The sequence below is a fragment of the Paraburkholderia phytofirmans OLGA172 genome, assembly GCF_001634365.1.
Taxonomy (GTDB): domain Bacteria; phylum Pseudomonadota; class Gammaproteobacteria; order Burkholderiales; family Burkholderiaceae; genus Paraburkholderia.
This window is the reverse complement of the sequence record NZ_CP014579.1, coordinates 1,840,102-1,895,283: the sequence shown is the minus strand read 5'-3', so window position 1 is coordinate 1,895,283 and position 55,182 is coordinate 1,840,102. Positions and strand designations below refer to the sequence as shown.

At 59.7% G+C, this 55,182-nt stretch carries 59 protein-coding genes and 2 pseudogenes (2 of these 61 cut by a window edge); 41 read left to right on the top strand and 20 right to left on the bottom strand.

Translation table 11 applies throughout. The features are described from left to right. The 4 genes in view from AYM40_RS28520 to AYM40_RS28505 are tightly spaced (at most 60 nt apart) and all read left to right on the top strand, a layout consistent with a single transcriptional unit that may run on beyond the window. Positions 1-350, top strand: the final stretch of a protein-coding gene (locus AYM40_RS28520) for an alpha/beta fold hydrolase (protein WP_063499450.1). The gene continues 1,357 nt to the left of window position 1, outside the view; the window shows 350 of its 1,707 coding nt (coding positions 1,358-1,707); the start codon falls outside the window, past its left edge; the stop codon is at positions 348-350. A gap of 60 nt (positions 351-410) precedes the next feature. Beyond that, a complete protein-coding gene (gene phaP, locus AYM40_RS28515) occupies positions 411-833 on the top strand; it encodes a phasin family protein (RefSeq protein WP_063499449.1) in 423 nt (140 codons plus the stop codon). A gap of 58 nt (positions 834-891) precedes the next feature. Continuing rightward, positions 892-1,734, top strand: coding sequence for a poly(3-hydroxyalkanoate) depolymerase (gene phaZ / locus AYM40_RS28510; RefSeq protein ID WP_063499448.1), 843 nt, complete (start codon positions 892-894; stop codon positions 1,732-1,734). Between the two features lie 5 nt (positions 1,735-1,739). After that, the gene (locus AYM40_RS28505; protein ID WP_063500767.1) at positions 1,740-3,020 is read left to right on the top strand and encodes a DUF445 domain-containing protein; all 1,281 of its coding nucleotides are present in this window, start codon (positions 1,740-1,742) and stop codon (positions 3,018-3,020) included. A gap of 72 nt (positions 3,021-3,092) precedes the next feature. On the opposite strand, the pseudogene AYM40_RS42800 reads toward AYM40_RS28505, so the two are convergent. Together AYM40_RS42800 and AYM40_RS28495 are read right to left on the bottom strand one after the other, a co-directional pair. Then, positions 3,093-3,248, bottom strand: a pseudogene (locus tag AYM40_RS42800) (transposase); the annotation flags it as partial. Between the two features lie 174 nt (positions 3,249-3,422). Continuing rightward, the gene (locus AYM40_RS28495) at positions 3,423-6,158 is read right to left on the bottom strand and encodes a LuxR C-terminal-related transcriptional regulator (RefSeq protein WP_063499446.1); all 2,736 of its coding nucleotides are present in this window, start codon (positions 6,156-6,158) and stop codon (positions 3,423-3,425) included. A 394-nt stretch (positions 6,159-6,552) separates the two neighbouring features. Here AYM40_RS28495 and AYM40_RS28490 point away from each other — a divergent pair, with 394 nt between their 5' ends. Further along, the gene (locus tag AYM40_RS28490; RefSeq protein WP_063500766.1) at positions 6,553-6,975 is read left to right on the top strand and encodes an ACT domain-containing protein; all 423 of its coding nucleotides are present in this window, start codon (positions 6,553-6,555) and stop codon (positions 6,973-6,975) included. A gap of 80 nt (positions 6,976-7,055) precedes the next feature. Here AYM40_RS28490 and AYM40_RS28485 read toward each other — a convergent pair whose 3' ends face one another. Further along, the gene (locus AYM40_RS28485) at positions 7,056-7,940 is read right to left on the bottom strand and encodes a LysR family transcriptional regulator (RefSeq protein WP_063499445.1); all 885 of its coding nucleotides are present in this window, start codon (positions 7,938-7,940) and stop codon (positions 7,056-7,058) included. 151 nt (positions 7,941-8,091) lie between these two features. Here AYM40_RS28485 and AYM40_RS28480 point away from each other — a divergent pair, with 151 nt between their 5' ends. Next, positions 8,092-9,123 (top strand): NAD(P)H-quinone oxidoreductase, encoded by a 1,032-nt coding sequence (locus tag AYM40_RS28480; protein WP_063499444.1) that lies wholly within the window; start codon positions 8,092-8,094, stop codon positions 9,121-9,123. A gap of 515 nt (positions 9,124-9,638) precedes the next feature. Here the strand turns inward: AYM40_RS28480 and AYM40_RS28475 are convergent. After that, complete coding sequence (locus AYM40_RS28475; RefSeq protein WP_236720974.1) at positions 9,639-11,552, bottom strand: SMP-30/gluconolactonase/LRE family protein; 1,914 nt, start codon at positions 11,550-11,552, stop codon at positions 9,639-9,641. Positions 11,553-11,818: 266 nt separating this feature from the next. On the opposite strand from AYM40_RS28475, the gene AYM40_RS43865 reads away from it, so the two are divergent. The 3 genes from AYM40_RS43865 to pgm all read left to right on the top strand — a co-directional run bounded on the left by AYM40_RS43865 (position 11,819) and on the right by pgm (position 14,835). Then, on the top strand, positions 11,819-12,097 hold the full coding sequence (locus AYM40_RS43865; protein ID WP_420488486.1) for a DUF3309 domain-containing protein: 279 nt from the start codon (positions 11,819-11,821) through the stop codon (positions 12,095-12,097). Positions 12,098-12,152: 55 nt separating this feature from the next. Then, positions 12,153-12,872: a Crp/Fnr family transcriptional regulator gene (locus AYM40_RS28470; protein ID WP_063499443.1), complete on the top strand. Its 720-nt coding sequence runs from the start codon at positions 12,153-12,155 to the stop codon at positions 12,870-12,872. Positions 12,873-13,161: 289 nt separating this feature from the next. After that, a complete protein-coding gene (gene pgm / locus AYM40_RS28465; protein ID WP_063499442.1) occupies positions 13,162-14,835 on the top strand; it encodes a phosphoglucomutase (alpha-D-glucose-1,6-bisphosphate-dependent) in 1,674 nt (557 codons plus the stop codon). Between the two features lie 67 nt (positions 14,836-14,902). Here pgm and AYM40_RS42000 read toward each other — a convergent pair whose 3' ends face one another. Both AYM40_RS42000 and AYM40_RS28460 read right to left on the bottom strand, forming a co-directional pair. Further along, positions 14,903-15,058, bottom strand: a complete 156-nt coding sequence (locus tag AYM40_RS42000; RefSeq protein WP_181448435.1) for a hypothetical protein — start codon at positions 15,056-15,058, stop codon at positions 14,903-14,905. A 62-nt stretch (positions 15,059-15,120) separates the two neighbouring features. Further along, positions 15,121-15,252: an entericidin A/B family lipoprotein gene (locus tag AYM40_RS28460; protein WP_407947689.1), complete on the bottom strand. Its 132-nt coding sequence runs from the start codon at positions 15,250-15,252 to the stop codon at positions 15,121-15,123. Between the two features lie 514 nt (positions 15,253-15,766). Between AYM40_RS28460 and AYM40_RS28455 the strand changes: the two genes are divergently transcribed. Next, entirely contained in the window at positions 15,767-16,354 is a 588-nt protein-coding gene (locus tag AYM40_RS28455; RefSeq protein WP_063499441.1) for a YSC84-related protein, read from the top strand. A gap of 63 nt (positions 16,355-16,417) precedes the next feature. After that, positions 16,418-16,564 carry a DUF3096 domain-containing protein gene (locus tag AYM40_RS39175; RefSeq protein ID WP_074288095.1) on the top strand — a complete coding sequence of 49 codons (147 nt, stop codon included), beginning with the start codon at positions 16,418-16,420 and terminating at the stop codon, positions 16,562-16,564. Between the two features lie 41 nt (positions 16,565-16,605). Here the strand turns inward: AYM40_RS39175 and AYM40_RS28450 are convergent, their stop codons facing one another. Continuing rightward, positions 16,606-17,325 carry a Crp/Fnr family transcriptional regulator gene (locus tag AYM40_RS28450; RefSeq protein WP_063499440.1) on the bottom strand — a complete coding sequence of 240 codons (720 nt, stop codon included), beginning with the start codon at positions 17,323-17,325 and terminating at the stop codon, positions 16,606-16,608. A 697-nt stretch (positions 17,326-18,022) separates the two neighbouring features. Here AYM40_RS28450 and acs point away from each other — a divergent pair. From acs to AYM40_RS28435, 3 genes are all read left to right on the top strand, one after another. Then, a complete protein-coding gene (gene acs, locus AYM40_RS28445; protein WP_063499439.1) occupies positions 18,023-19,996 on the top strand; it encodes an acetate--CoA ligase in 1,974 nt (657 codons plus the stop codon). A 55-nt stretch (positions 19,997-20,051) separates the two neighbouring features. Continuing rightward, positions 20,052-20,651 carry an acetate uptake transporter gene (locus tag AYM40_RS28440; RefSeq protein ID WP_063499438.1) on the top strand — a complete coding sequence of 200 codons (600 nt, stop codon included), beginning with the start codon at positions 20,052-20,054 and terminating at the stop codon, positions 20,649-20,651. A 67-nt stretch (positions 20,652-20,718) separates the two neighbouring features. Further along, a complete protein-coding gene (locus AYM40_RS28435) occupies positions 20,719-21,756 on the top strand; it encodes a zinc-dependent alcohol dehydrogenase family protein (protein WP_063499437.1) in 1,038 nt (345 codons plus the stop codon). 29 nt (positions 21,757-21,785) lie between these two features. Here AYM40_RS28435 and AYM40_RS28430 read toward each other — a convergent pair whose 3' ends face one another. After that, complete coding sequence (locus AYM40_RS28430) at positions 21,786-22,310, bottom strand: universal stress protein (RefSeq protein WP_063499436.1); 525 nt, start codon at positions 22,308-22,310, stop codon at positions 21,786-21,788. A gap of 391 nt (positions 22,311-22,701) precedes the next feature. Between AYM40_RS28430 and AYM40_RS28425 the strand changes: the two genes are divergently transcribed. From AYM40_RS28425 to AYM40_RS28410, 4 genes are read left to right on the top strand one after another with little or no spacing between them, the layout of a single operon-like run. Further along, a complete protein-coding gene (locus tag AYM40_RS28425; RefSeq protein ID WP_063499435.1) occupies positions 22,702-24,087 on the top strand; it encodes a glutamate decarboxylase in 1,386 nt (461 codons plus the stop codon). 27 nt (positions 24,088-24,114) lie between these two features. Then, on the top strand, positions 24,115-25,635 hold the full coding sequence (locus tag AYM40_RS28420; RefSeq protein ID WP_063499434.1) for an amino acid permease: 1,521 nt from the start codon (positions 24,115-24,117) through the stop codon (positions 25,633-25,635). Positions 25,636-25,668: 33 nt separating this feature from the next. Then, the gene (locus AYM40_RS28415) at positions 25,669-26,712 is read left to right on the top strand and encodes a DnaJ C-terminal domain-containing protein (protein ID WP_063499433.1); all 1,044 of its coding nucleotides are present in this window, start codon (positions 25,669-25,671) and stop codon (positions 26,710-26,712) included. Further along, positions 26,709-27,020 (top strand): chaperone modulator CbpM, encoded by a 312-nt coding sequence (locus tag AYM40_RS28410; protein WP_063499432.1) that lies wholly within the window; start codon positions 26,709-26,711, stop codon positions 27,018-27,020. The genes AYM40_RS28415 and AYM40_RS28410 overlap by 4 nt, the downstream gene beginning before the upstream one ends. Positions 27,021-27,030: 10 nt before the next feature. Here AYM40_RS28410 and AYM40_RS42785 read toward each other — a convergent pair whose 3' ends face one another. The 3 genes from AYM40_RS42785 to AYM40_RS28395 all read right to left on the bottom strand — a co-directional run bounded on the left by AYM40_RS42785 (position 27,031) and on the right by AYM40_RS28395 (position 28,056). Further along, entirely contained in the window at positions 27,031-27,297 is a 267-nt protein-coding gene (locus AYM40_RS42785; RefSeq protein ID WP_063499431.1) for a hypothetical protein, read from the bottom strand. Continuing rightward, positions 27,294-27,740 (bottom strand): hypothetical protein, encoded by a 447-nt coding sequence (locus tag AYM40_RS28400; RefSeq protein WP_063499430.1) that lies wholly within the window; start codon positions 27,738-27,740, stop codon positions 27,294-27,296. Before AYM40_RS28400 ends, AYM40_RS42785 begins: the two co-directional genes overlap by 4 nt. Positions 27,741-27,879: 139 nt before the next feature. Continuing rightward, positions 27,880-28,056: a CsbD family protein gene (locus tag AYM40_RS28395; protein WP_063499429.1), complete on the bottom strand. Its 177-nt coding sequence runs from the start codon at positions 28,054-28,056 to the stop codon at positions 27,880-27,882. A gap of 474 nt (positions 28,057-28,530) precedes the next feature. Between AYM40_RS28395 and AYM40_RS28390 the strand changes: the two genes are divergently transcribed. From AYM40_RS28390 to AYM40_RS28370, 6 genes are all read left to right on the top strand, one after another. Next, positions 28,531-28,878, top strand: a complete 348-nt coding sequence (locus AYM40_RS28390) for a Spy/CpxP family protein refolding chaperone (RefSeq protein WP_063500763.1) — start codon at positions 28,531-28,533, stop codon at positions 28,876-28,878. A 71-nt stretch (positions 28,879-28,949) separates the two neighbouring features. Further along, a complete protein-coding gene (locus AYM40_RS28385) occupies positions 28,950-29,360 on the top strand; it encodes a hypothetical protein (protein WP_063499428.1) in 411 nt (136 codons plus the stop codon). 70 nt (positions 29,361-29,430) lie between these two features. Next, a complete protein-coding gene (locus AYM40_RS41995) occupies positions 29,431-29,604 on the top strand; it encodes a hypothetical protein (RefSeq protein WP_181448434.1) in 174 nt (57 codons plus the stop codon). 323 nt (positions 29,605-29,927) lie between these two features. Then, the gene (locus AYM40_RS28380; RefSeq protein WP_063499427.1) at positions 29,928-30,146 is read left to right on the top strand and encodes a hypothetical protein; all 219 of its coding nucleotides are present in this window, start codon (positions 29,928-29,930) and stop codon (positions 30,144-30,146) included. A 468-nt stretch (positions 30,147-30,614) separates the two neighbouring features. Then, positions 30,615-30,953 carry a P-II family nitrogen regulator gene (locus tag AYM40_RS28375; protein WP_006048089.1) on the top strand — a complete coding sequence of 113 codons (339 nt, stop codon included), beginning with the start codon at positions 30,615-30,617 and terminating at the stop codon, positions 30,951-30,953. A gap of 43 nt (positions 30,954-30,996) precedes the next feature. Continuing rightward, complete coding sequence (locus AYM40_RS28370; RefSeq protein WP_063499426.1) at positions 30,997-32,514, top strand: ammonium transporter; 1,518 nt, start codon at positions 30,997-30,999, stop codon at positions 32,512-32,514. Positions 32,515-32,656: 142 nt separating this feature from the next. Here AYM40_RS28370 and AYM40_RS28365 read toward each other — a convergent pair whose 3' ends face one another. Then, entirely contained in the window at positions 32,657-32,956 is a 300-nt protein-coding gene (locus AYM40_RS28365; protein WP_063499425.1) for a hypothetical protein, read from the bottom strand. A 407-nt stretch (positions 32,957-33,363) separates the two neighbouring features. Then, entirely contained in the window at positions 33,364-34,140 is a 777-nt protein-coding gene (locus tag AYM40_RS28360) for an enoyl-CoA hydratase/isomerase family protein (protein ID WP_063499424.1), read from the bottom strand. A 347-nt stretch (positions 34,141-34,487) separates the two neighbouring features. On the opposite strand from AYM40_RS28360, the gene AYM40_RS28355 reads away from it, so the two are divergent. The 4 genes from AYM40_RS28355 (at position 34,488) to AYM40_RS28340 (ending at position 37,933) form a co-directional block, all read left to right on the top strand. Further along, positions 34,488-35,444, top strand: coding sequence for a LysR family transcriptional regulator (locus tag AYM40_RS28355; protein WP_063499423.1), 957 nt, complete (start codon positions 34,488-34,490; stop codon positions 35,442-35,444). A gap of 254 nt (positions 35,445-35,698) precedes the next feature. Continuing rightward, positions 35,699-36,028: a DUF4148 domain-containing protein gene (locus AYM40_RS28350; RefSeq protein WP_063499422.1), complete on the top strand. Its 330-nt coding sequence runs from the start codon at positions 35,699-35,701 to the stop codon at positions 36,026-36,028. A gap of 2 nt (positions 36,029-36,030) precedes the next feature. Beyond that, positions 36,031-36,900 carry an alpha/beta fold hydrolase gene (locus AYM40_RS28345; protein ID WP_063499421.1) on the top strand — a complete coding sequence of 290 codons (870 nt, stop codon included), beginning with the start codon at positions 36,031-36,033 and terminating at the stop codon, positions 36,898-36,900. A gap of 76 nt (positions 36,901-36,976) precedes the next feature. Next, positions 36,977-37,933, top strand: coding sequence for an AEC family transporter (locus AYM40_RS28340; protein ID WP_063499420.1), 957 nt, complete (start codon positions 36,977-36,979; stop codon positions 37,931-37,933). A gap of 4 nt (positions 37,934-37,937) precedes the next feature. Here AYM40_RS28340 and AYM40_RS42780 read toward each other — a convergent pair. Continuing rightward, positions 37,938-38,146 (bottom strand): annotated as a pseudogene (locus AYM40_RS42780) (integrase); the annotation flags it as partial. 256 nt (positions 38,147-38,402) lie between these two features. Between AYM40_RS42780 and AYM40_RS28335 the strand changes: the two are divergent. The 4 genes from AYM40_RS28335 to AYM40_RS28320 are packed head-to-tail and all read left to right on the top strand — an operon-like array spanning position 38,403 to position 41,010. Next, positions 38,403-38,711: a recombinase-like helix-turn-helix domain-containing protein gene (locus AYM40_RS28335; RefSeq protein WP_148662320.1), complete on the top strand. Its 309-nt coding sequence runs from the start codon at positions 38,403-38,405 to the stop codon at positions 38,709-38,711. Next, positions 38,704-39,744: a Rieske 2Fe-2S domain-containing protein gene (locus tag AYM40_RS28330; protein ID WP_063499418.1), complete on the top strand. Its 1,041-nt coding sequence runs from the start codon at positions 38,704-38,706 to the stop codon at positions 39,742-39,744. The genes AYM40_RS28335 and AYM40_RS28330 overlap by 8 nt, the downstream gene beginning before the upstream one ends. 42 nt (positions 39,745-39,786) lie before the next feature. After that, a complete protein-coding gene (locus AYM40_RS28325; RefSeq protein ID WP_063499417.1) occupies positions 39,787-40,203 on the top strand; it encodes a YciI family protein in 417 nt (138 codons plus the stop codon). Positions 40,204-40,257: 54 nt separating this feature from the next. After that, entirely contained in the window at positions 40,258-41,010 is a 753-nt protein-coding gene (locus AYM40_RS28320) for an SDR family NAD(P)-dependent oxidoreductase (RefSeq protein WP_063499416.1), read from the top strand. 143 nt (positions 41,011-41,153) lie between these two features. Here AYM40_RS28320 and AYM40_RS28315 read toward each other — a convergent pair whose 3' ends face one another. After that, on the bottom strand, positions 41,154-42,020 hold the full coding sequence (locus AYM40_RS28315; RefSeq protein WP_063499415.1) for an IclR family transcriptional regulator: 867 nt from the start codon (positions 42,018-42,020) through the stop codon (positions 41,154-41,156). Positions 42,021-42,385: 365 nt separating this feature from the next. Between AYM40_RS28315 and AYM40_RS41560 the strand changes: the two genes are divergently transcribed. From AYM40_RS41560 to AYM40_RS28290, 6 genes are all read left to right on the top strand, one after another. Further along, positions 42,386-42,556 carry a hypothetical protein gene (locus AYM40_RS41560; protein ID WP_158515340.1) on the top strand — a complete coding sequence of 57 codons (171 nt, stop codon included), beginning with the start codon at positions 42,386-42,388 and terminating at the stop codon, positions 42,554-42,556. Between the two features lie 32 nt (positions 42,557-42,588). Next, positions 42,589-43,569: a PDR/VanB family oxidoreductase gene (locus AYM40_RS28310; RefSeq protein ID WP_063500762.1), complete on the top strand. Its 981-nt coding sequence runs from the start codon at positions 42,589-42,591 to the stop codon at positions 43,567-43,569. A gap of 567 nt (positions 43,570-44,136) precedes the next feature. Beyond that, positions 44,137-44,706, top strand: a complete 570-nt coding sequence (locus AYM40_RS28305; RefSeq protein WP_082855356.1) for a cupin domain-containing protein — start codon at positions 44,137-44,139, stop codon at positions 44,704-44,706. 78 nt (positions 44,707-44,784) lie between these two features. Continuing rightward, positions 44,785-45,237 (top strand): MarR family winged helix-turn-helix transcriptional regulator, encoded by a 453-nt coding sequence (locus AYM40_RS28300; RefSeq protein ID WP_158515339.1) that lies wholly within the window; start codon positions 44,785-44,787, stop codon positions 45,235-45,237. A gap of 147 nt (positions 45,238-45,384) precedes the next feature. After that, a complete protein-coding gene (locus tag AYM40_RS28295; RefSeq protein WP_063499413.1) occupies positions 45,385-45,837 on the top strand; it encodes an acyl-CoA thioesterase in 453 nt (150 codons plus the stop codon). A gap of 587 nt (positions 45,838-46,424) precedes the next feature. Beyond that, positions 46,425-47,315 (top strand): 3-keto-5-aminohexanoate cleavage protein, encoded by an 891-nt coding sequence (locus AYM40_RS28290; protein ID WP_063499412.1) that lies wholly within the window; start codon positions 46,425-46,427, stop codon positions 47,313-47,315. Between the two features lie 121 nt (positions 47,316-47,436). Here AYM40_RS28290 and AYM40_RS40720 read toward each other — a convergent pair whose 3' ends face one another. Together AYM40_RS40720 and AYM40_RS28285 are read right to left on the bottom strand one after the other, a co-directional pair. After that, on the bottom strand, positions 47,437-47,727 hold the full coding sequence (locus AYM40_RS40720; protein WP_148662319.1) for a hypothetical protein: 291 nt from the start codon (positions 47,725-47,727) through the stop codon (positions 47,437-47,439). A gap of 15 nt (positions 47,728-47,742) precedes the next feature. Further along, positions 47,743-49,089 (bottom strand): IS4 family transposase, encoded by a 1,347-nt coding sequence (locus AYM40_RS28285; RefSeq protein ID WP_063495219.1) that lies wholly within the window; start codon positions 49,087-49,089, stop codon positions 47,743-47,745. A 203-nt stretch (positions 49,090-49,292) separates the two neighbouring features. On the opposite strand from AYM40_RS28285, the gene AYM40_RS28280 reads away from it, so the two are divergent. After that, entirely contained in the window at positions 49,293-49,730 is a 438-nt protein-coding gene (locus AYM40_RS28280; protein WP_063499411.1) for a MarR family winged helix-turn-helix transcriptional regulator, read from the top strand. Positions 49,731-50,020: 290 nt separating this feature from the next. Here AYM40_RS28280 and AYM40_RS28275 read toward each other — a convergent pair whose 3' ends face one another. From AYM40_RS28275 to AYM40_RS28265, 3 genes are all read right to left on the bottom strand, one after another. After that, positions 50,021-51,103, bottom strand: coding sequence for a porin (locus tag AYM40_RS28275; protein WP_082855354.1), 1,083 nt, complete (start codon positions 51,101-51,103; stop codon positions 50,021-50,023). 363 nt (positions 51,104-51,466) lie between these two features. Further along, on the bottom strand, positions 51,467-52,663 hold the full coding sequence (locus AYM40_RS28270) for a hypothetical protein (RefSeq protein WP_063499409.1): 1,197 nt from the start codon (positions 52,661-52,663) through the stop codon (positions 51,467-51,469). Between the two features lie 462 nt (positions 52,664-53,125). Then, positions 53,126-53,695 carry a cupin domain-containing protein gene (locus AYM40_RS28265; protein ID WP_082855353.1) on the bottom strand — a complete coding sequence of 190 codons (570 nt, stop codon included), beginning with the start codon at positions 53,693-53,695 and terminating at the stop codon, positions 53,126-53,128. A 131-nt stretch (positions 53,696-53,826) separates the two neighbouring features. On the opposite strand from AYM40_RS28265, the gene AYM40_RS28260 reads away from it, so the two are divergent. Together AYM40_RS28260 and AYM40_RS28255 are read left to right on the top strand one after the other, a co-directional pair. After that, a complete protein-coding gene (locus tag AYM40_RS28260) occupies positions 53,827-54,783 on the top strand; it encodes a LysR family transcriptional regulator (RefSeq protein WP_063499408.1) in 957 nt (318 codons plus the stop codon). Between the two features lie 377 nt (positions 54,784-55,160). Beyond that, positions 55,161-55,182, top strand: partial view of a MaoC/PaaZ C-terminal domain-containing protein gene (locus AYM40_RS28255; protein ID WP_082855352.1) — the 5' portion only. It continues 494 nt past the right edge of the window; the window shows 22 of its 516 coding nt (coding positions 1-22); its start codon is at positions 55,161-55,163; its stop codon lies off the right edge, out of view.

The window sequence follows — 55,182 nt, the reverse complement described above, 5'->3', positions numbered from 1 at the left end:
ATGTAGTGGCAGGCATGACGGATCACATTACGCCGTGGAAGGGGGTGTACAACACCGCCACGACGTTTGGCGGCAATACCCGTTTCGTCCTGAGTTCAAGCGGTCATATCCAGAGCCTGATCAATCCTCCCGGCAATCCGAAGGCGAAGTACTACCTCAACCCCGAGTTGCCGGCGAACGCCGATGCGTGGCTTGCCGGCGCACAGGCTGAAACGGATTCGTGGTGGGGCAACTGGAGAGACTGGCTGGTCGCCCGCTCCGGCGACAGGCGGGCAGCGCCAGCGGAACTTGGCAGCGAACGGCACCCAGCCGGTGTGAAAGCACCCGGGACTTATGTTTCGGAAACCTAACCGGAATCATCGCCGGATAGCGAAAACGAATTTATTTGCAACTACTTTAACGGAGTCGTCATGGCAGCAACCCAACCCAGCAATATCTTTGGTGAATATACGAAGCTCATCACGCAGTTCAAGCTGCCGGGCCTCGACGTAGCCGCCATCCTCGAAACGCGCCGCAAGGACATTGAAGCGCTCGCCGAGGCGAATATGACCGCGCTCGCGGGTGTGCAGCAACTCGGTCAGAAGCAGATGGATATCGTCCGTTCGACGATGACTGAACTGCAATCGCTCGTTACCCGCTTGAGGCCCCCCGGCAGCGAATCCGCTGCGGCTACGGGCGAAGGCGTTCAAAAGACGCTGCAAAAGGCATTCGTGGACATGCAGGCGCTCACGGATGCGGCGTACCGGGCTCAAACCGACAGTATCGCTGTGGTCACGAAGCGCTTTGCGGAGCATGTCGAGGAGCTGAAAGCGCTCATGCAGCCCAAGAATTGATCTGGCTGGCGGGTGCGAGCCGCCGCTACAACGAAGCGTCCAACCAGAGACCAACCGGATGACCGAATTTCAAACAAGCGCGGAGTGTGTCGACGCCATGCAAATTCAGACGATCGATCTGGACGGCCAGGTGCTGCGTGTCGCAGTCCGGCGTGGCAGCGACGCGTCGCCGCCGCTGCTCTTATTCAATGGCATCGGCGCGAATCTCGAACTGGTTGAGCCATTCGTTGCGGCACTGGATGACGTGACAGTCATCGTCTTCGACGTCCCCGGCGTCGGCGGCTCGCCCGTCCCCTTGATCCCGTATCGGTTCTCGACGCTTGCCGTCCTGTCCGACAAGCTCCTGACGCGGCTGGGTTACGCCGGCCCCGTCGACGTGCTCGGCGTATCGTGGGGTGGGGCGCTGGCCCAGCAGTTCGCGCACCTTTACCCCCGGCGCTGCCGCAGGCTGATTCTCGCGGCCACGTCTCCCGGGGTGATCATGGTGCCGGCAAGGCTGTCGGTGCTTTCGAAACTGATCGGGCCGCGACGCTATACCGATCCGGCCTACCTGCGGCAAATCGGGGCGGAGATATACGGGGGCGCCTACCGCCACGATTCCGCGCTGCTCGATGCACATAGCCGCCATATCCAGGCGCCACGCGGCCGTGGTTACCTCTACCAATTGCTGGCTGCCTCGGGTTGGACCAGCTTGCCCTGGCTGGGCGCGCTGCGGCAAACGACGCTCGTCATGCATGGCAACGACGACCCGATCGTGCCGCTCACGAATGCAAAGATTCTCGCGGCAAGGATTCGGAATGCGACCCTGCATGTGATCGATGACGGCCATCTATTTTTAATCACCCGTGCAGGTGAAGTCGCGCCGGTGGTGAAGCGGTTCCTGCGGCAGGAGGCGCATTGAGTTCCGTGAGCGCGCGGGACGGGAATGCCGGGCACGCGGAGCTTGACCCAACTGGGGACGAGAAGCTCGTCCGGCTGAAGCGCATGCGCACGACGGCGACCTGCTTGCTCGCAGCGATGATCGTGCTACTCCTCACGTGTGTGGCCTGGCAGGCTGCGTATCCGTGGCTGGAGTGGCCCCGTGCTTTTGCCGAGGCGGCTACAGTCGGTGCGATTGCGGACTGGTATGCCGTCGTCGCGTTGTTCCGGCACCCGTGCGGGATCCCGATCCCGCACACAGCCATCATCCCGAAGAACCAGCAGCGCATAGCCGAGAGTCTCGGCGGTTTCATCGAGGAAAACTTCCTGACTCCCGAAGTCATCGTCGGGCGGCTGAGTGGTTTCAATGCGGCACAAGCGCTGGCGGGGTGGCTCGCAGTACGAGAAAACAGCGCGCTGATCGCGGATGGGGTGGCCGGCTCGCTACCCCGCCTGCTTGAGGACATAGACGAGACGGACATCGAACATCTCTTCGAGCGACTCGTGATTCCGCGATTGCGCACGCTCCAGGTATCTCGCATGGCGGGCCAGGTCCTGAATATCCTCACCGAAGGCAACCGTCATCAGCCTTTGCTGGATCGCGGATTGAGCGCCGTGGAAACGTGGTTGAGCACCAACGTGGATCTGATCAAGGCGAAGTTCAGCGCGGCGTCAAAATTCACGCCGGCGCCGTTGGACGCATACATCGTCAACAAGTTTGTCGAAGGCATCGTCGCGCTCATCCATGAGGTCGCGGCAAATCCGGAGCACGAGCTTCGGCGTCGGTTCGACGTGGCGGTGCAAGATCTGTCCAGCAACCTGCGGACCTCAGCGGTTTATCGCCGGTTTGGTCGACTGGTGCTGCGCGACTGCATTCGGCATCTTGAAGATGGGCGCTACTATCGCGTCCTGCTCGATCACGTCCGGGCGCACGTGCTTGCCGATCTCGGAAGCGGGCGCTCGGCGGTGCGCGACATGATCGCCGGTACCTTCGTAGCCATCGGTAAAGGCGTGGCGAGCGAGCCCCCCATTCAGCACAAGTTGAACGCGTGGTGGCTCGATATTGCCAACCTGCTCGTGCTGCGCCACCGCCATCAGCTGACGGCGCTGATAACCGACGTCGTGAAAGGCTGGGACGCGAAGGAGGTAAGCCGCAAGCTCGAGGCCGAGATCGGTCGGGACCTGCAGTACATTCGAATCAATGGCACGTTTGTCGGTGGCACGGTGGGCGTCCTGATCCATGCATGCGTATTGCTTGTCGCGCGGTAAGCCAGGTACTGTCCGCGCAGCGCGGGCGGCCCGCACAAGCCCGTTATGGGCGTGAACCGGCGCTAGAGCGTGTTAGGAACTTTGCATAATAGGTCCGGCATGAACGAGCATAAGCATGGCAAAGACGACGAAGTGAACGCCGGCCAAGGTTTCGGGCAGGCGCTCGTAGTCGCGTGCCAGCCGCCTGAAGCGGTTGAGCCAGCCGAAGCTGCGCTCGACCACCCAGCGCAGCGCGTTGAACATTTCGCGCAGTTCGTATCGGCGCTGCGGTGCGTCTTCGTTCATCAAGGTCAGGTAGGGAGTGGCGAAACTCCATTCCTCGTCCGAAACATCCGTCGGGTATGGCTTGCGTTCTGTCATCCCGCCAGGTTACCAGGTCTGACCGAAAGTGCCTAACACGCTCTAGCTATGTTTGACCAATCCGAGCGTCTGCGCGCGAGAGACGGCTTGGGCGCGTTTGTCGACTTCCAGCTTCGTAAAGATGCTCTTTACGTGGGACTTGACCGTTTCAGGTGTGATCCCGAGCGTACGCGCAATTTCCTTGTTTGACTGTCCCTGTGCGATCAACTCGACGATGCCGCGCTCTCGCGAGCTGAGGCGATCCCGCTCGCCTTCTCGCTGGGGCTGGCTGTTGGGTTCGTGCAGTCTTCGCCAGTTATCCAGCAGACGGTCTAGCCAGGTCACTATTGCCGGCGCTGTGGCCGTGGTGCGGGCGCTGTCGCGCGCCAGCTTCAATAGCGGGCCGATCTCCGGCCCGTGATCGACAATCGACTGGCAGATCCCGGCAGGCGCCCCCATCCTCGCAACTTCGCGGAATATCTCGAGTGCCCGATCGCGCTCGCCTGCATTCAGCCACGCCAGCGCGAGGAGGGTCCGCAGCCGCAGCGCGAGGTAAGTGCCGTGAAGGTGTTCGAGACGCTCCAGTGCACCGCTCAATATCTCGACCGCTTCCCCGGTCTGCTGCCGTCGCATCGCGAGGCACGCAGCCCCGAGGTCCCGGTAGTTCTCGATCTCCGGCGACACGGGAGTGGACGATCCGGCGTTGGAGGTGGCCAGCTGCCGCAGCTGTGCCACGCACGCGCCCGCTTCGGCAAGCCTGCCTTCTGCAAGATTCAGCCGGGTTCTTTCCGCGAGCGCGGCGGCAATCAGCCGGTTCCATCGACGTGCCTGCCCCAGCGCCTGTGCACTGTCGAGCAAGGCATGCGCGTGTGCAAAATTGGCGCGTGCCACGGCGATTCGAATGAGTATGCGATAGCTGATCAACACGCTGTCGAGAAGCACGGCAAGTTCAATGACCGGCATGAGCTCGACGAGCTGCGCTTCAGCTTCGTCCAGCCGGCCCTCCTCATAACGCAATTGGGCGATCATCGGGGCGCATAACGCCACCGCTATCGACTGCGGACCCGAATGGTGTTCGGCAAGCTCCATCGCTTCGCTGAAACGGCGCTCCGCGAGCGGAAAGCGCAGTTGCTGCATTTCCACATGGCCGAGCAGGCAAAGCCGATAAACCGTGGAGAATACGCTGCGTTGGTCTTCCTCGATCGAGTCGGGAATCCACGGTGTGGCGTGAAGGGCCTCAAGATTACCCGCTTTCCAGTGGGCGAAGCGCGCTACGTTTGAGACCGCGTTGGTGGTCCAGGAATCGCGCGACGGCCGGTCCAGATATCGTTGCGCGAGCGAGAGCGCCCTTTGCGGGTCATCCTGCAAGGCTGCAAGTGCCGAGCGAATGGCGACGCACTCCCATCTGACGCGGTCAGCGTCGATACCCTTGCCGGCGGCATCGCGTTCGATCGAATCCAGCATCGAGGCCGCGTCATCGAAGCGCATGGCGAGGACCGTGCCCCAAGCCGTCGCAAGCGTGACCGTGATCTGTGCCCGCATCAGGTCGGATGGGAATTGACGCTGCCAGCCGACCAGCGTGAGCAGATCGCCTGCTTTGAGGAGGGACATGGCGCAGTGTTCCATGAGGCGAATGGCATCGTCGGTTGCGCCGGCCGCAATGGCATGCCTGACTGCGTCGGTCCACTGGTGCTCTGCCGCGTACCATTGCCACGCGCGGCGATGCAGTTCGGTGATCTCCTCGTGGTAGCAGGCCTCCAGCCGACGCCGGAGGTACTCGGCCATCAGCGGGTGATAGCGGAAACAGTGTCCTTCCAGGTCCAGCGGTTCGAGCAGCAACTGGCGCGCGACAATGGCGTCCAGCATGGTCTGGCTCGCCTTGAGGCCGGTGAGCGCCGCGCAAAGCGGCGCGCTCAGGCGATCGAGTATTGCCGTACGCAGCATGAACTCGAACATTTCGGTCGGTAAAGAGCGAAGGATGTCTTCGAGGTAGTCTGCAAGCGGCCGCGATGCGCCGGTCGGAGCGCCTGCCTGCCAGCCTCGGGGGCGATCGTTCCGGGCCAGCACCGACGCGGAGATGCGCAGCGCGGCAGCCCAGCCTTCGGTGGTCGCGAACAGCGACTTCACCTCCGTAGTGCGGAGCTTGCCGGGGCATTCGTGCTCGACGAAGCGGCGCGTCTCGTCGAAGTTGAATCTCAACGTCGACGCGTCGATTTCCAGGAGCTCGTTGCGGGCTCGCAGCCTGGCCACAGGAAGAGGGGGATCCGTTCGGGTGCACAGCACCACGTGGACCTGCGAGGGCACGTTGGCAATGAAGAGCGACATTGCTTCGTGAATCGGTGCCTCGCTTATCAAGTGGTAGTCGTCGATGAAAACGTAGACCTCGTCGTCGACGTCGACAAGCTCGTTAATCAGCGTCGACGCGAGTGAATTCGCCGGCACAAACAACGCTTCGGCGGTCAAGCCGATCACTGAGGCGCCGACGTTGCCACAGGCTTGCCGTAATGCGTGCGCAAGATGATTGAAGTATCGAGCGGGTTCGTCATCGTCGGCGTCGAGAGAGAGCCAGGCAACCCGCGCGCTGCTCGTCCCGAGCACGCTTAGCCAGGTGAGCGCGAGCGACGTCTTGCCAAATCCAGCGGGAGCCTTGATCACCGTCAGGCGCTTCATTTCTGTCTGTGCGGCAAGGGAGGCAAGGCGCGGACGATCTATCAAACCGGCGGGCAGGCGTGGCGGAAAGACCTTCGTGGCGAGGAACAGAGGTGGCCTGTTCGGGAACGTCGCTTCTGTCACGTGCATCAATTGCTCCAGGTGTTCGGGTTGACCCTGGCTGCCATCCCCGTCCATGCAATCGTGCGCCCCTTTAAGGGGGATTCTGCGTTGTGTCGCGCCCGGACACTATGGATTGCAGCGAGGAGATCGGAATTCCATAGCTGGACAACGGTGCGGCAAGCCAGCCGGTAATGGGTGATTGCCCCCGGGGGGCGCGGCCTGAACCGGTGTTCTTCTCACGAAATGATACGCCCAACCACCTTGAGGGACGAGACCTGTCTGCCGCGGCGAAGCGTATTGCGGTGTACAAACCCGGGCCGCCCGAAGAACGCGATGCCGCGCGTGGACGCGCCGGTCTTGATTGCGTGCCGTTCGTGAAGTAGATTTTGATTGGGAGATGTGTCAGGCGGGAGGGATTGCCATGGAACTGAGCGTAGAACGCGTCGATGTTTGGGCCGCTGCCATCGAGGACAAACCGGGTGGGCTTGCGCAAGTGTTAAACGCTTTGCGGGATGCGGGCGTCGACTTGCAGTTCGTCATCGCACGCCGCACGCCGGAAGCATCGGGCAAGGGGGTCGTGTTTGTCGCACCGCTGCAGGGGGAGAGGGAGATTCAAGCGGCGGCACAGGTGGGGTTCACCGTCACCCCGAGCCTTCACTCCGTCCGTGTAATGGGTCTGGACCAGCTGGGGATCATCGCGCAATTGACCCAGATGCTGGCAGACGAGGGGATCAACCTCCGTGGCGTTTCCGCCGCTGTACTTGGCACGCAGTTCATTGCTTATCTCGCGGTCGACTCGTTGGCCGATGCCGAAAAGGCGATGGACACTCTACAGCGGGCCTGAAGAGCCCATGCCGGACCGCGAACTGGCCTGGTTCTTCCTGTCGAGGTGACACGCAGCCGCCGCAGTCAGGTCGTGCATGACTATTTTGTGTGGGTTGTGTGATCTTCGAACGCGGAGACGATGCCGTCAATCATTGCTGCGATGCGCGCGGTATGCCGAAGGTCCTGATGCGTGACGAGCCAGACTTCGTAGACCGCCCCACGTGCGGGTTCCGGCCATACCTGCACGAGGCCGTCGTGTTCAGCCAGATGTATCGGAAGCTCGCCGATGCCGAGGCCGGCCTTTACCGCGGTACGCAGCATGAGACTGGAATTGAAGGTCGATACGATGCGCCCCGCGTGTATCGGTTCGCCAGCAAGAGTCGGCGATCGATTCCCGGTCCAGTTTCCCTGATAGACGACAAGATCGTGGCCCGCGAATGCGGAGCCAGCGGCGGGCTTGCCGTGCTGCTCGAGATAAGCGGTCGATGCAAACAGCGCCATGGGCCAGCGAGCCAGGCGCCGCGCGACAAGATCGGGATTATCGGGCCTGACTGACCGGACCGCGATATCCGCTTCACGCTTTGCCAGATTTAGCATGCGCGTCGACGTGTCCAGCAGGACGCGCACGTCGGGATGCGCAGCATGCAGGCGTTCGATGGCGGGAAACAGGAATTCGAGCGCGATCGAGTCGGTGCTGGTGACTCTTACATCCCCCGCAAGCCGTGTATCCGTGCCTTGAGTTCGTCTGACGAGTTCATGGGCGGAGTGTTCCATGTTCTCCGCTGATCTCAGCGCGGCCTCGCCAGCGGCGGTCAACGCGTAACCCTCGGAGGTGCGCAGAAAGAGCGTTGCACGCAGGGCGTGCTCTAGTGCCGCAATCCTTCTGCCGACCGTCGCCTGATCGAGATTGAGCGTCCTGGCCGCTCCACGGAGCGTTTTTTCGCGCTCCACCGCGAGAAACACTCGCGCGTCGTCCCAGTTCATCGTGCGGTCCTCCTGATGCAAATTTGCATCTCACCATTCGAATAATGCTGCACGGATTCATCAATGTCGAGGCCTATACTGAACGCAAGAGTTCCTCGTTAAACGATCCGCCCGGATCAATCGAGCCTCACCTGTAGAAGGAGTGGTATCCATGTCTGCTTCAACCTATCGTGTGCCGTCGTCCATGACGGCCATTGAGATCAAACAGCCCGGCGGTCCTGAGGTCCTGGTGCCGACTACGCGCCCGGTGCCGATGCCGGCCGCCGATCAGGTTCTGATCCGCATCCACGCGGCTGCCGTGAACGGTCCAGACGTCTTCCAGCGCAAAGGGCTGTATGATCCGCCCCCCGGCGCTTCGGACATTCCAGGGCTGGAAGTGGCAGGTCAAGTGGTTGCCGTTGGCTCCGAGGTGTCCCAATTCCAGATCGGCGAACTGGTGTGTGCCTTGATTCCCGGCGGTGGCTACGCAGAATATGCAGTCGCGCACGCCTGCAACACGATGCATATCCCCAAAGGCCTGAGCTTGGTGGAAGCGGGGGCCATGCCCGAAACGTTGATGACGGTATGGCTGAACCTGTTCCAGCGCGGCAAGCTGGTTGCCGGCGAATCGGTGTTGATCCATGGCGGCGCGTCAGGTATCGGTACCACGGCGACCATGCTGGCGAAGGCATTCGGCGCTGCGAAAATCATCACGACAGTTGGCTCGCAGGCGCATCGGGAGGCCAGCCTGGCGCTAGGCGCAGACCTCGCGATCGATTACCGCGAGGACGATTTCGTCGCCGAAACGAAGCGGGTTACCGATGGAAGAGGCGTCGACGTGATTCTCGACATCATTGCCGGCGACTACGTGGCCAGAAACTATGACGCCGCAGCCATGGACGGACGGATCCTCCAGGTGGGCGTGATCAAGGGGCCGGCGAAGGACCTTAACCTCGTGCCGATGTTGACGAAACGTCTGATGCATATGGGCTCGACATTGCGCTCGCGCACATCCGCTGACAAAGCGACCATCATCGATGAACTCGAGCGGCGGGTCTGGCCGCTCATCGAGAGCGGCAAGATCAAACCGGTTGTCTACAAGACCTTTGCGCTTGCCGACGCTCGCGGCGCTCACGAGCTGATCGATTCCGGCACTCACTTTGGAAAGATTGTCCTTACGACGGGCGCCGATCTGATTGGCTGACGCCTGGCTTGCAGCCAAAGCGGCAAGCCTCCTGCCGGTTTCGTGATGGACGTAAAGAAATGCAGGCAGCAGGCTTGACCGTCAGTGTCACTCTTTCCTCGTCTTCGGTTGTTCGGGCTGCGGATCACGTCCGCGTTGCGTCGGCGCTCTCGTGCACGCATCCGGGGGCGTCACCGATATCACGTCGTTGCAGCAGCACGAATAGACCGGAAACCCATAGGAATTCGTGCGGAGTATGGTCGTTGGTCCGTGCAGCGGGCACACCGCTTTAGCGTTCATGTCACCTCCTGAACTCATGGTCAACTAGTCATATCCTACGCGCGGCTCGTCAGTTCGGTACGGCCAGTCGCCCTGGTCAACGAGTTCGCCGCCGCGCGGGCACAGCAACGTGGACTCAATCTTCAGACAACTGAAAACTGGCGATTACGAGGATCAGGATCGATCTGGCTCCTCCAATAATACCGGCAGGGTTCCGCGCTGCTGGCCGGGCGCGTAGGCGCGACGAGCACGGTCGATCAGGGTGTCCAACGATAAATGATGACGCTGCTCCCGTTGTAATTGTCCTTCGTGATCACGTACTCCCCGGTCGACCGACGGTACGATCTAAGGCCGTACATCGAATCCACGTCATTGCCGACGTACACGGCGTTGGGGTTGCTGTTGATCAACGTGGTGTCCAGGCTGCCTGTGGTCAGATTGAAGGCATCGATGTTGGGCACGGTGTGTACGTATCCGACGAAGAGATAGTTGCCGGCCGCCGTGATCGACTTGGGATTGGCGCTGGCGAGGTTGATCACCGGATTGGGAACGGTCGTGTTGCCCGCGAGCCAGCCGTGATACACCTCGATCCGCGTTCCGATCGACGTCCAGTCCGTGCTACCGACAACTCCCTGTGCCAGGATCATCGTGTCGCTTTCCGGCAGGTAGACGATCCGCGTCAATGGCGTGATCGTGCCCGGAATGGGCGTTGCAATTCCTGCTCCCCAGCTTGGCTGGCCGTTGGCATCGAAGCCGGTCAGCGGGTAGTGCCAGATGGCATTCGTCTTGTCCAAACCGGCCCAGACGTCCCCTTTGCTGTCGAGGCAAAATCCGTCCCTGACCGGTGCGGTCGTATTGAACGCTGGACCTGGAAGCGTGGCGTCCGGTATGGCGATGTAGCCATTCACGGCATTGAAGTGGAAGAAGTAGAAAGTATCGGGATTCTGGCCGGACGCCACGAGGATCCGGTTGGCGCCGACGGTGGCAAGTTGACCGAAGTGCTCATCCCGTGAGCGATCGTTGATGTTGATGCGCGGGTCGGATGGATAGTCGATCGGATCGACCGTGTTCGCTACGAAGGTTCCCCCAGCGGTGCCGGTGTAGATGTTGGTGCCTCCATAGAAGTACGCGCCATCCGTACCCGGGTCCGGAGCGGCGACCCCCTCGAAGTTGAGAGACTGAAGCTTCCATTGCAGGTGGCCAAAACTGTCGTAGGAGTGAATGTCGGTGCCGCCGTCGCGGCCGAGGTCCCAGCTTCCGCCCCACGGGTTGTTGAGCACGTACACGTTGCCGGCGGCGTCTTTGCCAATGCCGGTGACGCGGGTAAATCGCTTATTGCCAACCTGGCCTTTGATTCCCGTTGTCGTATCGAGATATCCCCCCTGAATGCCAAATGTGCTGACCAGAAATGGAATGCCCAAAATGCTATAGATCTTGATGTTCATGTCGGGGCCCTCGTCGCCGATCATGAGACACCCGGTCGACGCATCGAAATACAGCGAGGACGGTCGAGAGGCGACGGACATCTGGATGGTGTTCACGAGCACGCCGGCCGGATTGAATCCGAGGATCGCGCCCGTGCTCTTCTGCGCAACCCAGATGTTTCCTGCGCTGTCCACCGCGAGCGCGCCAGGGCTTGAGACGGCGATATCCTGCCGCCAGACACCGTCGGTGGTGTAGACGCGGACGCGATTTCCAGGAAAGTCGCTCGCATAAAGGAGCGAGCCCGACGTCGCGAGTCCCGTGATGACATCAGCCCGCTGCTCAGTCGTTGTCGCGCTGACCGAGATGAGAAAGTCGCGAGCTTGAGTGGTTCGGTTGTACCGCCCCACCGTGCCGCTGCCGTAAGTGGTATTGAATTGCAGAGCGGCGAAGATCGAAGTTGCATTTCCCGTAATGGCCGAGCCCTGAAAGTCGCCGTGACCTCCTATGGACCCCAGGCTTTGGCCGTTCTGGTATATCGCGACACCCCCTTCGTTTTCGTCCCACATGGAAGCCGTGTAGATGACGCCCTCGGGCGCTATCCACATGGAGCGTGCGACGCTACCCACGCGGGTAGCATTGGTTCCAAATGTGTTCGCCACCCAGTCTGTGGTGTACTGTCCATGGCACTCCGGGGCAAGCGTAGCGATCAGCAGTGCGGCGAGGAACGTCGTGTAGATTCGTTTCATGATCGTGAAGCGTGCCCTCCTGAGGCACCTGAATTGGGGGATTGCGGGTTGGCTCATGCTCGCCGCTCCAACAAGTGTCGCGTCTGTCCAACCCAATACTGCGTTCGAGTGGTATATCGGCGAAGTGCGGAAAAAGTTGAGTTGTTCGCGTTTCCCGAGTTATTCGCGCTTCCAGTACAGGCGATAGCGGAAGAACGATTAGGCGGCGGGCTTGCCTACGAATCGCGTGCCTGTGGCGTCATCAACATGACGGCGGCGGGCCGGGTGTGGTTGAGCCAGCACGCCGCGACACAGGGAGACTTGAAATTTCATTAGGATTACTTTTTCTTATCGTTTTGGTTCCGCTGCTCGTCGGCGCTTTTCCGTCATGGCGCTACAGCAATGGATGGGGCTACGGTCCGAGCTGGAAGGCCGTGGGGTACCCCTGGGCCAGTGCCGCCTATAATTTCATGGTGGGGCTGGGGGCTGCTGCGCGCCACCGCGCAGGGTCACGCAATAAGCCGCTCCGAACGGTAGTACAACTGCGCCTGCGCCCATCTTGTTAGTCGCAATCTTACGAATACGACGCCGCTTCTTTCGGGATTTCGGGGAGTGTCTCTCATGTCGAGCATCAATCAACCTCACGACAATCATCTGCTTGCGGTGTTGCCTGAAGCAGAGTGGGTCCGCATCGGACCGCATGTGGTGCAAGTGGATATGCCGTTGGGACAGGTGGTCTATGAATCGGGTGACCGCCTCGACCATGTCTATTTCCCATCCACCGCGATCGTTTCGCTGCTGTATGTGATGGAAGACGGCGCGTCCGGCGAGATTGCGATCGTCGGCAATGAGGGGGTGGTCGGCATTGCCCTCTTCATGGGCGGCGACACCACGCCAAGCCGGGCGGTCGTGCAGAGTGCGGGAAAGGCGTACCGGCTGGAGGCCCGTATTCTTAAGGAGGAGTTTCATCGCGCCGGCCCAATGCAGCGACTGCTGTTGCGCTATACCCAGGCGCTGATCACCCAGATGGCGCAGACCGCGGTGTGCAACCGGCATCATTCGATCGACCAGCAGTTGTGCCGTTGGCTGCTGCTGAGCATCGACCGCCTGCCGTCCAACGAGTTGAAGATGACCCAGGAACTGATTGCCAACATGCTTGGGGTGCGCCGGCCCGGCGTCACCGAAGCGGCGATGAAGTTACAGGACGCCGGCATGATCCGTTACAGCTACGGCCACATCGAAGTGCTGGATCGACCGGGGCTCGAAAAGCGCGTGTGTGAATGCTACAGGGTGGTGAAACGGGAATTCGACCGCCTGCTGCCGGACTTGAGAGCGCTATAGACAACCCGTGATGTGCGCGGGAGCGCCGCGCAACCTCGTTCAAAACGGCTGTCGATGCGACCGGCGGCCCGCTGCACGCGATGACCCGACGGAGCGTCAATCTTCGCCGCAAGCGCCGGATTGATCTCCGCAGGTTGTCGTTGCTCACACCGTCTGCTCAACTAAAAATCATTGCCCGATACCGTACAGACATCTGCCTGTCGCGAGAGAGAAAGTCGTGCTCAGAAAGATAGATGCGGGCGAACCTGGGTGTCGCCATCATGAGTCTCGACTACCAAAGGATATCGCGATGAACATCAATCCTCTCGCTGGAAAACCGGCACATCATGAGATGCTGGTCAACGTCCCCCGGCTGGTCACGTCGTATTACACAGAAAGGCCCGACCCCGCGATTCCGGCGCAGCGGGTCGCATTCGGCACCTCCGGGCATCGCGGCTCGGCTTTCGCTCGCAGCTTCAATGAGTGGCATGTGCTCGCCATCACGCAGGCGATCTGCTGTTATCGGCGGCAGGCGGGTATCGACGGCCCGCTGTTTATCGGCGTCGACACGCATGCATTGTCTGAACCCGCTTACGCGAGTGCGCTCGAGGTGCTGGCCGCCAACGGCGTTGAGGTCATGATCGCGCAAAACGGTGAATACACGCCCACGCCGGCGGTGTCGCACGCCATCGTCGCGTACAACCGCGGCTGCACTGCGGGACTGGCGGACGGCATCGTGGTGACGCCGTCACACAATCCACCGGAAAGCGGCGGTTTCAAATACAACCCACCGAGTGGCGGGCCGGCTGACGAAATCGTGACCGGCTGGATCGAAGCGGCAGCGAACGGATTGCTCGAAAGCAAGCTGGACGGCGTGCTGCGGATGTGCTTATCGAAGGCGCTGCGCGCCACGACGACGCACCGGCATGACTTCCTCAACGCCTACGTTGGCGATCTCGTCAGCGTCATCGATATGGATGTGGTGCGTGGCGCGCCGATCGTCCTGGGAGTCGACCCGCTTGGCGGCGCGGGTGTGCACTACTGGGGGCCGATTGCCGAGCGATATGGCCTGAATTTGAGCGTGGTCAACGACGACGTCGATCCAACTTTCCGCTTCATGAGTGTCGACTGGGATGGGCGGATTCGCATGGATCCATCGTCGCCTTATGCGATGCAAACGCTGATCGACCAGAAGGATCGCTTCGATGTGGCCTTTGCGTGCGACACCGATCACGATCGCCATGGCATCGTTACGCGGCGCGCCGGGCTGCTGCCACCGAATCACTATCTCACGGTCCTCGTCGATTATCTGTATTCTCATCGCCCCCGGTGGCGCGCCCATGCGGCGGTGGGCAAAACCATTGTCAGCAGCCAGATGATCGATCGCGTGAGCGAGAGGCTCGGTCGTACGCTATACGAAGTGCCGGTCGGATTCAAATGGTTTGTCGACGGCCTGCTCGACGGCTCGCTCGGCTTCGGCGGGGAGGAGAGCGCGGGCGCCAGTTGTCTGCGGCTCGATGGCACGGCGTGGACGACCGACAAGGATGGCATCGTATCGGCGTTGCTGTCGGCCGAGATCACGACGCGAATTGGCCGCGATCCCGCTGAAATCTACCGGGATCTGACCCAGAGGATGGGCGAGCCGGTTGAACGTCGAGTGCAAGCCGTGGCAACGGCCCAGCAGCGCGCGCTGCTGGGGCGGCTCTCGCCGGCGCAGTTTCCCCACACCGAACTGGCCGGCGAACAGATCGAACAGGTGCTCGACCGTGCTCCAGGCAATCGCGCCGCCATCGGCGGCATCAAGGTGATCACGAAGAACGGTTGGTTCGCTGCACGTCCGTCAGGAACCGAAGATATCTACAAGATCTATGCGGAGAGCTTCCTGGGTGAAGATCACCTGACGCGCATCGTTGAGGAAGCCCAGGCGATGGTGGATGGCACGCTTGAGGAACATGCGCTTGCCCATGATTGCGCTCAGCCGTAAAGATCGGCCGCCGGTAATCTGTCTGCGCCTGATTTCGCGCCGCGCGAAAGCGATGAACGCGGCACGCCTAGTAATGATCGTGAGCCTCGTGATATTCGCCACCGCCGTGGTAGCCGCCACCGCCGTGGTAGTCGCCGCCGCCGACCGGGACGAGGATGCAGGCGCTCAGGCCGGCAATCAGCGACAGCGCAATCAGCATCCATGCACGTGTTTGGTTCTTCATCTCCATTCCCCTTTGGGTGCAATTTTTTCTTGAACATCCGCAACACCGATAGCAGGCGCCGTTTACTTGGCGTCCTCAGCGGTGTTGTGGATGGCCTGACCGCCTTTTGATATGTCCTGGCCCGCGCCCGCAACAGTGTTGCAGCCCGCGAGAAGAGCGGTACCGGCGATCATAAACAGAACGATGAGTCGCATCATGGTGTCCTCCTGCGAAACGTTCGTGTTGCCGGCAGCGGTTGCGAGCCGGATACTTTTCCATTGAAACTGGAGCGGGAGGAACAAGCTGATTCCCGGTGCCGCTTGCGGTGCATAGACAAGAGCGAATTCGATCGAATAATTCAGTAATGCCACCATTCCAGATCGACGTCTGTCCGATGGCGGACGTTTGCATGCAAGGTAGTGAGACGCTGCCCGTAGAGGCACGACATCGCCCGGACGCGGCGGAGTCTGGTACAGGATCGTACCGACATGTCCGGCGGCGGCGCACATCCTGACGTCGATCTCTCGTGATTGGTATGACGAGGCGCTCAAGATGCACGAAGTACTTGCGGTTCCATAGAAAGTGGGCCAACGTTTTTCGAACTTCACTGGCTTCTTTCTCGAACGGCTTGCTTTGCCTGCCGTGGTGGCAGTTTGTACGCTGACGTACCGCTTCCGGAGTCGATCGAGCGTAGTGTCAGCGTCACTATCAGCAGAAGTGGAGGCCATGATGCTACGAAGAAAATTTCTATTCACGACACCCGGTTCGATCCTCGTGATCGGGCTTGCGGTATCGGGTTGCACGACGACGAGTCCGTCCGACGCCAGCAGCACACAGATGGGCAAGCGTCGCAGCATCGACGCGGGTGTGGACTCGACCTTGGGGCGTCTCTACAACGCCGCAAATGGATCGCGCGAACTGGTTGCGAAGGCCCGCGGGGTGCTGGTGTTCCCGTCGGTCATCGATGCCGGCTTCGTCATAGGCGGCCAGTATGGCGAGGGCTCGCTGCGGGTCGGCGGGCGTACCGTCGGGTACTACAGCACAGCAACGGGTTCGATCGGCTGGCAAGCCGGCGCGCAGTCGAAGGCGATCGTCTTTCTGTTCATGACGGAAGAATCGTTGGCGAAATTCCGTAACAGCGATGGCTGGTCGGCGGGCGGTGATGCGTCGGTGGCATTGCTGAAGATCGGAGCGAACGGCAACGTCGATACGGGTACGGCAACTGGTCAGGTGGACGCGTTCGTGCTGACCAACAGTGGGCTAATGGCAGGCGCGACGCTCGACGGCACGAAGGTCAGCCGGCTCAAAACCCTGTAACGTGGGTGGGTCGAAGCTCGCATACGGCGCGTGCCGCGTGCGAGTGAGCGAGGAGGGAAAATCATGCATATGCTCACGAGTGCAGGTCCACTAGTTTCGTTGATCGCCGGCATCCTGATTCTTGTGGTGCCACGTCTGTTGAACTACATCGTGGCAATCTATCTGATTGTGATCGGACTGCTGGGGCTTTTCGGAAGCCACATTCACTGAACGCGCGTTTTCCACCTGGGAGACGACGCGGCGAACCCACTCTAGATTGCACGCAGATCGGGCAACAGCCGGTCGAATTCCCTTCTGACTACGCCGTAGCATTCGCAGACACGCTTTTCCAGCCCGGGCCTATCCAGTACCTCGATATGACCATAGCTATAGCGGATCAACCCTGCGTCCTGCAGCTTCGTGGCCGCCTCGGTCACGCCGGGGCGGCGCACGCCGAGCATATTGGCAATCAGTTCCTGAGTCATCTTCAACTGGTTGGACGGCAATCTATCAATGCTTAGGAGCAGCCAGCGGCACAACTGTTGATCGATCGAGTGGTGCCGGTTGCAGACGGCGGTTTGTGCCATCTGGGTGATCAGCGCCTGGGTGTAGCGAAGCAGCAGCCGCTGAACGGGACCGGCACGATGAAACTCCTCCTTCAGGATACGCGCGTCCAGCCGGTAGGCGTGCCCTGCGCTTTGCACGACGGCGCGGCTGGGCGTGGTTTCTCCACCCATAAAGAGGGCGATACCGACGAGCCCTTCGTTACCGACAATCGCTATCTCGGCGGACGCGCCATCTTCCATGACGTACAGCAGCGAGATGATGGCGGTAGTGGGGAAATAGACATGATCGAGGCGGTCGCCGGATTCGTAGACGACCTCTCCCAGCGGCATATCGACCGGCACGAGATGCGGCTCGATGCGCTTCCACTCCGCTTCCGGCAGGACCGATAGCAGGTGATTCTCTTTGGGATGATGCGATTTTGACATCGCCACTCCTCGACATTCTGTTGAAAAACGGCGTCGTCTTCAAACAATTACGCTGAAAAATCGACTGTTGAGGCCAGACTTCAACTGAGGTGCGACGTGAAGCTGGCTGAACGGTGTTGTCGTGCCTCTGCGGCACGACCTCAAGGTGAGGCGAGCCGGGCGGCTCTTACCCCATTATACGGCGCGCTACCACGGTGCGCGGAGGTGGCGAAACCTGTTTCAGTACGGTGTCGTACCGGGCCAGTCCCGAATGCCTGTGCGGCGCGAGAATTTCCCGAGGGCCGCGTAGCCGTGGTCAAAAGCCGATGAAACAACGAGCAGACGCGGATTTCTCGCGCCGGTACGCCACCGTACCGACTTCCGGCCACTGCGCGCGCACCGTCAAAACAAGCCCTCGTGTTTCTCAATCACAGCGATCGAAACAGTTTCGTGTGACAGGGCGTCCCTGACCGAATTGCGTGCCATCCCCATTGCGCCTGGCGCCGGCGCCGCGAGAACGATCTGGGCATGCGGGTCGGTTTGTCACGCCCGGCGCAGCGGGGCTCGCGGTAATCGCGCTGCGCACAATATCCGATTTCCGGACAGTCATGTGCGTGTTCAAGTTGCTCTTTTCACGCCCGCGCGCCGCGTTGCGGTGGCGTGGCGACTAACCGGGAAGCACCATCAAGCACGCATGAAAGCGTGCAAGGGACATAAAATGTCAACCAGCGATTCGATTCTGGAGGAGCCGCAAGCCTTCCTTCCTCACGCCAGCGTGGCGGCTTATGCCGCGATCTCCGGCATGGATGCCTACCGCGCGTTGGTCGCCGAGGCTGAACGCGATTACGCGGGATTCTGGGCGCGGCGCGCGCGAGAGATTCTGCATTGGAAAACGCCGTTCTCTTCGGTTCTCGACGAATCTCGCGCGCCGTTCTATGAATGGTTCAACGACGGCACCCTCAATGCGTCCTACAACTGCCTCGATCGCCACGTCGAAGCCGGCAACGGTGACCATGTTGCCGTGATTTTCGAGGCCGACGACGGCACCGTCACGCACGTCACATACCGTCAGATGCTCGAGCGCGTGAGCCGGTTTGCTAACGCATTGCGAACCCGTGGCGTGAAGAAGGGCGACCGCGTGGTGATCTACATGCCGATGTCGATCGAGGGCATTGTGGCGATGCAGGCCTGCGCGCGGATTGGCGCAACGCATTCCGTCGTGTTTGGCGGCTTCTCCTCGAAGTCGCTCAATGAGCGGGTTGTCAACGTGGGCGCGATCGCGTTGGTCACCTGCGATGAACAGATGCGTGGCGGCAAAGCGCTTCCGTTGAAGAGCATCGCGGACGAAGCCCTCGCGATGGGCGGCTGTGAAGCGGTGAAAAGCGTCATCGTCTATCGGCGCACGGGCGGCAAGGTCGCGTGGCACGAAGGACGCGACCTGTGGATGCACGAGCTCACGCAAGCCGCAGCAGACACGTGCGAGCCGGAATGGGTTGGCGCTGAACATCCGCTCTTCATTCTCTATACGTCCGGTTCGACAGGTGTGCCGAAGGGTGTGCAGCACAGCACGGGCGGCTTCCTGATGTGGGCAGCGCAGACCATGAAGTGGACTTTCGACGCGAAGCGCAGCGACGTTTTCTGGTGTACCGCCGACATCGGCTGGATTACCGGCCACAGCTATATCGCGTACGGTCCGACAGCGATCGGCGCGACTCAGGTCGTGTTCGAAGGCGTGCCGACCTATCCGAATGCCGGCCGCTTCTGGGAGATGATCGCGAAACACCGCGTGACGGTGTTTTATACCGCGCCGACCGCGATCCGTTCGCTCATCAAGCTTGCCGAATCCGATCCCAAAGTTCATCCGGACCGTTACGACCTGTCGACGTTGCGTCTGCTCGGCACAGTCGGCGAGCCGATCAACCCGGCCGCGTGGACGTGGTTCTACGAACACGTCGGCCATAGCCATTGCCCTGTCATCGACACCTGGTGGCAAACGGAAACGGGTGGTCACATGATCGCGCCGATGCCGGGCGCCACACCTTTGGTGCCGGGATCGTGCACGCTGCCGCTGCCTGGCATTATGGCCGCGGTCGTCGATGAAACCGGGCAGGACGTGCCGAACGGGCAGGGCGGCATTCTCGTCGTCAAACGTCCATGGCCGTCGATGCTGCGCGGCGTCTGGGGCGATCCGGAGCGCTATAAGAAGAGTTACTTCCCTGAAGAGCTTGGCGGCAAGCTGTACCTCGCCGGCGACGGTGCGGTGCGTGACGAGGACACCGGCTACTTCACGATTACGGGTCGCATCGACGATGTGCTCAACGTATCGGGCCACCGGCTCGGCACGATGGAGATCGAGTCGGCACTCGTAGCGAACCCGCTGGTGGCGGAAGCCGCGGTCGTCGGCCGTGCCGACGAGACGACTGGCGAAGTCGTCGTCGCGTTCGTGGTGTTGAAGGGCGAGCGGCCCACCGGCGACGTGGCGATCAAAATCGCGACCGAATTGCGCAATTGGGTCGGCAAGGAGATCGGGCCGATCGCGAAGCCCAAAGAAATCCGCTTCGGCGAGAATCTGCCGAAAACACGCTCGGGCAAGATCATGCGCCGCTTGCTGCGTTCGCTGGCCGCCGGCGAAGAAATTACCCAGGACGTATCCACGCTGGAAAATCCGGCGATTCTCGATCAGCTCGGGTGATGGTTCGCGAAGACAGCGAAATTGCCGGAACGTTTTTTATCTTCAGGAGCAGGCCATGGCCAGCGCACCGATCCGAACCACACTAGCGAACCCCGCGCCACTGGGTCTCGCCGGCTTTGCATTGACGACGTGGCTGCTTAGCATGATCAACGCCGGCTGGTTTTCGGGCGAGTCGATGGGTCTCGTGCTCGCCTGTGCGCTCGCCTACGGCGGGACCGCGCAGGCCATCGCCGGCATCATGGAGTTGCCGCGCGGCAATACCTTCGGCGCGACAGCCTTTCTGAGTTACGGCGCGTTCTGGTGGTCGTTTGCGCTATTCGTACTCTTTCTGCATGACAAGGTGCCGGCCGCATTCGTCGGCTGGTATCTGTTCCTTTGGGGCGTTTTTACGTTCTATATGTGGCTGGCCACCTTTCGCTCGCCTCGGGCGCTGCAGTTCATTTTTCTGGCGCTCTGGATCACCTTCGGCCTGCTGGCTGGAGGAGAGTGGACAGGTTCAGGTCTGGTGCGGATGGCAGGCGGCTATATGGGGCTCCTCACGGCGGCGCTTGCGTTCTATCTGTCCGCAGCCGACGTGATCAACGAGGTGCACGGGCGGGTGGTTCTGCCGGTCGGCGATCCACGGGTACTTAGCCGGCACGCTGTGGCGCTCTGATTGTCCAGAGGGAACAAATTTGCGTCCCTGCGTACGGGTCGATCCGATGCAACCGGAGTTACCGGCAATGAAAGCACTCGTTTATCTTGGCCCTGGCAAGAAGTCTGTTGAAGAACGGCCCAAACCAGAGATCGAGGCGTCCACCGACGCCATCGTCAAGATCAGCAAGACGACAATTTGCGGCACAGATCTGCATATTCTCAAGGGCGACGTCGCGACCTGTCAGCCCGGCCGCGTGCTCGGCCATGAAGGTACCGGCGTAATCGAGCAGGTCGGCGCAGGCGTCACGGCGTTCAAGCCAGGTGAACGAGTCCTGATTTCGTGCATCAGCGCATGCGGAAAGTGCATGTACTGCCGCAAACTCATGTATTCCCATTGCGTTAGCGGCGGCTGGATTCTTGGCAACAGGATCGATGGCACGCAGGCCGAGTTCGTGCGGATTCCGCACGCGGATACCAGTCTTTACCGGATTCCCGACGATACCGACGAAGAGGCGCTCGTGATGCTGAGCGATATCCTGCCGACTGGCTTCGAGTGCGGTGTGCTCAACGGGAAGGTGCAGCCCGGTAGTAGCGTGGCGATTGTCGGCAGCGGGCCGATCGGACTCGCGGCATTGCTCACGGCCCGTTTCTATTCTCCCGCCGAGATCATCATGGTCGATCTGGACGATAACCGGCTAGAGACCGCAAAGCGCTTCGGTGCGACCGCGGTGATCAACAACGCGGATGGCAATGCGGCGAAGGCGATCATGAAACTCACCTCCGGGCGGGGCGTCGATACCGCCATCGAAGCGGTCGGCATACCTGTCACTTTCGAATTGTGCGAGGCGATCATCGCGCCGGGCGGGACGATTGCAAACGTCGGCGTGCATGGCGTGAAGGTGGATCTGCATCTGGAACACCTTTGGAACCGGAATATCACGATCACCACGCGGCTGGTCGATACCGTGAGCACGCCTATGCTGCTGGACACGTTGCGCTCCCGCAGGCTTGACCCCACGCTTCTGATTACCCATCGCTTCAGGCTCGATCAGATTCTCGATGCCTACGAGGCCTTCGAGCATGCTGCAGACACGCACTCGCTGAAAGTGATCATCGCGGCATAGCCGATTGCCGCGACGGTACTGTTGCCGCTCTAACGCGGCATCTCATACATTGCAGCGGCAACGTCGGCGTGGCCCGGTTTGGCTGACTCTACGTGCGTGGTTTGCGTCTGCCTGCTCGGCACCAGCAACACTGGACAGCAGGCACTGCGCACCACGCGCTCGGCGACGCTGCCGAGAAACAGACGCTTGAAGCCACGCCGGCCGTGCGTGCCGAGTACCAGCAGGTCCGCATTGAATTCGTCGGCCGTGATGCGGATGCGCTCTGAAATATCCTCGCCTATCGGCGCGACGTCCACCATCCGCGGCGTGCCGGCCACGTTTTCATGTTTCATCCGTGCCAGTGCGTCCGCCAGCAAGCGCTGGCCTTCTTCCACGAAGGCGTCACGCAGGATCGTCGGATCGTAGCCGGAGGCGTCGTATGCCATCAACGGGTTGTCGACGACATAGAGCGGCTGCAACTGCGCGTCATTTTCGCGTGCGAGTTGCAGCGCGCTGTCGAACGCATGTTCAGACGTCTCGCTGCCGTCGATCGCTACCAGAATGCGTTTATACATGTCGGCCTCGAAGAGTTCGTTCGGACGGCGAGCGCCGTCGCGGGATTGGAATGCGTGCGCTCAGAGCGCCGCAGCCTGAACCTTGCCGTCGACGATGTCCTTGCCGAACGGTTTATTCCGCTGGGCTCGGCCCGGATATCGACGGCGTAACAGACGATCGGAAGCAGCGCAGTGAATAGCACTACCTTGCGCTCAATAGCAATGTAATGCAATGCAATGAACAGATCGCCTGGGATCCCGCAGCGCGGTACGGCACCGTACCGACTTCGACCGGTCCTGCGCGCACCGTGGATATGGAAGCTTTTCCGTCTGCCCCACATCGCCGTTCCATTCGCTCAGGTGTCCGTTTCGCGCACCTGCCGCGCTCATTTCAAGTCAGGAGTGTCACGCCATGACCTTTCTCAAGTCCCCGCCATCCACGCCGGATGCCGTCGCTGACGAATACGCCGCGACAATCTCCGGGTCTTCGCTCCCGAAGTACCGGATTCCGGAGACATCGTCCGACCGCCGCGCCGTATTCGATCTGGTGCGCGACGAATTATTCATGGACGGCAACTCACGGCAGAACGTCGCGACGTTTTGCACCACTTACGCCGACGACGAAGTTCGGCGCCTGATGGATCTGTCGATCGACAAGAACATGATCGACAAGGACGAATATCCGCAAACCGCCGAGATCGAAATGCGCTGCGTGCATATGCTCGCCGATCTGTGGCATGCCACGAAGTCGTGGAAGACCACCGGTTGCTCGACGACGGGTTCGAGCGAGGCCTGCATGCTCGGTGGTCTCGCGCTCAAGTGGCAGTGGAAAAAGCGCAGGCAAGCGCAAGGCAAGCCGACCGACAAGCCGAACTTCGTCTGCGGACCGGTGCAGGTGTGCTGGGCGAAATTCGCCCGGTACTTCGACGTCGAGATGCGTCAGGTGCCACTCAGCGGCGACGCGACCGGACTGCGGCCGGAAGATCTGGCCCAGTATTGCGACGAGAACACGATCGGCGTCGTTGCCACGCTTGGTATCACGTTCACCTGCGTCTATGAACCGGTGAAGGCGCTGGCGGGGGCGCTCGACGCCTTGCAAGCCAATGTCGGACTCGATATCCCGATTCACGTCGATGCCGCCAGCGGCGGCTTCGTCGCACCGTTCATTCAGCCGGACCTCGAATGGGACTTCAGCGTGCCGCGCGTCAAATCGATCAATGCGTCGGGCCATAAATACGGGCTCGCGCCGCTCGGGGTCGGCTGGGTCGTCTGGCGCAGCACTCAGGAACTGCCAGACGAACTGATCTTCCGGGTCGATTATCTCGGGGGCGACATGCCGACGTTTGCACTGAATTTCTCGCGACCGGCGGGACAGATCATCGCGCAGTACTACATGCTGCTGCGCCTGGGCCGTGAAGGCTATCGACATATCCAGCAGGAATGCGCCGACACCGCGCAAGCTTTGGCGGACGGTCTGGCGAAGATCGACGCACTGGAGATGATCTACGACGGGCGCGGCGCGTTACCGGCTGTTTGCTACAAGCTGAAGCGTCCAGAAACAGCAGGCTTCACGCTATTCGATCTGTCCGATCAGGTGCGCATGCGCGGTTGGCAGATCGCCTCGTACGAGTTGCCTGCCGGCCGCGAGGACACCATCGTGCAGCGCGTATTGATCCGGCGCGGCGTGACTCGCGACATGACCGCGATGCTGCTCGAGGACATCAGGCACGCGGTCGCGCATCTGACGAAAAATCCGGTGCTGCATTCGACCGCCGGCCCTACCTTCCATCACGATTGATGTCGCATCGCGACAGGAGCGCACGAAATGGATAACACCGCTACCACCGCGGCCACGTTGCCGGTCGCAAACACCGCAAAACGCGGTAAGTATCTGAGCGTCACGTCGATCGGTCTGATGACGGCGGCAGCCGTGGTCACAAGCCTGCGTGGGCTTCCTTTGCTGGCGAAGGAAGAGATGACGATGTTCGTCTATCTCGCGTTTACCGTTGTTTTCTATCTGATCCCCGCGTCGCTGATTTCGGCTGAGCTGGGCGGCGCCTTTGCGGACCGGCGCGGGGGTATCTATACGTGGGTCGCGCAAGCGTTCGGCACACGTTGGGGTTTTCTTGCGATCTGGCTGCAATGGATTCAGAACGTCGTCTGGTTTCCGGTCGCGCTGACCTTCGGCGCGGCGGCGCTCGCGTACACGATCGGCCGGCCGGAGCTGGCGAAGAACGGTGTCTACGTCGGGATTTTCTGCATCGTCGCGTACTGGCTCGCGACGTGGGTCGTGCTGCAAGGCGTTGAAGTTTTCGCGAAGATCGCCAACTGGACCTTCGTGATCGGCACCATCGTGCCGGGCATCGTGCTGCTCGCGCTGCTCGGCTACTGGATCAACAGTGGCCACCCGCTCGGCTGGCAACACCTGAACGATGCCGCACTGTCCCAGGATGGCCATGCCCGCTTCTGGCCCGCGATTCACGGCTTCGGCACGATCTCGTTTCTTGCCGGCATCGTGTTGCTGTTTGCCGGTGTAGAGGTGCAAGCAGTTCATGTGATCGACATGCGCAGCCCGAGTCGCGGTTATCCGGCGGCCATCGGACTGGGTGCGCTGATTTCGGTGCTGATCTTCGCACTTGGCGCATTGCCGATCGCGGCAATCTTGCCGTACGAGAAGATCTCGCTGCAATCCGGCGTGTTCGACGCGTTTGGTGCCGTGCTTGCGGACATCTGGCACATGGGCTGGGCTGTGTCGGCGTTGTCGCTGCTGGTCGGCGTCGGTGCAATCAGCGGCGTGCTGGCGTGGCTCGGCAGTCCGTCGCGTGGCTTGCTCGAGACCGCACATGAGGGCGAGTTGCCGCCGATCCTTCAGGCGAAGAATCGCAAGGGCATGCCCACTCATATCCTGCTGGTGCAAGGTCTGATCGTGACCGTCATTTCGTGCTTCTACTTCGTGATCCGGGATGTATCGGTCGCGTTCTTCCTGATCTCCGCGATGACGATTGCGCTTTACCTGATCGCCTACATGTTGATGTATGCCGCGGCGATCCAGTTGCGCTATTCCGCACCTGCTTTGCCACGCCCCTTCACGGTACCCGGTGGTTCAGGCGGTATGTGGTTGACGGCCGGCATTGGCTTTGCCGGGGTGCTGTTCAGTTTCGTCGTGTCGTTCTTCCCGCCGGACCAGTTGCCGGTCGGTTCGCCCTGGCTTTACACGGGGCTGGTTGTCCTCGGCATCGTCGTGTTCGCGGGCATTCCGTTGATCATCCACCACGTGCGCCGCAGCGACTGGGCGACCGTTCATGACGCGCCGCTTGTTCGTCCCGCCGTGATACCGCTGAAATAGGTGCGCGCGCGGCCTCTCTCATAGGTCTTCGATATGAAATACAAAGACTATTACGAAGTGCTGGGATTACCGCGCAGCGCGACGCAGGACGATATCAGGCGTACGTATCGCAAGCTCGCTCGCAAATATCACCCGGACTTGAGCAAACTCGACGACGCGGAGCCGCGCTTCAAGGAGCTCGGCGAGGCGTACGGCGTCCTCAAAGACACGGAAAAGCGTGCAGCCTACGACCGGATGGGCGACCAGTGGCGCAATGGTCAGGACTTCGAGCCGCCGCCGCAGTGGGACGAGGGCTTCGAATTCAGCGGCGGGGACGACCGCGGAGCCGAGGAGGCACGCTTCAGCGAATTCTTCGAGGCACTTTTTCGCGGTGAACATGCCAATGGTGGCCGTGCGTCGACAAGACGCGCGCGGCACGCTGCCGGCGCCGGTGATGACCGCGCAACTGCGCAAGACATGGAGGATGCCTATGGCGGTGTGCCGCACTCGGCGCGAGGCCAGGACCACCATGCGAAAGTGGTGATCGATCTGGAGGATACCTATCGAGGGGCACAGCGCACGATTTCGCTGGAGACGCCAGTACTCGATGCAAGCGGCCGAGCCGTACTGAAGTCGCGGACGCTTGATGTCTCCATTCCAAAGGGCGTGCACAGCGGGCAGCATCTGCGACTTGCCGGCCAAGGGGGGGCGGGTTTCGGAGAGGGGCGCGCTGGAGACCTGTACCTGGAAATCGCGTTGCGCCAGCACGGACTTTTCAGCGTCGACGGCCGCGATGTGACGATCGTCGTGCCGGTCGCCCCTTGGGAAGCGGCACTTGGCGCGCGCATTACCGTGCCGACGCCCGACGGCGCCGTCGAAATAGCCATACCCAAAGATTCCAGCGCAGGCCGACGCTTACGCCTGAAAGGCAAGGGAATCCCAGCGAGCGGTCCGGCCGGACCATCGGGCGATCTCTATGCGCAATTGAACATCGTTCTGCCGCTGGCTGACAGCGAGCAGGCACGCGCGGCTTACGAGACACTACGAGCGGCATGCGACTTCGACCCGCGCGCGCACTTTTCAGGTGATGCATCATGAACGAATCGCGCACTGCCTGGCTCGAATGCCTGATCGTCGAGGAGCAGGTGGAGTTCACGCTGCTCGAATTGTGCCGGGTGTCCGGCGCTTCTGAAGTCCAGCTCGTTGAATGGATCGAGCAAGGCGCAATTGAGCCGAAATGCGTCAGCGAGGACGATGGCCCGCACTTCGACGGCGTCTCATTGCGCCGCGCCCGCAGGGCTCGGCATCTCGCGCAGGATCTCGAGATCAACGCTGCGGGCATCGCGCTCGTACTCGATCTGCTTGATGAAATCGAAGCCTTGCGAGCGCAGTATCTGAGGCGATAGGGCAGCTCCCTCACACGACCCAGGTGACACCCATTGCCACGACCGTTGCCGCCATCACGCCGGTAGCAACCCAGCCGAGGATACGTAGTACGGGCGGCAGTGTAAACCCGACTACGCTGGTCGACAACCAGCGCGGATAGTGCTCACGCAGATTGCCGGCGATACCGCCTGGATCGTCGTCCGACGCGCCGGTGATGAGGCCGGGGCCCATCACCTGCAGAAGTTTTGGGCGAGTCGGCTGCTTGACCGGTCCGCGATCAGGCGCGTAGCGCTTCATTGCGCGCTGCAGAAGATGACCGTGAGCAGGAGGGGAATGACTTGCCGGATGACAGCGTCACTGCCGGCCGCGCGTACGCGCGCTTCCACGTCCTCCGTGGCGCCAACGACTACCGTGCCATACGCAGAGTCCGTAATCGGTTGACCGCTTCCCTGTTTGAACATCGTGTCGCTGTGTTCATACCCGAGAACGGCGTAGACACGAAAGCCGAAAGCCGTCAGGTTGCTATCGTGCGCCGGCCGAAATGCGTTGATCGAGTTCGCTTCGACACGCATCGGCTTCGGATCGATATATTGAGCGGTCAGGAGCGGGGCGATGAATGCGTGTGCGTTCGATTTGCAGTCGAGTTGCGCATCGAGCGCGTAGGCGCAGCACAGCACGGGAGTAAGCGCCGTGCCTATTGCAATGATCATGGTGAGTGTTTTGGAGGCGACGTTGGTCATGATGGTGGTGCAACTGGTTCTATCCCAGCCCACATTCTCACGTCACACGGGGGATGTCTGTGCGGTGGCAGTCAATGCCCTTTACTTAATACCCGTGGCGCCTCCTGATTGACAGCAAAGAGAGCGGCGCATTGGTGGCTTATGAGCGCTTCCTGAGACGCGCCTTGGCATTGCCATACGACGCCTGCGTCTTGCCGATGACCTGCTCGACGCGCCCCCTCCACGTGACCGTCCGGTTGCCGATGGTCTTGCCGAGGCCGGTACGCAATTTACCTGCGATCTCTCTTGTCCATCCTTGTATCTGATCTTTGTTCATCACCTCGCTCCTTGAGCGCTGCTTCGATCAGAACAGTATGGCGGCAATGGGCGAAGCAGTCGGTACGCCACCGTACACCGATCAACTCAGGCGTAGCGGCGCAACTTTCGGGGGAACGCCTGCGGCGCGCCGATGCGACTTTTCGTGGCGCGCCGGCACCAGTTTTCGAGTTGGGTCACGCGCGGCTCCCTCAATTCAGCGGCGCGGTTCCAGCGCGCAAGGGTCCGGCACCGGACAGACGCCACTCGGGAGTCGGCGCACAAATGATCTGTTCGATCGAATTCGCCGCACTGACGGTAATCCCTTCGCGAGTCCGTCGAACTTCTTTGGAGACCAATTATGAGACTCGTTGCCCCACAATTCCAACCGCGAACTGCACCGGCGCTCGCGATAGCGCTTTTTCTCGCGATAGCGGCGTTCGCCCCTCCTGCGAGCGCTGCCTCGCCCACCCAGACTCAACCACGTGCAAGCGTGATGACCGTTGCCACCCATGACCAGGTTGATACGCGCATCAGTGGACTTCACACGAGGCTTCAGATCACCGCGGCGCAAGAAGACCTTTGGCAGAAGGTCGCGCAGGTCATGCGTGACAATGCAGGCACGATGGACTCGCTCAGACAAACGCGAGCCAGTCATGCCAACAGCATGAGCGCTGTCGACGATCTCAAGTCCTATGGCCAGATCGCCGATGCCCATGCGGACGGCATCAGAAAGCTCACATCCGCGTTTCAGGCACTGTACGACAGCATGTCCGACGTTCAGAAGAAGAATGCCGATCTGATTTTCCAGACTGACCATCACCACTCCGCAAAGAAGGGGTGATCTCGAGACACCCGCAACGGGAAGCGGACTGGCACCTCAATAGGGTCCCGGTTCGCAGACAGGAGAACATCATGAAAACCCAAGGAGTGCGAGCCGCATACATGGGCTCGATGAAGACCAGAATCATGACTGCAGTTGGCCTGGCATTGGCCGTTGGCGGCATGTCCATGGCGCCGGCCTTTGGTGAAAGCAACGGCAACGGCAACGACAACCACGAGGGCCAACAGCAGCATGGCGCGAGTAACAACTATCAGCATAACCAGAAGCATCCACAGCAACATGGCACGGATAACGGCGCTCGGCAAAACGAGGGGCATCAGTCGGATCACGGCAACCGGCAGGCTTATCAACATCCCGACAATGACCATCGTCGCGGCGACTACTACGGCAATCAGGACTATGTGTATGCGCCACCTCCCGTGGTCTATGCCCCTGAGTCGGCACCGGGCATAAGCTTGTTTATACCGCTCCAGTTCCGGTAGAACGCAGAACCCGCGCGTTGCTGATATTCCGGGACACCATTGTTCCAAACCCACACGACCGGAGGCCGTCATGCGTATCTACCATCCCGAGCAATATCCGAACAGCGACAAGAGCGAATACAACGTCGACAAAGCCGTCGAGGACACCTTTCCGGCGAGCGATCCACCCTCGATCGGCGGCGTAACAAAAATCAGACCGGCGCCGGATCGCAAGAAAGCACATAAAAAACCGTTGAGAAGTTAGGTAAAGACGGATTTTCGATCGGCCGAAGCGACAGTGCGGCGAGAACCGCCGCAGGCAGCGCCAATTGGTTCGGTGCTGCGCTCGGTCGGTCATGCTAGGATTTCTCCAGGATACCGACGGAGGCCGACATGTGGACCTGCCGAAACTGCGATGCTCGGTACGACTTCGATCAGGTCGCGCCGGAAGTCGATGACCACGGATTCTTTTTCCTCTGTCCTGCCTGTGACTACAGAAACAAGCTCGTGAGCCTCGGCCGAGACGCGAATGGAAACCTGCAGCTTGTTCAACGCGACGACGAATAGCGCACTTTTTCGGAGGCGATCATGCAATTCGACTACAAGGGATTCCACATCGACGCGTCGCCTCTTGATGAAGGTGGTCGCTACTACGGTCGCGCAAAGATCTATCGGCGCCCCACGGCCGGTGGCGAAGCCGTCGAGGTGAAGTACTCGGGCGACCTCGGTGACTATCCATCCGACGCTGACGCGTTCGAGGCGGCACAGCGCTGGGCGATCCAGTGGTGCGACAAACACGGTGCTTAGCCAGCGTGGTACGACTCCGCGGCAATGAGAACAGAGATGACCATGGATACGTACATCGACTCAGAGGCAAGCTGAAATACCTGAATTTCCACGCTGCTTTCGCCGAAGTGGCGGATGCCACGAATCTCGGCGTGGGCGCACCCTATTGGGTCGCTTCGACCACGTCAGGCCTAGTTGTGGTGCAAATCAGTTGTGCAAGTATCGACCTGCGATTCAGGTCTGTGTATAGAAAGCCCCCCAACATCTGGTTCGGCTCATCGATTTTCCGTCGGGCGCGTGTCCGATGCTCCCCGCGTGGAACGCCTTCGATTGCTGCCGCACTCGTGCGTATCTCATCTCGCTGTGTTTCCTCTCGATGAGTTTCAGCAAATAACTGGCACGACAGTTGCTCTAGTTGTGCTCGGCTCTATCGGCATAAGGTCGACGTACGAGTCGGCTCTCCGGTTCAGCAATCGAAGAGGGGATTTCATGAAACTCATTACCGCAATCATCAAGCCGTTCAAGCTCGATGAGGCGCGCGAAGCCTTGTCGGCCATCGGCGTCTCAGGGATCACGGTCACCGAAGTCAAAGGTTTCGGCCGGCAGAAGGGCCATACGGAGCTGTATCGGGGCGCCGAATACGTGGTCGATTTCCTGCCGAAGGTGAAGATCGAGGCAGCTGTCTCGGACGACATCGTCGACCAGGCGATCGAGGCGCTTGAACGCGCGGCACGCACCGGCAAGATCGGCGACGGCAAGATTTTTGTCACCCCGATCGAGCAAGTGATTCGGATTCGCACCGGGGAGACCGGCGCGGACGCTCTGTAATACCAAAAGATAGCGACACAGATAGCGACAAGAGGAAACGAAGATGCGCAAATTATTGATGTCCATGCTGATGGCCGGTTCGCTGCTCGCGGGCGGTATCGGCGCCGCCCTCGCGGACGACGCTTCCGCACCCGCAGCGGCCTCGGCAGCTGCTTCCGATACGACGGCGAGTGCGCCGGCACCGGACGCTTCGGCAGCGCCTGCAGCCGCCGCCGCTTCGGCACCGGCCGCTGAAGCGTCCGCCGCACCGGCTGTCAGCGCCGCAGCCGCACCTGATGCATCGGCCGCATCCGCTGCCGCCGCACCGGCAGCCCCGACCGCGCCGTTCTCGGTCGATTCGTCGAAGATCAATTCGGGCGACACCGCCTGGATGCTGACCTCCACCGCGCTCGTGCTGTTCATGACGATCCCGGGTCTGGCGCTGTTCTACGGCGGCATGGTCCGCAAGAAGAGCGTGCTCGCGATCCTGATGCAGAGCTTCGCGATCACCTGCCTTGTGTCGATCATCTGGGTCGTGGTGGGCTACAGCCTCGCCTTCACGCCGGGCGGCTCGTTCATCGGCGGCTTGTCACGCTTCTTCATGGCGGGCATGAACTACATCCATGGCGACAAGGCGACGACGCTGACCGTCAGCCATCTCGCCCCGACGATCCCGGAAACGGTCTACTGCGTCTATCAGATGACGTTCGCGATCATTACCCCGGCACTGATCACGGGCGCGTTTGCCGATCGCATGAAGTTCTCGGCGATGCTGGTGTTCATGACGCTGTGGTCGATCATCGTCTACTCGCCGATCGCGCACATGGTCTGGGAACCGACCGGCTGGCTGGCTGCCGCGGGCATCCTCGACTTCGCGGGCGGCACGGTGGTGCACATCAACGCCGGTATCGCGGCGCTGGTCTGCGCGCTGGTGCTGGGCAAGCGCGTCGGCTACGGCAAGGAATCGATGGCGCCGCACAACCTGACGCTCACGCTGATCGGTGGCGCCATGCTGTGGGTAGGCTGGTTCGGCTTCAACGCGGGTTCGGCAGTGGCGGCAGACGGCCGTGCCGGTTTCGCCATGTTCGCCACGCAGGTGGCAACCGCGGCAGCAGCACTCGCATGGATGTTCGCCGAATGGGCAACCAAGGGTAAGCCGTCGGTGCTCGGTATCGTGTCGGGTGCCGTGGCAGGTCTGGTGGCGATTACGCCGGCTTCGGGCTTCGTCGGTATGACGGGTTCGCTGGTGATCGGTATCGCGGCAGGCGTGATCTGCTACTGGTCGGCAACGTGGCTCAAGCACAAACTCGGTTACGACGACTCGCTCGACGCGTTCGGCGTGCACTGCATCGGCGGTATCGTGGGTGCGCTGCTGACCGGCGTGTTCGCGGTCAAGGACATCGGCGGCGCGGACGGCAGTGTCATCCTGCAAGCCAAGGGCGTGCTGACGACGCTGATCTACAGCGGTGTGGTCAGCTTCGTCCTGCTGAAGGTGATCGACATGGTGATGGGCATCCGTGTGACGGAAGAAGATGAGCGCGCGGGTCTGGACGTCAGCCTGCACGGCGAAGCCATCGAATAGGCGGCATGCCGGGCAAGTATCGGAAATAGCCCAGGCGGATGCGATGGGCTATTCTCCGGCGTCGGGGGCGAAAGTGTATTTTCGCCCCCATCTTGCGCAGCGAATCGCGAGTTGCTGCGCCGGCGTAGAATCAGCGAAGCCTCTATCTCAGTGGCACCAGCAAGATCGTCGCCACCTCTCCCAGGGTGGCAATCGCAATCGCCGAATAGATCTGGTTGGCACTCAAAAAAACGTGCAACTTGACCTCGTCTTTGAACTTGAGCCAGGTGCCGAACAACCCTAGCGACAGGATCAGGCCAGCCAGGAGGCTAAATCCCAATAACATTTCCACCCACTTGTTGTGTATGAGACCGTTCGTCTCCCATGCGAACGCTGCCAGACAAATGAGTTGACTGCAGAGGACAGCTAATACGCCGGGATGATACTGTTCGAGTTTGTACATGACTGAAAGTGACCCTTGCAACCGCTCGTTCCGTGGTCAGGAGCCCGTCCAGGAAGCGACGGTCGTTTTATAAGGTGCGGTTGCGGGCGCTGTCGGCAATGCCAGGTCGGCAGGGACCGCATAATTGCAAGCGCTGCAAGGTGAATTCCCCTCGCGCAAGCGTCTCACGGTGCATCGTACACGTTACGATGCACGTTAAGTTATCGGTGGTACCCGACCCATTTTACAGGGATGACCGCGAGTGTTGTCACCCTAATGCACACGGGCATAGAAACGGCGGGTAACCGTCACGCCCGAATGACTGCACGAAAACGTATACCGGACGTTCGGGCAACCGTGCCGGCAGACTGCTTTGGGATCGATCCTGGCCCTTCGAAGGGTGATGGGATCGGAGCGACTCATAGAGGTTAGCTCCCAGCTTGCATTGCCTTCACAAGGGCGGCTGCGGAGGCGCCTTCGAGCGACAACCCATAGCCAACTTCCTGCACGATGCGTTGCTTCAAGGGCCAAATAAAATGTATGCGCGTGTTGCGGCGTGCCACTTCGGGCGCTTTCAAATACTGCCTCGCCAATTCCTGTGCGCGGCCAAGCGCCTGGCCGTTTGACACGACCTCAGCAACCACGCCCCACTCGCGTGCGACAGCCGCCGTAATCGGCTGCGCGTTGAGCAGGAAAGCTTCCGCCCGTCCCGCTCCCGCGCGATAGCTCCAGGTGGTAAAGATGCCGTCGCCAGGCACGACACCCGCAGCATAGTGGCCCATGTCGTGGAAGGTTGCGCCCTCTGCCGCCACAATGACGTTGGCCAGCAGAACATACTCCGAGTGGATATGGGCACGCCCCTCGATGGCCGCGATGACCGGCACGCGTATATTGGCAATGTTTTCCAGGACCTGAACGCCTTCGTCATGGATCTGGCTCCAGACGTCGGGATCGGAGACATCCTTGAAAGATGCCCAGTCAACCCCGGTCATGAAGTCCCCGCCTGCACCCGTGAGGATGACGATCTTGTTCGCCCGGTCCTGTGAAATCCGGTAGAACGCATCGACAACCTCCGTGTGGGCCTCCGCCGTGAAAGTGAGCGGGCCTCCATTGGTATGGAATTGCACGACCAGCACGCCGTCCTCATCCCGTGTCAACTTCAGGTTGCGGTAGGCAGTGAAATAGTTATCCGGAATCGTTTGCATGATGTTCTCCTATGTCCGAACGTACTGAATTGGAGCCGCCAGTCTGCAGCGGCCCAATTTCATTAGATACTATCGAAGGGCTTCTCACTATGTCCGATGGGGTTCTTATAGTTGCTCACGATCTTCTCCCCAACGGGAAATTCGTGGTATGCAGATGATGCGCGCGGCGTCACGCTGGCAGAAGACCCTCCAGGCACATAACATCCATTCCAGGCCGGCATAAGACGTTTAACGCCCCCGCCACGCCTGATGGCAGACTGCGCCAGGATGCGGCAGCACATTGAGAAAGCTTGGTTCCGAGCCAGCGCCCCGGAGAAAAATGGGTGCTCTCACCGTCCGGGAACAGAATGGCAGATATCGTCAGCAGTATGCGGATATTCGTCCGCGTGGTCGAAACCAGCTCGTTCACCGCCGTCGCGAAAGAGAACAACGTGACGGCTGCGCAGGTTTCGCGCGCAGTCACGGCGCTGGAGCAACAGTTGCGGACCGTCGTGCTGCATCGCACGACGCGACACCTCTCTGTCACCGAACCCGGTGGACGCTTCTACGAGCGCGCCAAGGCGATTCTCGCAGCCATCGACTCGGCAACCGACGAGGCTCGCAGCGCAGGCGTGTCTCCAACCGGCAAGGTGCGGCTGCATTGCGCGCCAGGCCTTGCGCAGAGCGTGGTGGCCGCGGCGCTGACCAGTTATCGGAACGCCTACCCCGATGTCTTCGTCGAACTGAAGATCGAACAAAGCATGCCCAATCTGGTCGAGGAGGGGTATGACCTTTCGCTGATTTCAGCTACGGAGCTTCCCGACTCGGTGTATGTCGCGCAGCCGCTCGGCGCGGCATACGCAGTCATGGTGGCTTCACCGGACTATCTGAAACGAAACGGCACGCCACGCACGCGCGACGAATTGTCTGCCCACACGTTGCTCATGCTCGAATCGCCCGTGTCGCCGCCTGACGAATGGCATATCGAAAGCGGAGCGGACGCTCAGATCTGGAAGATTTCGAAGTCGCCGCTTCAAGTCAATGTTCCCGATGTGATGCGGGCAGCCCTGCTGCAGGGGGCGGGCATTGGCACACTTGCGACGTACACCGCGGTCGACGATCTTGTCGACGGAAAGCTCGTGCGCGTGCTCCCGCACTATCGCCTCAGGCCGTTCACGGTGTTCGCGGTCTACCCCTCGCGCCGCTATCTCGATGCCAAGGTCCGCACGCTGCTGGAGCACCTGCGCTCGACGCTCTCGTCGTCCTTGAATAATGCAATCGAGCGCATCGAGGCGCTGGCCCGCGCGGATTCGCTGCGGACCTGACGCCTTCCGGCGCGGGCCACGCAACGCGGATGGCTTTCTCGACCGCGGTTTGCGGCGGCCGCGACCCTTGTGCCTGACACTGCGCGCGGCCGCCGCTCAAAAGGCGCGCATGCGGATTCCACGCAGCGCCGTCAAAAATCTTTATCTGCGCCACCGGCTTAATTGCGCTGATATCGCTCGATAGACTGATTCCCAACCGGTAGACGTTCACCCCATTGAACGCGCTGACCGGATCCCTTATTGGAGAATCAATCATGAAACGCATCCTCATTGCTTCACTGCTCACGGCCACGATGGCCCTCCCTGTCGCAGCCTTCGCTCAATCCGGCGTCACGCGCGCGCAGGTGCGGGCGGAACTGCTCGAGTTGCAACAGGCGGGATATCGCGGCACGACGTCCGACGCCACGTATCCGTCCGAACTGCTCGCCGCGCAACAGCGCGTTGCGGCCCGCGACGCGTCGCGGACGAGCGATGCAGCCAACAGCAGCTTTGGCCCGGCGACGTCCGGTTCGTCTTCATCCGGCGGCCGCGCCGCACCTGCACAAGAGATCCCCGGATTGCACTCGATCTATTTCGGGAGCTGATCATGAGCAATCTGGACGTCACCCATCACACGATTACAGCGAACGGCATCCGCCAACACTTTGTCGAGGCGGGCGAAGGCGCCCCCGTCGTCCTGCTGCACGGCTTTCCGGAAACGCATTACGCGTGGCGGCATCAGATTCCCGTGCTCGCGCAACATTACCGCGTGATCGCACCGGACCTGCGGGGCTATGGCGAGACGGAAAAGCCCGCGGACGGCTACGACAAGCGCACGATGGCGAACGATCTGCGTGCGCTCCTGCGCGAACTGTCGATCGAGCGTATTGCGCTCGTGAGCCACGACCGCGGTGCGCGGGTCGCGACGCGCTTCGCGAAGGACCATCCGGAGGCGGTCGATCGCCTCGTCGTCATGGACAACGTGCCGACACGCATCGTCGCCCAGTCAATCAACGCACAGATCGCGCGCGCATATTGGTTCTTCCTGTTCCATCAGGTCCCCGATCTGCCGGAGACGCTGATCGCGGGCAACGAGCGTGCATGGCTGCGACACTTGTTCTCCGACTGGTCCTACAACCCGCACACGATCTCGGGCGAAGCGTTCGAGACCTACGTTCGGGCATACGAAGCGCCGGGTGCCGTGCGGGGTGCAATGGCGGACTACCGTGCCAACGCGGTCGATGTCGCTCACGACAAAGTAGACGCCGATGTGCTGATCCAGGCCCCGACGCTCGCCCTGTGGGGCGCGGAGTTCTACGCGGTAGGCAAGATGTTCGACATGCCGGATGTGTGGAAGGGTATGGCACGCGACGTCGTCACGCACGCCATTCCGCGTGCCGGCCATTTGCCGCATGAAGAACAGCCGGAAATCGTCAATCGGCTTCTGGTCGACTTTCTCAAGGACTGGAAAGGCTGAAGCCAATCCGTCGCGAGCACGGCCAGCCACGGCGTGCTTGCGACGCTTCGTCCGGACTGCATACACGGTAACCATCATGACTTCCGAAATCGCAAGTGCGCTGATCCCATTCCTGTTCTCGATGGGAGCGGGATATTTCGCCGGGAGAATCAAACAAGGAGCGCTGCCGCTGTCGTCGATCAATACGATGCTCGTCGACTATGCGCTGCCGTTCGCGCTTTTTCTTTACACCGCGAAGATGCAGCGGGCGAGTCTTGCGCAACATGCCGTGCTGATCGCGGTGCTGATCGGCGTGATGCTGGTGCCCTATTTCGCCTCGTTGCTGGTTTCGCGCGCGGTGTTCAAATCGGATCTCGCTCACGCCGCCGTGAGGGCCGTCACGATCGGCATGCCGAATTTCGCATCGGTGGGTCTGCCGTTACTGCGTGCGGTGTATGGCCCCGAAAGCGACCTCACGGTTGCAATCGCCGTAACGGCGGGGGCGGTCGTCATGTCGCCCGCCGCGCTCATTCTGCTCGAGCGTGCGCGTCCTGCAGCGCCCGCTTCGTCGAACGAGTTTCAGGGAACCGATGGATTGTTAGCCAAGGCATTGCGCAACACGTTCCTCAAACCAGTCGTACTCGCGCCGATTGCAGGTGTGCTCGCGTCGGTCTGCGGGTGGACGTTGCCGGATTTGCTATCCCAATCGCTCAACATCATTGGCAGCACGACGGCCGGTCTGGCGTTGTTCTCGACCGGGCTCGTGCTTGCGGCGCAGCCATTCAAGCTCGACGCGCAGGCGGGTTTCGGCGTTTTGTTGAGTAACGTTGTGCAACCGCTGATTGCGCTGGTGCTCGTCAGCCTGCTAGGCGTGCCGAAAGCTATCGCCGGACAGGCGGTCCTGCTCGCGGCGATTCCGTGCGGTTCCTTCGGCATTCTTTTTGGCTTGTCGTACGGCGTCAGGGATACGTCTGCGGGAACGACCCTTGTCGCTTCGAGCCTGCTGTCCGCCGTGACGCTGAGCGGCACCATCGTCTTGCTGGGACACCTGTAGAGCGCCGCAGTCGCCGCGCGGCTGAATCAGACCAGCCATACGAGTGCTCAAGTCCGTCCGAGACGGTACGCACGAGTAGCCACTCGCCTTCGCTAAAACCCGAGAGGTGTCCAGCATCGCGATCCGGGGATTGCCGCGTACCTTGATGCCGGCGAACGGGTTAGCGAGCACATAACGCTGTTCGTCGAGGATCCGAACCTCTACGGCGAGCACGGCGCCGAAACGCTGGCAATCAACTGCACGATGCGCAGCCTCTATGCGCCGCGCACGGTAAAGGAATCGGAAGAGTAAGGGCAGGGCGACGCGGCACAGTCCAAAGTAGCCGTTGTTCGTGCGCGTGGTTGGAGAAGGAAGGTGGCCACTTGCATTAATTATAGGAACTGGATGGATTTACGAATGGTGTAAATCGTTTACGATAGGATGAAGTCACTCGGGGGCCTCACCCCGTACCGTTCATCAAGGAGATGCCATGACAAGGCCACAGGGAGTCCAGTTGCCGGAGTTCACCTATCGCACGATCGATCTCACGCCGCCGGCATACGAGCGCGAGCTGGCCGAAGCGTTGTTCGGCATCTTGGGCAGTTCGGTTCATGAGCCGGAAGCAATCGCAGCAGCGCTCAATGAGGCCGGTTTCAAGCCGAGTGGCGGCGGACAGTGGAGTGCGACCGCCTTCAGGGCGGAGATGCGGCGTCTTGGGTCCTGGACCAACAGCGTGGGAGCGCGTGTGGGCGCGCATGGCTATCCAGGGTTGAGCCTTAGGGAGGCAAATCATGCTTGAACAGAATGAGCGAATCGAGGATCGCGTCGAGCGGAGCGTTTTGACTGGTGTGCGCAATCGCTGGTGGTGCATTGGCCCATCCGCCATGGTCGGTAACCAGCCTGTCGGCATCAAACGTCTGGGCGTGGCTTTGGTGGCGTGGCGGGATACAGGCGGAAAGGTCAACCTGATCGAGGATATCTGCCCGCACCGCGGAGCGCCGTTATCGATGGGCCGGCTTGAGGATGGGAAGCTGAGCTGTCGCTATCACGGTGTGGAGGTGTCGGGGGAGGGAGTAGTCACTGCAGTGCCTGCCTACCCTCAGTGTGCGTATGTCGGCAAGAAGATGGTTCGCTCCTATCCGGTGGTCGAACATTTCCAGGGGCTCTGGGCGTGGTTCGGCGAGGACGAGGATACCGAGCCTTTGCCCCTTGTTTTTCCCCGTGAATACGAGTCGGCTGACTGGACCGGATTCCCCATCTCCATGACCTGGCAGACGAACTACCAGTACATGTGGGACAACGTGCTCGACATCATGCATCCGGAGTATCTGCACAAGGACACCCAGTATTTCGAGAGCGGGGTTGCCAATCAGGTGCTAGTCACGCCGACGGATACCGGCTTCACGGTACGCAGGGAGATCAGCAAGGGCGACAACGTCGAACTGATGGAATTTATCGATACCGGTGCGTTCTGGTTCCGGATCGGCTACAACGCGCCGCCGGAATGCGGGCCTGGCGGAAACTGGCGCGTCTTTCCGCTGGCTACACCGATCGACGAGCATACCTGCCAGATCACCATTTGGCGAATGCGCAATGTCGCCGGTTGGGAAGCGGACCTGTTTCGCTTCATGTTCAACACGAAGTTGGAGCATTTCAACTGGGAAATTGTCCAGGAAGACAAGGACATACTGGAAGGAATGCCCCCGTGGCCGATGCAGGAGAAGCTGTACCAGCACGATGTTGGCCTGGCGAGGCTGCGTCGCCACGTGCGCGACGTGGTGCGCAAGCAACTGGAAAGCAGAGAGCGGATGCGTACCGGAGCGGAAGCATAGGTAAGCACATCGTAGGCAGCGCCAATCTTGGGGGGCACGGAGATGAACCAGCATCAGGACGTCCTTACGGACGACGAGAACGAACTTGCCTTGCGCGAGCGCCTGGCGCGCCAGCAGTTTTATATCTGCTTTACTGAGCGCACGGAGCGCGAAGGCGATCCGATGGCAAACCTCAGGCCAAAGATGGCGGAGCATCTGGCCTGGATCGCGGGACTGGAGCACAAGGGAATTGCGTTTGCTGCGGGACCGTTCCGTGACAAAAACGATCCCGCCTACTGGAATGGCGATGGGATGTTCATCCTGCGTGCCGAATCGCGCGAGCAAGCTGCCGAAATCGCCGATACGTGTCCGTTTCACAAGAGTGGACTTCGCACGTACCGCATCGTCCCCTGGTGGATGAACGAGGGCTGCGTCCAGCTGACGGTGCGCCTTACCGAGCGACGGATCGAGGTAGGCTAGCGCCAAACCCTTCAACGAGTTTCGTCAGTCGAAGAATCGTGGACCTGAACAGCAATGAACGAATCGAACAACTTGAACGGCAAGGTTGCAATGGTCACCGGTGGTAGCAGCGGCATCGGGGCAGCGACGGTGAAGATGCTCGCCCGAGCCGGCGCGAGCGTGGTAATCGGATATAACAACGGCGAAGACCGCGCGCGCCGGTTATGTGAGAGCTTGCCCGGTACCGGGCACGAGATCGCGAAGGTCGAGCTCGAAGACGTAACGACCACTCGGGCACTCGCGCATGAATTGCAGAACAAATACGGAAAGGTCGATGTGCTCGTCAACTCCGCCGGCTTTACTCAACCCATTGCGCATTCCAATCTCGACGCGCTTGACGAGACGCTGTTTGATTCGATGCTGGTCACGAATGCTCGCGGGCCTTACTCGGTCATTCGTGCGCTACTGCCCTTGTTGCGCGCGTCGGGCGATGCCGTTGTCGTGAATGTATCGTCGATATCGGCCTTTACTGGATCTGGTAGCAACATCGCATATTGCGCGGCAAAGGCAGCTGTCGACACGATGACCATGTCGCTTGCGCGAGTGCTAGGTCCGGAAGTGCGAGTGCTATGCGTCTCGCCCGCTGCCGTCGCCACAGACTTCCTTCCAGGCAGAGACCGCGAAGCGTTAAATACGTTTGTGGCGTCGACGCCTTTAAAGCGGGTCGTTGAACCGGAAGACGTCGCGAAGGCGATCATGGCATGTGTGACCCATCTGACCGTCGCGACGGGAGTGCGCATTGTGGTCGATGGCGGACGACATTTGTGAATGCAATGGCGCTTGTCGAGCACGAGTGAATCGTCATCGCGAAGAGAACGCAGCCTGAAGCCAGCTTTTGCACGTGATCGACGAGATTACATACGCAACGACGCAGTCCAGAAGGCATTGAGTCACGCTTTCCAATGCTCGCATCAGCCTTCGCTCGTTTTCGGCGGGATTGGCGCACCAAGTCTTTCGGAAAGCTCGGCTGCCGCAGCTTTAAGCGCGGTCTGAATTGTTCTCTGCAACTGGGGACTGCATTTGCCAATAGTCAGAACCGTCATCGCCGCGGCCAGGGTACCGGGATAGCGAAAAACCGGCGCAGTCGTCCCCGAAATGCCCTCGACAATCCCGCCGACTAACGTAGCGACACCGTCGCGGCGAATTTTAGCAAGCAACTTGGCGAGATCGGTTTCTGACCGCACTCCTATGCGTCGCAGTGCATCGCTATTATCTTGCAATTCGCGTGCAATATGAATTCTCGTGAGTGCAGGCGGAAGCCATGCAGCGAAGATCTGGCCTTGCGCGGATGTTAATAGCGGTAATCGCGCGCCGATCCTTACCTTGATCGAGAACGCGCGTGAGTGTTCTTCTACCCTGATCATGGCGGGCGCACCTTCGTCCCAGACGGAAAGGACCACATTCTCTTCCAGCTCATCCCGCAGAGCTTCCATCACGCTAGCGGCTTCCAGCACCGTATCTTGTCGGCGAAGTGCCGCCAGCCCGAGCGCTCGAGCAAGTGGGCCCGGGTCAAAAAGTCCGCTGGCGGCATCCCGCTCGATAATGCCTGCCCGAACGAAACTAGTCAGGTAGCGATGCGCCTTGCTCGCCGGCATCCCGGTCGCGGATGCGAGGGCCGTCAACGAAAGTCCAGCATCGGCATGTGCGAGTACTGCCAGCAGCGATGCACCGACTTCTATCGATTGCACGCCGCCGCGAGCATTGCCGTCTGAAAGCTCCGCCAGTTGCTCGTCGTGCGATGGATCGCTTTGGTTAGCCAGTGTTCTCATTTTGGTCATGTGCCACCCATTGCGCCGCGCGCGTATCGTGAAGCAGGGGCGCACTGCGTGCCTGCCCGGCGCTGTAGAAGGGGAAATCGGATCCTGCGTTCAGTCATGACGGTCAGACGACATGCGGTTGACAGGCCCCGTCATCATAGCGAAAAGGAATTCCGCAATACGTAAAAGCCATAAATTTGACATGGTTACCGGTTTTCGTAATGCAGGTAAGGAATGGCCGGGTCTCCAAGCTCGTCTGCAGAAGGAAGCGAGACCTTTCGCATTAACCATAGGAACTGGATGGATTTACGAATTGAGGAAGTCGTTTACGATAGGATGAAGTCGCTCTGGGTGTCCCGCTCCGTACCGTTCATCAAGGAGATGCCATGACAAAGCCACAGGGAGTCCAGTTGCAGGAGTTCACCTATCGCACGATCAATCTCACGCCACCGGCATACGAACGCGAGCTGGCCGAAGCGTTGTTCGGCATCTTGGCCAGCCAGCACCGCGTTAACCGGCTTCATCAGTCGAAGAATCGGAAACCTGAAAAGCAATGAACGAATCGATCAACTTGAACGGCGAGGTTGCAATGGTCGCCGGCGGCAGCAGTGTTTCCAGCCTCCGTGTTCGCGTGGCCCGAAAGATCTTCGAGGCCGTAGACATTTGTACCTTCGAGTTAGTCAGCGCTGGCGGCGATTCTCTACCGGCATTCTCGGCGGGCTCGCACCTGGACGTGTACCTTCCCGGTGGGCTGACACGTCAGTACTCCCTGTGCAACGATCCGGCCGAAAGCCATCGCTACCTGATCGGTGTGCTAAATGATCCGGTCTCGCGCGGTGGCTCGAAGACCATGCACGAGCGGGTCAAAGAGGGCGACCTTCTTAATGTCGGTATTCCAAAGAACCATTTCGCGTTGGCGCACGAGGCGGGCAAGAGTCTCCTGCTCGCGGGTGGGATTGGTGTCACGCCAATATTGTGCATGGCCGAACGTCTGGCGGCGTTAGGAAAGGAATTCGAAATGCATTATTGCACGCGCTCGAAGGGGCGTACGGCATTCTTCGAGCGCATCAGACGCTCTGCGTTCGCCAGCAAAGTGCTATTTCACTTCGACGACGGGGAGCCACGGCAGAAGCTGGATATCGCGGCGGTGCTGCAAGCGCAGCAGGCGGGCACGCACTTGTACGTCTGTGGACCCAAGGGGTTCATCGACGCGGTGCTGTCGACGGCGCGTGCGTACAGATGGTGCGAGGCGCAGATCCACTTCGAGTTTTTCGGCTCTGACATGATCAAGCGCGACGCGGATGGCAGCTTCGAGGTGAAGCTTGCGAGTTCAGGCAGGATCATAGTGGTGCCAAAGGACAAGACGGTGGTTGAGGCGCTCTCGGAGGCTGGCGTGAAGATCCAGACTTCATGCGAGCAGGGCGTATGTGGCGCATGCCTGACGCGAGTTCTGGAAGGCGAGCCCGAACACCGGGACGTGTATTTCACGCCCGAGGAGCGTTCGGCCAACAACCAGTTCCTGCCCTGCTGCTCGCGCGCAAAGTCAGCACGCCTCGTGCTCGACTTGTAATTCAACGCAGGTCAATGCATCGACGTTTTGGCGCGGTGACGAATGCGAAGGACTGAGGCTTGCCTTGACGAGGGTGGGAATGTTTATTGGACGTGTTCAGCGATACTGGAAACGCGTTTCGCCGGTCTTGGCCAGCCAGGGTCGTTCAGCGTGCAGAAACTTGGATTCGCAACGCCCTCCGATGTTGCCGGGGCAATATCGAGGTTGCTTTCCTCTCATGGGTCCATTCTGGAGATAGACGGTGGGATGACGGCAGGATATCTGACGTCAAAGCATGGTGAAGATTAGCCACTCAGAACCACATTGCGAAATGCCAGTTCCATTGTGCTCGCGAAAGAAATTGTCGCGGCAGCGTAGTGGGCCTTCGCGAACAGCTGCTGACAGCTGACATCCAGAACGCAGAGCGATAGCTCGCGATATCTTTATCCAGATCCATCATTCTGCCGCTTGATTTCGCAAATTGGCGTTAAACGGAATACGTTGAACGGTCATGCCAATTATCGCCTAGTCGTACAGGTTAGCGAACTTTAACATTCACTCAGACTAGTCAACCATAGGAGACCTGAAGTGAATGATGCAAGCAAGCGTGTGCCGCTGCGGCGCGTGGTGACGGGATTCGACGAGGCGGGCAAGTCGGTGGTAGCTCAGGACGGCGGATGCGATTTCGTCCTGGACAAGTCGCCGGCCTGGATCGTGACCGATCTGTGGATGACCTCCGATGACGCCGCCGCCGATGCCGCGAAGAAAGAAGCCTGTACGAACGATATCAGTCTGATGCCTCCGTCCGGGGGTAGCGTGTTCCGCGTCGTCCAGTTTGCTCCGGACAAGGACTATATGGGCAAATGGGATGCGGACGCGGCGTTCGCCAGCGTGGGCCACCACACGAACGACGCGCAGAACCGGCCGAGCGATGAGGAAGCAGGCAAGATCGCCCGGCCGAAAGGAATGCACCAGACCGACACGGTGGATTACGCGATTGTGATGTCGGGTGAGATCTGGCTCGTAATGGACGAGGGAGAAACCCTTCTGAAAGCCGGCGACATCCTGATCCAGCGCGCCACCAATCACGGCTGGAGCAATCGCAGCGATAGCCCCGCACTCGTCGCATTCGCGCTGCTTGATCAATCGAAAAAGTAATCTCCGCGAGAATCAGTCTCATGATAGTGAGCGAGGAAAAGGGGCATGCGCATGACGGCTTCGGATCAAGTATCAGAAATGACGTCTCTCTGTACGATCCCGCTCACCTGCAGCGAAAAGACCTGGCTCGACGACGATTTCGGCCACCTGGTCTTCCGTGTTCATTCCGCCGTTACCCACTCGATCTCGCATCGTTTGCTTCCGGAACTGAACGTGACGGCCGCGCAAGGACGTCTGCTGTACCTCGTGAGCCGGCGCGGGCTGTGGCACGCCACGCAGATTTCGCGCGAGTGTGGCGTTGACCTCACCGCGGTCACGCGCCTGATCGATCGGCTTGTCAGGGGCGGCTTGCTCGTGCGCGCCCAGAGTCCTGTGGATCGACGGGTGAACTGCCTCGTGCTAACGGAGCGGGGACAAAGCGTCGCCGATCGGATCCCCGCAATACTCGCTGATGTACACCGTACACTACTGGCCGGGTTTAGTGCCGATGAGGTCACGTCGTTCAAGCAGATGCTGCTCCGTATGCAATGAGACGACATTTTAGAGGTGACCCTCACCCCGATTCCCCATTCTCAATCGATTGGCGATTGCGGCTGTGAGCGGCGGTGATCTGTGGATGACCTCTGATGACCCCGCCGCCGACAGTAGCCTGGCTATTAATTTGTGAGGTATCGCAGCATGTACAAGTACAGCTATCAACGTCGTTTGCACTGGAGCGAATGTGATCCGGTCGGAATCATTTTCTTCCCGCACTACGCCCGGTGGGTTGCGGATGGGTTGCACGAAATGTTTTTGGGGCTTGGCGTCGACCCGACCGGTATTTACGACGGGAATATTAGAAGAGGGCTACCGATCGTTTCGCTATCGATCAAATTTCATGCAGCGCCGGCTCTACACGAGGAAGTCGACCACCGGATCCTGGTTCAGAAGGTTGGGACCAAGTCGCTTTCGTTTCGCCACGAGTTTCGGCGTGGCGACGCTTTGCTAGCCGAGGCCGAGGACGTGAGGGTGTGGACGACGCACGTCGTGGGGCAGCCTGACAGTCTGAAAGCGGTGCCCATACCATCTGAAATCAAGGCGCTGCTTGAAGACGTTGGCGTGTCTGCCCAGACGGCAGATGGGCGAGCTTGAGTGGATTGTAGGGGTGAGTGCGCGGAGTAATAAGGTCGTGATTGAACGCTATTCACGACGTCGTTTCTGACCCAGCGGGGGACGGTGCGCTACATCCGGCAGCAATAGGATTGTGGTGTCAGGCGATTTGAGGGAGAGGCCGATGGCTAGTGGAGATGAATCGTTGCGCTCAATGATTGCACGCTGGTTTGTACGGGATCCGGAAAAACCGATTCGAGCCACAAAATTCAGAAACAGGCGCTCCACCCACGAATGTTATGTACGTATCGAGGCGTTCTGGGCGGGAGGGCAAATTGCGATTTTTTTTCGTCATCAAGACGGAAGTTGGCATGTAAATCCGCCTACTTGAGAACGAGCCGCTACGTGCATTCCGGATACCGGCGCGACTCTTTGACTCACGATTTTCGTACGTGATCGAAGATTCTTGGTCTTCTAACGTCGCTCAGCTAAAAATCGATGAATTACCGTCCATTAGTCCATCGCCAGCGAATGATGGTTATGGAAAGTAATTAGGCATCTTAACGGACACGTCTTTAGATGCAGATTTATGGCTTGACATTACTAATGAGTGGTCAACGGAGAGAAATATGAGCAAACAGAAAGTTATCGTTACGGTTGCGCCCACGGGCGGGATGGCAGGCAAAAAGCAGAATCAAAATCTTCCTACCCAGCCGCGTGAAATTGCCGAGGACGTATATCGTTGCTACAACGCTGGCGCGAGCGTTGTGGCGTTGCATGCGCGCCGGGCGGACGATGAGGCGACTTGCGATCCGGCCGTGTACGCGGAGATGAACGCGTTGATTCGAGCAAGATGTGACATCGTATTGAATAACTCGACCGGTGGTGGAATCAACGGAGACATGCTCCGCCAGCTCAACAACGGGTTGTTGGAACTCAACTTCGACGAGCGCGTGAAGGGCGTTGAAGGGGCGGGTGCGGAGATGTGCACGCTCGACGCACAGACAGTCTGTGCGAGCTTTGGCGGCACGGAGATTCTGTGCGCGACGACGCCAAACCGTATACGGCACCTCGCAAAACTGATGAAAGCTCGGAATATTAAGCCGGAGTGGGAGGTTTTCAGCCTCGAAGATATCGTGCAGGATGTCAATCGCGCCATAGCGGAAGGTTTAGACGAGCCGCCGTACTTTGTGAACATCGTTCTTGGCGTCAATGCGTTCCAGGGCGCGCTCCCCTACACGCCGAAGATTCTCCAGTTTATGGTTGATCACCTTCCGAAGGATTGTGTGTTCAACGTCAGCGCGATCGGTGCGGCGCAACTGCCTGCAACCACGCAGTCAATTCTTCTCGGAGGTCATGTGCGGGTCGGGCTCGAGGACAATCTACTCTACAGCCCGGGGGTGCCTGCAAGCAACGTGATGCTGGTCGAGCGGATGGTTCGCATCGTCCGCGAATTGGGTTATGAGCCGGCCACTCCTGAGGAGGCTCGTCAGATCATGGGCCTGCGTCCGTTGCATTGACAACATCGGATTTCAACTTTCGTGTTATCAACGTGATCTGGAGACCCTTGAGATTGGAGGCTGAATGTTTGGCGAATCCTACTTTCGACCCGGCAAGATCCGGTCTGACCTGCGCGCGATTTTAGTCCGGACCGCAGTCAGAGTCCGAGGTTAAAGACTGCTGGGTAGCTTCATGAGCCCGGGCGAACTGCTCGGGCGTCAGGTCGCCGAGCGAGTTGTGGGGCCGCCCGGTGTCGTACAACTGATTGCAGGTTTTTTCGATACCTGAACACGCCGTCACCAGTTCGTCTGTCGGCGTGCCGTTGCTCCATCCGCGGCGCATTGCGCGCTCGCCGGTGGAGTTGTCATGGCTGCAGGGATCAACACGGGATTCGTCACGCGAGTGGTCGGCCGGCTGGAAAGACAAGGGCACGTATACCCCATCTCGTTATACAGAAGTGTCGTAGCCGTCGCGCAAGATCTGGATGGTGCTCACAGCATCCATGACTCGCTGCATGCCAATCCACAACGTCTTCGCGCCCGGTTCACCATCGCTCTTGCGCCCGAGGAATCCACCCAGTGACGCGATCATCCGTATCATCTGGTTCAGTGTCGGTGGTTTTTTCGGACGCGCCTTCTTGCAGAGCACGTGAGCACCATGTATCTCGTCAGCCGCGAAGAATAGCGACGCGTTTAGCTCCGGACACGTTCTGCCCACACGCATGAGCCGTGCAATACGCCACGATACGACCATGTACAGCGCAAGTGCCTTCTCTACCCGTTCCATCTGCGAGAGCTGCAGCGCCTCAACCCGGCAGGCGTTCTTCAGGACATTGAAGAACATTTCTATTTCCCATCTCGCGCGGTACCAGTCGATGAGTTCGATGAGCGCATCCGCATCACCCGCTTCGCGGTTGGTCACAAGACGCCAGATGACTGGCTTTACGCCCGCTGGCGCATCCACCTCATACGCCTCGACGCAGGTGAGCGTGACGCTGACGCGACCGGGCAGCGTAATGCGCTGGCTGCGCAGTTCCTGCTTCACTTCACGTGCCTTCTGGCCACTGCGCCCGGGCAGCACGAAACTGATACGGCCGAGCACGTTACCCGCGTGCACCTTGTCCCACAGCTTTTCTTCGTCCTTCAAGGCACGGTTGTGCTGCGAGCGGATCAGCCAGTCCGCCGGTTCACCCAATTCCTGCGCACGCTGCATGAGCGCCGCGATGTCGCCTTCACGATCGGCCACATACACCAGCCGCGCGTCTGGCAGGGCCCGTGCCTGTTCGGCCACGATCTCATAGCTTTCGATCCACCGCGCACTTTCCCTGACTCCGCCACGCCTGCCGTTTGCATCGCGTGACTCGCGCGCCCACATCCAGGCATTCATCACACCCAGCGGCTCCCGATCCGGTGTCACCGCATAAGTCGCGTGAAGATACATGCCCACCTGTGCTTCATAACTGAGTGGGCCGGCCCCTTCGATGTCCTGACCGTTAAAGTTCAGCTCTGTCGTATCGGCAATGCACAGCACCACCGGCAACGCTCCCATGCGCGCCGTGGTGCGATCCCAATGCGGCTGCATCATGTCGCGCCAGTCGATGCGCTCATTGCCTAGAAAGCGATATGCTGCCATCGTCTCGGCCCAGCCTTCGCACGCGCCCGGAATGCTGGCCGTGGGCCGGCTGGCAAACCGTTTGATCAGTTCCTTCGCGCGCCGGTCTCGCCGTGGATCGCCCAAATCCAGAGTCTCAAATTCTTCGTCCACCCATGCTCCCGCGTCGTTTCGGATCTTCATGCTGAAAATCCGAGAGTAAACGCGAAATCCGCATTGTTAACAACCCCCTTCCGGCTACTTTGCTATCCAACATCGTCTCCGGAACTGTCGATTTGTGTATAACGAGATGCGTATACCCGGCTCGCGACAGCTCGGATTGGTGGCTGACTCACCGACAATTAAAGCTGGTCGTAGAACTAACGTATAGAAAACAGGACCGCGCCATGAGGCACTACACGATCGAAGGTTTCTCTTTGACGCAAAGCGTCGCGGTCATGCTGGCCAGGGCGCGCTACCTGATCATTGCGGAAATGGATGCGGCCCTCAAGGATCTCGACATCACGACACCACAGATGGGCATTCTCTTCGCGATGCAGCGCGGCTTGGCCTCCACGCCGTTCGAGATCTCGAAGGTGCTGTCCGTTGACACGGGTTTAATGACGCGGATGCTGGACAAGCTGGAAGCGAAGGGGTTGCTGGAACGCTCGCGAAGGATGGACGATCGGCGGATGGTCGACCTGGTGCTGACGAAGAAGGGCGGGGAAGTCACCGCCGAGATCCCGATGATCGCGCCGGAAGTGCTGAATGCACGTTTGAAGAAATTCACCACGACGGAGTTTGAAGAACTTGGCCGCCTGCTGCAGAAGTTCATGGAAGAGTGAGCGCGACAGCGCTTTTTCCAGTATCTATCATTAACCTGATGAGTCATTCAATGAGATTCGACTTCCCTCGTGCGGCGGTCGCATCGTCATCGATCCGCACAGTTGGGGCGGGTAGCGCGACCGGCACGAACTCTGCCGATCGCGCGCCCTGCTTTCAGGCACACCATCGTCACCGACGGCTTCTTGCTTTCCACGATCCAGCGCGACGCGAACACGGACGGCGTCATGTGTAACGCGCGAAGTACCGCTTTTAAACCGTTTCTGGTCTAAAGCGCTGGCGTCACAGCGAGTCAGAAAGTGTGCCGTATGCCGAAATTGGCTCCAAATGCCGTTGCATTGCGTACTTCGCGCATGATCGAAGACTCCGTCACCGAGAGGCCGGTATTCATTTTGCCGTGGTTACTCACCATGCCGGCTTGCGCATAAAGGGCCGTTCGTACGGAGAGCAGATAAGTTGCACCCACACCGGCGAGCAGTGAGTGATTTGGTTCGTGGTTGCGGTCAATAGAAAACCACGCTCCCGCGTTGACACTAACACTCGGCGTGACAACATAATCTGCGCCGGCACCGTAAACGTACTCGTTCAATGATCCGGCCACGTTGTAGTTCACAATGGACGCCTTCAGCCTGAACCCATTGAACCGGTATGCAACACCGAGCGTGCGCCCGTCGAACTGCACGGTTGTGGGAACCGGCGTGCTGGCTCCGCCAGCGTTGCCATGATACATGGCAGCGTTGACCATCACTGTGCCAGTGTCGTAGTTCGCGCTGGCCGACCATTGCTGACCGGCCTGAAAGTTTCCAGCCACCCCTCCTGGGGCGAACATAGCGCTCGCGTTGAAACCCGCGACCTTCGGACTTATGTACGTGATTGCGTTCGAATTCATACCGCCTGTGAATGCGACGTTGTCGCCATAGATGACGAGACCACTCGCGAATGAGGAAAAGCTACGCGGATCAGAGTCGAACATGGTAAGAAAGAATGGAGAGGCTTGCAACCCGAATCGTATCTCACCGAGCCCTCCATTGATGCCGACCCAAGCCCTACGCCCCCAGAAATTCCCGTTAGAAGATGCGAATCCGCCATTCGCCGTGCTAATTCCACTTTCAAGGTCGAAATTTGTTGAGAGCCCCCCGCCCAGGTCTTCACGTCCCCGGAGCCCAAACGTCGATAGACCGAGTCCAGCATTGTTGAAGGCAAACGAATTTCCGGCATTCCCTCCCGACGCGGTTGCAACCTTGCTTGCATACTGAAGACCTGAATCGACAATTCCATACAGGGTCACGGCGCTTTGAGCTCTTGCTGACACAATCCACATCAATAAAACGAATCCTGATGCCAATCTTTTGTGATTAACAGATGATTTTTTCATTACGTCTCCAATCCTGTTTTTTATTAGATGAGTAACTACGTTTAATTGCGATTGCTAAACGAACTCCGTATGCCAGCAAAATTCTGCCTTCAATGACCCTGCGAATATACCTACTCCGAAAACGATCAGAGTACTTGCACCGCAGACCAAGCCTATAAACGATGCGAATACGATTCGGTAACTCATCAATCGCATGTCGTTTCCAGGAACTCTGAGAAATGTGCGCTCCTACTGCTTCATTTCGTATCCTTGACGCTTGTTCTGTCGGTAGGTGGCGCTGTTCTTTTTATTGATTCCGGTCGAGAAGACTCTGAACGGATTGCGCCCATTCCGTTTTGGTGGAATTGGGCGCATCAACCTGGATCAATTCGTGGTTTGCATGAGATTGATATCCACGCTCATTTCAATTGCAGTCTCAAGCGCACGATGGGCGTAGCACGTGTTCGCGGCGACTTTTGGCAACGGTGTAGCCGCCGCGACGTCGATGTCTCCGTTAAGAAAGACGTGTGTATCGAAGGGAGACGCGCTGGCCTTCAAGGAGCCGCCCGTGTCGTCTACTGAAAAGGACGACGACTGAACGAGAACTGTCGGCCCGACAGAGAGACGGCGAAAATCAATATAGCGACAGAACTGCGTGTGGTAGCAAAACGCCGTACCGATAGAGAAATAGGCGCGCGGCGAAGGCGCCATCTTCCCCGAGCCATCGCTAACAAGGGACCAACGACTGTTGGCTCCTGTTTTGGGAAAATTCACGGTTGTATGAACGAGGCCGGTACCCATATCAAGTTCGCCTTCTGCCTGCACATACCAACTCACCGAGCTCGCACTGTCGTCTTCCAGCACAAATCCCTTTTCCCCCGTCCCAGGACGGCGCGTGACGATAGTTGGCCACACCGACTCGTTCGTTGGTTCAAACGTACCCGAATGGATCGTTAGCGGGTCCGTTTGAGAATTTTTGCTGTCCAGCAAACCCGAATGCGGCGTTCGCTGATTGTTCAAATAGAGAGCAAAAGTTCCCTCGCGCGCAGTGATCATTGCATTCATTACTGGTGACGCTAACAATGCTTGCTTCACGAGATTAGAGGCGGTGTTCCTATCACAGTCGATATCCATTTCGACTTGGCACGACAAGTTGAAAACCAGGCCGACCGCTTCACCCTTGGCCAACGATCCCTTTGACGCAAACCCTTGCTGAACGACCACAGAAAGCTTTCGCAATTCCAGACCCTGCGCTCGCGCCAACGACGCTATCGTGAGGACAACGTCGCCATGGATTCCTGCGCCCCAATGGCTGAGCGGTGCCGGAGCCAGGTCGGTGCCCCGAAGGTAGCTACCTTCGTCCGCGGCGAGTCGCCACGTGCGTCCAGTCGATGCTTCGCGAACCAGACCTTCCTTTTGGAAATGATTGATTCCGAAAATCTCGCACCGATACTCTTCGGCACCCGGATGACCGTAGGAGAGGCTTTGTGAAGCCGAACGTTCTGCAAACGGGAACGCCGTCGGAAATGAACTGGCTTCCAGCGGCACCGTGACAAACGGCTTCTTATCAGTAGTGTTCATATCAAGTTCCTTTTATTTACGGTTGATGCGACTTTAGAGGCGATGCCGCAGGTCAGCGGCTTCGCTGTTGGTGATTGTGTGAGTGTCCTGCTTGTCGCATAGATAGCTCACGTAGGTGTCCGTAGGATAGGTCTGCGCAAGATCGAAGTACTCAGAAAAGACTGCATATTTGAGTGCTGCTTATGCGATGTTGAGGAAATCGCCAACCGCAACCACTATTTCGGCGAGCTTCTCCACTTGTGGGATGCGGCCACAGTTGTCGATGACAACCGCTCTTGCATCGCCGCATTTGACGAGTTGGCACGTCCGACAACCCATGACAGCCCAACCGGGCCCGCCAGAGGGTCGAACCTTGCGTGGCACGCCCCTACTTAGCAGACAATGCGGCCGTTGGCATGAACTGCCCGGCCACGAGTCGGCAGGTTCCCTCGCTCACTGTCATGAGACTGGTTCTCGCGGAGATTACTTTTTCGATTGATCAAGCAGCGCGAATGCGACGAGTGCGGGGCTATCGCTGCGATTGCTCCAGCCGTGATTGGTGGCGCGCTGGATCAGGATGTCGCCGGCTTTCAGAAGGGTTTCTCCCTCGTCCATTACGAGCCAGATCTCACCCGACATCACAATCGCGTAATCCACCGTGTCGGTCTGGTGCATTCCTTTCGGCCGGGCGATCTTGCCTGCTTCCTCATCGCTCGGCCGGTTCTGCGCGTCGTTCGTGTGGTGGCCCACGCTGGCGAACGCCGCGTCCGCATCCCATTTGCCCATATAGTCCTTGTCCGGAGCAAACTGGACGACGCGGAACACGCTACCCCCGGACGGAGGCATCAGACTGATATCGTTCGTACAGGCTTCTTTCTTCGAGGCATCGGCGGCGGCGTCATCGGAGGTCATCCACAGATCGGTCACGATCCAGGCCGGCGACTTGTCCAGGACGAAATCGCATCCGCCGTCCTGAGCTACCACCGACTTGCCCGCCTCGTCGAATCCCGTCACCACGCGCCGCAGCGGCACACGCTTGCTTGCATCATTCACTTCAGGTCTCCTATGGTTGACTAGTCTGAGTGAATGTTAAAGTTCGCTAACCTGTACGACTAGGCGATAATTGGCATGACCGTTCAACGTATTCCGTTTAAGACCCATTTGCGAAATCAAGGGAGAGAACGATGGATCTGGAAAAAGTCGAGTGTTTCCTTCAGGTTGCTGAATATGGCAGCATAAACCGTGCTGCACTCGAACTGGACATGACTCAGCCTGCGCTTTCGCGGCGCATCGCCGCCTTGGAACACGAACTGGGTGTACGGTTGCTGACTCGTGATGCGCACGGTGTGAAGTTGACGGATGCAGGAGAAAAACTTGTACGGGGTGCACCGCCGATCTTGAGGCGGGCCCAGCTCTTGCGCAGTGAAATCGGGCATCAGCCACAGGCTCAGGTGGCTATCGGTCTGCCATTGTCCATGCACAAGCTAATTACGGTGCCGTTCACCGTGGAGACCATCGCACAGCAGCCGACCGTTAAGCTACAGGTCTTCGAAGCCTTTAACCATCATCTTCGCGAATGGACGGAGCAGGGGCTCGTCGACGCGTCGATCATGCATTTTTCCGAAAGGCCGCTGCCTAAAACGGTGCAAACGCCCCTGGTACGGGAACAGCTTCTTCTGGTCGCCCCCGCCGATCACGGTCTTCAGCCGGATACGCCGATTACAGCTGATCGGATCGGCTCGATCCCGCTCGCTCTCCCGGGGCGCCCGAACATTATACGAAACAGCGTGGTCGGATATCTTAAGCGCCACGGCCAGACTTTTATCCGTGCCGCGGAAGTCGAGACGCTCGGACTGTGCCTTGCGCTTGTAAAAAACAGGCTGGGATATACAGTCGTACCCTACTGTGCCCTCCATGAATGCCCAGATTTGGACATGCTGTCCTTTGCTCCGATCAAGGGGCTATTCATTACGTGGTCGATCTTCCGCAGCGAAGAACGCCGGCATAGCGTGGGCTTGCAGCAAGTGACCAAGGCGCTGGAGGAGAGGGTGCTGCACGAGGTGCGCAGTCAGCGCTGGCGCTTTGCCTCGTCGATGAGTGAAGCGGGAAACAGTTTCGCCGCAATGGAAGTTGTGGATTAGTCTGGAGCGTGTTCACACTGCCTTCGTCCATCGACGAAGGGCGCGAAATTGATGAAGGCGATGAACATTAGTTAACTCCGCCGCAAGGTGCTTACAAGCGCTATCCCTGCGCAGATGCGGGTAAACCTGACCACGCCCTTCGGCTTACCCGTTGCCAGTTCTCAATTCGGTCAGCTCGACACTGTAACCGATTCGCCCTCGCCATTTGCACCAAAACCCATAGCATCTTGGTATGCAATGAACGGGTAACGACCATCTCGATATTTATATTGAGAATCGATATCCGTGTCCTTACCATGTGTTCACAAGCCAGCCGCTCCTAACGGCAGACTCGCAGTAGGGCGAAAATTTCATCATAAACAACTCGGTATTTTTATATGTCGGACGCCTATCAAATTA

Bases quoted from the DNA above. Each gene is read 5' to 3' on its own strand.
- AYM40_RS28415 (WP_063499433.1), top strand. From the start codon at position 25,669: ATGAAATACAAAGACTATTACGAAGTGCTGGGATTACCGCGCAGCGCG.
- AYM40_RS28480 (WP_063499444.1), top strand. From the start codon at position 8,092: ATGTCTGCTTCAACCTATCGTGTGCCGTCGTCCATGACGGCCATTGAG.
- AYM40_RS28455 (WP_063499441.1), top strand. From the start codon at position 15,767: ATGCTACGAAGAAAATTTCTATTCACGACACCCGGTTCGATCCTCGTG.
- AYM40_RS28375 (WP_006048089.1), top strand. From the start codon at position 30,615: ATGAAACTCATTACCGCAATCATCAAGCCGTTCAAGCTCGATGAGGCG.
- AYM40_RS28390 (WP_063500763.1), top strand. From the start codon at position 28,531: ATGACCGTTGCCACCCATGACCAGGTTGATACGCGCATCAGTGGACTT.
- AYM40_RS28360 (WP_063499424.1), bottom strand. From the start codon at position 34,140: ATGCAAACGATTCCGGATAACTATTTCACTGCCTACCGCAACCTGAAG.
- AYM40_RS28345 (WP_063499421.1), top strand. From the start codon at position 36,031: ATGAGCAATCTGGACGTCACCCATCACACGATTACAGCGAACGGCATC.
- AYM40_RS28495 (WP_063499446.1), bottom strand. From the start codon at position 6,158: ATGCACGTGACAGAAGCGACGTTCCCGAACAGGCCACCTCTGTTCCTC.
- AYM40_RS28435 (WP_063499437.1), top strand. From the start codon at position 20,719: ATGAAAGCACTCGTTTATCTTGGCCCTGGCAAGAAGTCTGTTGAAGAA.
- AYM40_RS28275 (WP_082855354.1), bottom strand. From the start codon at position 51,103: ATGAAAAAATCATCTGTTAATCACAAAAGATTGGCATCAGGATTCGTT.
- AYM40_RS39175 (WP_074288095.1), top strand. From the start codon at position 16,418: ATGCATATGCTCACGAGTGCAGGTCCACTAGTTTCGTTGATCGCCGGC.
- AYM40_RS28490 (WP_063500766.1), top strand. From the start codon at position 6,553: ATGGAACTGAGCGTAGAACGCGTCGATGTTTGGGCCGCTGCCATCGAG.
- AYM40_RS28325 (WP_063499417.1), top strand. From the start codon at position 39,787: ATGAACCAGCATCAGGACGTCCTTACGGACGACGAGAACGAACTTGCC.
- AYM40_RS28410 (WP_063499432.1), top strand. From the start codon at position 26,709: ATGAACGAATCGCGCACTGCCTGGCTCGAATGCCTGATCGTCGAGGAG.
- AYM40_RS28395 (WP_063499429.1), bottom strand. From the start codon at position 28,056: ATGAACAAAGATCAGATACAAGGATGGACAAGAGAGATCGCAGGTAAA.
- AYM40_RS28420 (WP_063499434.1), top strand. From the start codon at position 24,115: ATGGATAACACCGCTACCACCGCGGCCACGTTGCCGGTCGCAAACACC.
- AYM40_RS28315 (WP_063499415.1), bottom strand. From the start codon at position 42,020: ATGACCAAAATGAGAACACTGGCTAACCAAAGCGATCCATCGCACGAC.
- AYM40_RS28470 (WP_063499443.1), top strand. From the start codon at position 12,153: ATGTCGAGCATCAATCAACCTCACGACAATCATCTGCTTGCGGTGTTG.
- AYM40_RS28365 (WP_063499425.1), bottom strand. From the start codon at position 32,956: ATGTACAAACTCGAACAGTATCATCCCGGCGTATTAGCTGTCCTCTGC.
- AYM40_RS28340 (WP_063499420.1), top strand. From the start codon at position 36,977: ATGACTTCCGAAATCGCAAGTGCGCTGATCCCATTCCTGTTCTCGATG.
- AYM40_RS28320 (WP_063499416.1), top strand. From the start codon at position 40,258: ATGAACGAATCGAACAACTTGAACGGCAAGGTTGCAATGGTCACCGGT.
- AYM40_RS28475 (WP_236720974.1), bottom strand. From the start codon at position 11,552: ATGAAACGAATCTACACGACGTTCCTCGCCGCACTGCTGATCGCTACG.
- AYM40_RS28285 (WP_063495219.1), bottom strand. From the start codon at position 49,089: ATGAAGATCCGAAACGACGCGGGAGCATGGGTGGACGAAGAATTTGAG.
- AYM40_RS42785 (WP_063499431.1), bottom strand. From the start codon at position 27,297: ATGAAGCGCTACGCGCCTGATCGCGGACCGGTCAAGCAGCCGACTCGC.
- AYM40_RS28280 (WP_063499411.1), top strand. From the start codon at position 49,293: ATGAGGCACTACACGATCGAAGGTTTCTCTTTGACGCAAAGCGTCGCG.
- AYM40_RS28290 (WP_063499412.1), top strand. From the start codon at position 46,425: ATGAGCAAACAGAAAGTTATCGTTACGGTTGCGCCCACGGGCGGGATG.
- AYM40_RS28430 (WP_063499436.1), bottom strand. From the start codon at position 22,310: ATGTATAAACGCATTCTGGTAGCGATCGACGGCAGCGAGACGTCTGAA.
- AYM40_RS28440 (WP_063499438.1), top strand. From the start codon at position 20,052: ATGGCCAGCGCACCGATCCGAACCACACTAGCGAACCCCGCGCCACTG.
- AYM40_RS28425 (WP_063499435.1), top strand. From the start codon at position 22,702: ATGACCTTTCTCAAGTCCCCGCCATCCACGCCGGATGCCGTCGCTGAC.
- AYM40_RS28335 (WP_148662320.1), top strand. From the start codon at position 38,403: ATGACAAGGCCACAGGGAGTCCAGTTGCCGGAGTTCACCTATCGCACG.
- AYM40_RS28355 (WP_063499423.1), top strand. From the start codon at position 34,488: ATGGCAGATATCGTCAGCAGTATGCGGATATTCGTCCGCGTGGTCGAA.
- AYM40_RS41560 (WP_158515340.1), top strand. From the start codon at position 42,386: ATGACAAAGCCACAGGGAGTCCAGTTGCAGGAGTTCACCTATCGCACG.
- AYM40_RS28450 (WP_063499440.1), bottom strand. From the start codon at position 17,325: ATGTCAAAATCGCATCATCCCAAAGAGAATCACCTGCTATCGGTCCTG.
- AYM40_RS28370 (WP_063499426.1), top strand. From the start codon at position 30,997: ATGCGCAAATTATTGATGTCCATGCTGATGGCCGGTTCGCTGCTCGCG.
- AYM40_RS28380 (WP_063499427.1), top strand. From the start codon at position 29,928: ATGCAATTCGACTACAAGGGATTCCACATCGACGCGTCGCCTCTTGAT.
- AYM40_RS28330 (WP_063499418.1), top strand. From the start codon at position 38,704: ATGCTTGAACAGAATGAGCGAATCGAGGATCGCGTCGAGCGGAGCGTT.
- phaP (WP_063499449.1), top strand. From the start codon at position 411: ATGGCAGCAACCCAACCCAGCAATATCTTTGGTGAATATACGAAGCTC.
- acs (WP_063499439.1), top strand. From the start codon at position 18,023: ATGTCAACCAGCGATTCGATTCTGGAGGAGCCGCAAGCCTTCCTTCCT.
- AYM40_RS28260 (WP_063499408.1), top strand. From the start codon at position 53,827: ATGGATCTGGAAAAAGTCGAGTGTTTCCTTCAGGTTGCTGAATATGGC.
- AYM40_RS28300 (WP_158515339.1), top strand. From the start codon at position 44,785: ATGACGTCTCTCTGTACGATCCCGCTCACCTGCAGCGAAAAGACCTGG.
- AYM40_RS28270 (WP_063499409.1), bottom strand. From the start codon at position 52,663: ATGAACACTACTGATAAGAAGCCGTTTGTCACGGTGCCGCTGGAAGCC.
- AYM40_RS42000 (WP_181448435.1), bottom strand. From the start codon at position 15,058: ATGAAGAACCAAACACGTGCATGGATGCTGATTGCGCTGTCGCTGATT.
- pgm (WP_063499442.1), top strand. From the start codon at position 13,162: ATGAACATCAATCCTCTCGCTGGAAAACCGGCACATCATGAGATGCTG.
- AYM40_RS28385 (WP_063499428.1), top strand. From the start codon at position 28,950: ATGAAAACCCAAGGAGTGCGAGCCGCATACATGGGCTCGATGAAGACC.
- AYM40_RS28295 (WP_063499413.1), top strand. From the start codon at position 45,385: ATGTACAAGTACAGCTATCAACGTCGTTTGCACTGGAGCGAATGTGAT.
- AYM40_RS28350 (WP_063499422.1), top strand. From the start codon at position 35,699: ATGAAACGCATCCTCATTGCTTCACTGCTCACGGCCACGATGGCCCTC.
- AYM40_RS28460 (WP_407947689.1), bottom strand. From the start codon at position 15,252: ATGCGACTCATCGTTCTGTTTATGATCGCCGGTACCGCTCTTCTCGCG.
- AYM40_RS41995 (WP_181448434.1), top strand. From the start codon at position 29,431: ATGCGTATCTACCATCCCGAGCAATATCCGAACAGCGACAAGAGCGAA.
- phaZ (WP_063499448.1), top strand. From the start codon at position 892: ATGACCGAATTTCAAACAAGCGCGGAGTGTGTCGACGCCATGCAAATT.
- AYM40_RS28400 (WP_063499430.1), bottom strand. From the start codon at position 27,740: ATGACCAACGTCGCCTCCAAAACACTCACCATGATCATTGCAATAGGC.
- AYM40_RS28310 (WP_063500762.1), top strand. From the start codon at position 42,589: ATGGTCGCCGGCGGCAGCAGTGTTTCCAGCCTCCGTGTTCGCGTGGCC.
- AYM40_RS28485 (WP_063499445.1), bottom strand. From the start codon at position 7,940: ATGAACTGGGACGACGCGCGAGTGTTTCTCGCGGTGGAGCGCGAAAAA.